The following is a 57040-nucleotide window of genomic DNA, read 5'->3' on the forward strand; positions in this document are numbered from 1 at the left end:
CGGCTTCAAGCCGTCGGAACTCAACAGCCAGGGCGCACGGGCGATCGTCGCCCATCCGTTCAACCCGGTCTATCTGCTGCCGCTGGTCGAGCTGGTCGGCGATGCGGCTGATACCGGGAAGGCCTCGCAGATCCTGCGCGACATCGGCATGTTCCCGCTGACCCTGCGCAAGGAGATCGATGCGCATATCGCCGACCGTCTGCTGGAGGCCGTCTGGCGGGAGAGCCTGTGGCTGGTCAAGGACGGTGTTGCCACGACGGAAGAGATCGACGAGGCGATCCGCATGGCCTTCGGCATCCGGTGGGCGCAGATGGGCCTGTTCGAGACCTACCGGATCGCGGGCGGTGAAGCGGGCATGAAGCACTTCATGGCCCAGTTCGGCCCGGCCCTGGAATGGCCCTGGACCAAGTTGATGGATGTGCCGGAGTTCACCGGGGAGCTGGTGGACCTGATTGCCGGGCAGTCGGATGCCCAGTCCGGTCACCTGTCGATCCGGGAGCTGGAGCGGCTGCGCGACGACAATCTGGTCGGGATGATGCGGGCGCTGAAGAAGAGCGGCAGTGGAGCCGGCGGGGTGATCAACCGGCATGAGGCCGGTCTGAGCGTTGAAGCCGACCCGGAGCTTCCGGTGACGGGGGACCGGCAGGTTCCGCAAAGCTGGACGGACTACAATGGCCACATGAACGAGGCCCACTATCTGGAGGCGGCGGCGGCGGCGACGGACCGGTTCATGGAGCTGATCGGCGCGGATGGCGACTATGTTGCCTCCGGCAGGAGCTACTTCACGGTCGAGAACCACATCCGGTATCTGGACGAGCTGCATGCGGGCGAGCGGTTGACGATCACGACGCAGGTGCTGAAGGGGGAAGGCAAGAAGATGCAGCTCTTCCACTTCCTGAAAGGTGCCGGGGGGCAGGTGGCGGCCACGGTCGAGACGCTGCTGCTGCATGTGGACCTGACGACCCGCTCCAGCTCGCTGCCGGGCCAGGAGGTTGCCGACAGACTTGCCGCCTTCGCAAACGACCACGCGCGCCTCGCCATGCCCGACGGCGCCGGACGATATGTCGGGCAAAGGGCTTAGGCCAGTCAGTCGGTGTGCAACACCTCATTGTGAAAGTTTCGGAATAGTCTCTTGTGAGGTGTTCCAACCTGCATGGAACCTTAAGCTTGTTGTCCCATTTCGCTCGCGAGAAAATCGATGAGCGCGCGAACGCGGCGCGTTAAATGTCTGTTTGGTGGATACAGCGCGTAAAGACCAAAAACGTCGGTCTTGCAGTCGGGAAGCACATGCTCCAGCAGACCGGATTTCAACGCCTCTTCCACCGCGTAGAGGGGGGAACGTGTGATTCCCAAACCTCCGATTGCCATTTGAGCAAGTGCTCCCGGCGAGTTGGTTTGAATGGCACCGTTAAGTCTGACAACGTGTTCCTGGTTCCCTGACTTGAAGCGCCAGACGTTGATTTCCCGCTGGTTGTTGTCAACAAGACAGATGTGTGTAGTAAGCGCCCTTGGATTCTGTGGACGGCCATGACGATCCAGGTAATCCGGCGAAGCGCAAAGAATCAGAGGCATGTCGGAGAGCTTCCGGGCGATCAACGTTGAATCCCGAAGAGCTCCAATTCGTATTGCCAGGTCGAAGCCTTCTTCAACGATGGCAACCCTGTTGTCTGTTAGTTTCATGTCGATCTCAACTTCGCGGTTCTGGCGCAAAAAAGGGATCAGAGCCTGTGTCAGACGCGTGCTTCCGAAACCGGTGGGAGCGGTGATCTTGATCGGTCCTGCCAAGGCACCCTGACGCTCGCGAACGAGTGCCTCCAGCTCATCGACTTGCTCTACAATAGGCCGACACCGTTCGAGATAGGCAGCTCCGACATCAGTCAGGGAAACACTGCGTGTGGTGCGGTTGAAGAGTTGCGTCTGCAATTGGTTTTCAAGTTGCTGCACATATTTGCTGACGAGCTTCGTTGAAATCCCGAGTCTGCGGCCAGCACCCGTGAACGAGCTTTCCCGTGCAACAGCAATGAATGCTCGCATCGTTTCGAACTTGTCCAAGTGCTTCCTTTCAATTGCAGATCAAATTAACTATCCATGTATTGTACATAATAATTGAATGGATTGGGTTATTATAACCAAATTAGGAGTGTGCATATTGCAGTGAGTGAGCCGGAGACATCGCGTCCGGATTTCGCAAGCGCTTCAGATTAAAGGAAACTGCAATGTCCAATGCCATTCTTATTCACCGTCATCCCTTGTCCGGTCACTGCCATCGTGTTGAGTTGTTTGCGAGCCTGGCCGGTGTAAATTATGAACTTGTTGATGTGGATCTCCTGGCAGGCGAACACAAGCAATCTCCTTTCCTGACGCTCAATCCGGCCGGAAAAGTTCCTGTTGTTCAGGACGGTGAAGCCACTATCGCAGACTCGAATGCCATCCTCGTCTATCTGGCACGCAAATATGCGCCCGATTGGCTGCCGGCGGATCCGGTAGCAGAGGCCGAAGTCCAGAAGTTTCTTTCCCTTGCCGCGGGCGAAATCGCAAACGGACCAGCTGCTGCGCGTCTCATTACCGTCTTTGGCGCTCAGCTTGACGCAGATCGGGCCAAGGCAGTTGCAGAGCAGGCCTTTGAACGGCTTGAAGCACATTTGAAGGGACGAGCGTGGCTGGTTGGAAACCGACCGTCTGTCGCTGACGTCGCAATTTACAGTTACACCGCGCATGCCCCGGAAGGAAATGTGTCGCTTGAAGCGTATCCCAATATCCGTGGATTGCTTGAGCGCATCGAGGCCCTGCAGGGATTCGTGCCCATGCAGGCGACGGCGGTCGGACTCGCTGCCTGATTGCTTCTTCGAAGCATATGTTTCTGAAACTCGAACGATTGCTGCTTCGATCGTCGCCGAAAGAGGTGCCGAGGCACCTCTACGGCTGTCCAGGAACCGGGTCTTCAAACACACTTGGAGAGCGAGATGACTGTTACTGTGGCAGCAAACCTGCGACGAGTGAACGTCAAGATCGTCAATTGTGCGCGATGGTACTGGCGGCAATTCGGCGGGTGTCGTTCTGGACGACGAGGGTTTTCTGATGCTTGAGACTGTTTTCCGTACTGCAGACGACGAACTGTCGCCATTTCATGAAGGCGAGCGCCAGGTCCAAGAAAGAATGGGCGCCGAGGAAATCGAGACATGGGCTCGCAAGGTCATCCGCAGTTACATGCCGGTTCAGCACCGTGAGTTCTATGAAACGCAACCTTTCCTGATCGTGTCCGCTCGAGACGAGAAAGGTCGACCCTGGGCAACGGTGCTCGAGGGCAATGATGGTTTCGTTACATCGCCAGAACCCGACAGGCTGACAATTGGAAGCGTGCCCGTGAAGGGAGATGCGCTCGAAACTGCGTTTGTCGAACAGGCTGACGTCGGCATTCTGGGAATAGAGTTGGCAACACGCCGGCGGAACCGCGTAAACGGGCGGGTTGAGAACATGTCCGAAAACTCAATCTCTTTCTCCGTTGATCAGTCCTTCGGCAACTGTCCGCAGTACATTCGTGAACGAAAGTATTGGAGGAATGCAACAAAACCGGCCATCAGGGTGTTTAGGGGACATGCTTTAACGACTTTCCAGAAAGACTGGATTGAGTTGGCAGATACATTCTTTATTGCCAGCGGATATCGTGGAGAAGGGGACGCCCCTGCCTATGGCATGGATGTTTCTCATCGCGGCGGAGAGCGTGGATTTGTCGAAGTTCTTGACGATCGCCGGATCAGGTTTCCGGATTACGCTGGAAATAATCACTACAACACGCTGGGGAATTTGTCGCTTGATCCAAGGGCTGGTTTTCTGTTTCTGGACTTCTCAACCGGCAGCATGTTGCAACTCACCGGCAAGGCGACGATTGACTGGAACTCTGCTGCCGTCAGTCAGGTCCCCGGTGCCCGACAACTCGTTACGCTCGAAATTGAAGAAACTGTCGAGCTTGCATCCGCGTTGGAGCTTCGTTGGCAAGAAGATGCCGCCTCTGCGCGTTCTCTTCGCTTGATCGAGAAAAGGCAGGAAAGCGCCGATGTCATGTCGCTACTCTTTGAAGCAAGAGATGGTGGTGACTTACCAGTCTTCGAAGCAGGTCAGCATCTGCCGATTGAACTGAGCATTCCGGGGCAAATCGGCAAGGTTGATCGAACTTACTCCTTGTCCGGTTCTCCTTTAGATAAGCGGTACAGAATTTCTGTAAAACGCGAAAGGGGCGGTCTTGCTTCCAATTTCCTGCACGACGGACTGCAGGTCGGTTCAATTGTCGAAAGTCGAAAGCCTTCAGGCGATTTCATAATGACATGTGCCAAATGCCCTCTTGTGCTTGTTAGTGCTGGTATCGGAGTAACTCCAATGTTGAGCATTTTGCACAAAGTGTCTCGCGAGCAAGGGGACCGAGCGGTCTGGTATGTTCACGGAGCTCGGGATGGAGATCATCATCCCTTTCGTGAAGAGATTAGAAAACTCGCGGAAATGAAACCGAACATTGATTTAAGAACGATGTATAGCCGACCGCTTGCGTCGGATATTCAAGGGCAGGATTTTGATGAGGAAGGTCGAGTTTCAGCCAAACTTGTTTCGCAACTCGTGGATCGCCCCGACGCTCATTATTTCGTTTGTGGTCCCGCAGCGTTCATGGCAGAGCTGAAAGCAGATCTTGAGGACCTTGGAGTGCCTGAGACGCAAATCCATTATGAGACGTTTTGAGTGGTTAGTATTTTGGATTGAGAGCGCACCAAACGGAAGTTCTCCTCAACACACTGTTCACTAAATAAGATCTAGTTAGTGCGAAAGCTCCATATTATCTGAAATTTCATGAACATTGATGGCCAAAAAAGGTCGGCAGATAGATGGAGCACCCCATGAGCAACCTTGCAAAGACGATCTTGCATATTGATGCCTCGGCACGAAAGTCCGGTTCGGTAACACGAGAGTTGACTGATGCCCTTGTTTCCAAACTGGCAGATAAGGTTGCCGGTTCAAAGGTCTTGAAGCGGGACGTTTCCCAGGGGCTTCCGTTTTTGGATGAAGAGTGGGTTGGTGCGAACTTTACGGATCCCGAAGAGCGTAGTGAACCGCAGAAAGAAAAGCTCGCTCTTTCAGATATGCTCGTCAGGGAACTCAAGGCTGCGGATGCGATCGTGATCGGAACTCCGATCTACAATTTCTCGGTACCAGCAACCCTGAAAGCCTGGATTGACCTGGTTGCCCGCACGCGCGAAACCTTCCGTTACACCGAGGCAGGCCCTGTAGGTCTGCTAGAGGGAAAGAAGGCTTATGTTATTGTCGCCTCCGGTGGGACCAAGGTTGGTTCGGAAATCGACTATGCCGCGAACTATCTCAAACATGTACTTGGATTTATCGGGATCAAAGATGTCTCGATCGTTGCAGCAGATCAGTTGATGATGGACCCGTCGAACCGCGAAGCTGCCCTGGCCCAGACATTGGAGCTTGCTGCCTGAGCAATGAAACCGAGCGGTGCCGGATTGAGGTCCGGCACCGATGCTGGCTATTTTCGGATCAGCCACTCAAAAACGGGGCTTCGTCGATTGGATAGCAGTCTCGACATGGTGTAATGATTGAGTCCTTGCAGTATCCACAAGTCATTGTGAATTCCGGCGTTTTCGAGATCCTGGCTGAACTTCCGCGATTGCGAGACAAATTGCTCGGTTTCGTTACCGCCTACCGCAACAAGGAGGTTGACCTGCGTCTTCAAGGCTTCCGTTCGTGCGTTCAACATGGACACGTCAGCATCTCGCAGATGGAGGTCTTGATTGAGGAAGGATCGCTTCATCGGACCCAGATCGTATAGGCCGCTCAGCAATATGGCATTTTCCACGCCGCTTTCTTTTGGACAGGCGGTCTCCAAAATTTTTGTGACGAGAAACGCACCTACCGAGTGACCGCAGAGTGTAAGTCTGTCGGTATCGCCGTTCCACCGGTGAATGTTGGCTTCGACCCATTCGAATGATTTTACTACCTGCTGGACAATTTCAGAGACTGTCACTTGTGGAGCAAGATCGTAATTGACAAGAACCACGGTGTATCCAAGCTTTGCCAACGGCTGTGCGATGTAGCGGTACTGGCGCTTGTCGAGTGCGCGAAAGTAACCTCCATGAACAAAGACAAACACGGGCGAGCCGGCTTTCTTTGCGGGAAAAATATCTAACTTCTGCCCTGAACTGTCACCGTAACTAACGTCGAGAAGGCACTTTTGGACATGCTGGACGAGGTGACTTTGAATCACGTTCTTGAGCAGGTGAAGTCGAGCAATGGGGTGTCTTTTCCGGAGATTGAATTGTTCGTCAAATTCAGCGGTTTCGTCCAAGCTTGCACTCCACTTGTTAGCGATCCCGACTTTCGGTAATAGCGGACAGCTTCCACCTTCCTGGTGTTGGCGGGAAATTCCAGCTGTAAATCAGAATTCGATCAGCAAGATCCTAAGGTAATTGTGATGGTGACGACTGTTCAACCAGATTGACGGCTTCCATTGCGAATTGCGAATGCCTCCGCCGAGACCTGTCTGGTCATCTGCCATGTGCAATCGTGAATTGCTTTGCAAATTTCGCTGTTGATCAGACCGGAAAATCAATTCCTGTACGTTTGAGCCTTCCGACAGACGGCTTGTGATGACACGCAATACAGACCACCGCCGGCCGACACCTTCTGGTGCGGCGGGCTTTCAAAGTGGTCATTTCTAAAAGCAAATATCCGTTCAGAAATCCGCTTTCCTACCAGCGGTCTCCAAACATTCACAAATTTGAGGTTGGTCAGATAACGCCAACCACAATTGCAGCCAAAAATGCAAAGGCTGCGAGGAAGGCAATCACATTCAGGTTCCGTACAATAGTCATCTGTCCGCTCCCGATTACCTCTGTTTGACCGCTGGATACTAAGACACGGATTCCAGGAAGCGAAGCAAAAAATGTGCTGCAATGCAATGTGGCATTACGTCCAGTGGTTGAGAGCGTTGGCGAAAAATTAAGTAAGGTATTGATAGAGAAAGAAGCTCGTTCTTATTCTTCTGGGGGTGTGAAAATCGCCAATGAGGGCATAAAAAAAATCGATACCCTCATTTGCTGACCTAATCGGGGTTTCCTTGCCGAATTTGACGGAAATTGCCTGAAATTTGAGCGATCTCTCAATTGCATCAGTAGCGTAATGTTAAGAGACGTTTGGTACCCTACACACAAACGCGATCTGCGCGTCGGAGAGTGAATGTTTAATCTTGCAAAGCTAGCTGACCTGGCAAGGGATTCCAGTCCATCGGGCCGGAAGGGCCTGATCAAGACGCTTACGGATCTATTCGTCGGCGCTGGTGATGATCGGGATGAACAGATCAGTTTGCTTTTCGGCGATATCGTTCTGAAGGTTCTTGGGCAGCTTGAAGAAGAAACCCGGATGGTTCTGGCCAAGCGGGTTTGCCACGAAGATGATGCTCCGCGAGAGCTGATGGTCAAGCTGGCCAAAGACAAGATATCCGTGGCCGGACCGGTTCTGGAACATTCACAGGCACTGACTTCACAGGACCTTGTTGAAATTGCTTCGACTGCCTCCATGGCACATCTTGGTGCGATTGCAGGCAGAAAGACCGTCGACAAAGCCGTTACGACTGTCCTTGTCGATCGTGGTGACTCGATGGTTCTGACCAAGGTCGCCGGCAATAAGGGAGCGGAGTTTGAAGAGGCATCGTTTCTGAAGCTCGTTGAAAAGGCGCGCTCTGATGAAGCTATTCAGGCCGCATTGATCAAAAGATCCGACCTTCCGGAAAAGGCTGCCAGCAATCTTGTCCCGTTTTTGACAGAAGAGTTGAAGGCCAGGGTTGGCGCGCTGGGCGCGGACAATACGCTTGTTCAACTGTTGGCCGAACGCGCGGCGACCGAAGTCACCGCAAGAGCTCAGAAGTTGGAAGAGGCGCGCGAGGAAACCAACGCGCTTATCAAGGATGTCATCAACAAGAAGGCCAAGATAGACGGTGCAGTCACCATGTTTGCGCGTGCCGATCGAACCGCTGAACTCGGGATGTTGCTTGCAAAACTGAGCGGTCTGCCTTCCGCTGCTGTTTCACAGCTTCTGTTCAGCACGGGTGACAAGCCATTGATCATTCTTTGCAAGGCAAACGGAGTGACAGCCGATGCCTATAAGGACATTCTTACGATGCGTGCGCGACGTCTTCGTCTGGGAGGTCTGGAACTCAACGCCGCCATCCAACGGTATTCAGCGCTGAGTGAAGAGGGCGCGCGAAGGTCACTTGAAACATTGAAAAAGTCTGGCGCGACTTTCGGGTTGAAAACTGCCGAAGACGAGGCCGCGCAGGACGAAGCGCCGCCCAAGAAGAACATTCCGTTTGCCGCGAGCCGGTAGTGCCTTCAATCGCGGCTTAAGCGGTCGATCGCTGCAATGTAGCTGTCATGGTTGCGGCGGAGATGAGAAAACCGCCTCCAACTTTGTTCACCAGTCTTAGCAGTGACGGACTTCTCAGCTTTTGCCCGATCGCCGCGGCAGCAAGTGCATAGAAGGCTGCATTCATTATGCCGAGTACCACGAAGGTCGACCCAAGGAGGACGAGCTGAGGTGCGACGGCGGATTGCGGTGCGATGAAATGAGGCAAAAAGGCCATGAAGAATACGATACCTTTTGGATTGAGAGATGTGACGACGTAGGCATGCCAAAAAATCTTATGCGCAGGCACCGCCGCGACCTGATGCATGCCAAGAGCCGTTGGTCGGCTGCGCCACATCTTGATTCCCAACCAGACAAGGTAAGCAGCGCCCACCCATTTGAGGACCGCAAAGGCTGTAGCGGACGCACCGAGAATTGCCCCAAGTCCCAAAAGAGAAACGGTGGCTGCCGTTGCGTCTCCCAATCCCACACCCATGACACTTGCAACGGCGGACTTTCGTCCCTGAGTCAATGCATAGCTCACAACGAGCATTATCGTTGGCCCGGGAATAGCCAGCACAATCAATGTGGCCACCACATATGCGGAATAAAGTTCAAGTGTCATTGGACTGTCCGAAATGAGAATGCGAAACCATAGACGTGGAGCGGCGAATATTCAATTATCCGCAGACTTGAAAGTGTGATCGAGTCTGGGGAAGCGGATGCTAAAAGCTGCCTTTTTGTTGTGTGTGCTATCGGGCAGCTTATTACTAACGCCATCTTCTGTTTCTTCAGAGCCGGTCCCATCTGCGAAGCCGCTGCAATCGACCGACGGACCGGTGTTTCTCGAAGGGATCGATGTACCACCTGTAAAGCCAGCAACTGCCGTTTCCCCGGCATTCGATGAGATAGCCGACAATGTCGGCCGAACCAATTGCGAAATTGCGGGTTTGATTTTCCAACAAATGCCATCAGTAGATGGAACTGCAGATGGCGACGCCGCATGTGGCATAGGTGATCCGATTGTTGTTTCCGGGGTGAACCACAGAAAAAGCAAAGCAACTTTTCGAGTTCCGGTGACAGTGAGCTGCGAATTCGCTGAGATTCTGACGGGCTGGCTTGTCAAAGATGTTCTGCCAGAAGCAAAGAAACGCCTGGGTGTGGACGTAAGACGCCTGGGAAGTGGCCCTGGTTATCAATGCCGCAGGCGAAACAACAAGCCTGATGGCAAGCTGTCCGAGCATGCGCTGGGCAAGGCCATAGACTTCTCGGAATTTCAGATGACTGATGGAACCGTAGTTTCGATCGAAAAGGACTGGGGAACCGATACTCCCAAGGGAAAATTTCTGAAGGCCATTCACAAATCCGCTTGCAAACGTTTCACGACTGTTCTGGGGCCAGACGCGGATCCGAACCACAAGTCCCATATTCATCTAGATGTCGGGTGCCATGGAAAGAAGTGCACATATCTGATCTGTCAGTGAACTGTTGGGAAGCGACACTTGATCGTGCGGTTTGCCAGACACGTCGCGGAGTATGTTGCAAATGAAATCGGCAGCGGGCAGGTGACCAGTTCGGCTGGCCTGTTGCCCGTTGCCGCAAGTGTGTGGGGTTTGTCGCGGTCTTCTGGTGCTGGGTCGCAGCTACTGGCAGAACCGCTGCACGCCGCTATAGGTGGTGTAAGTGCCGGTGGAGGGATTGAAGGACCGGTACTTGGAGGAACAGTACTGGTACCAGGCGGGGCTCCAAGGCTGATAGCCCACGGCTCCATGAACCTGGCCGGGATAGGGGGCAGGCGGATAGGCTGGTGCTGGCGGATAGTAGGTCGCGGGTGGTCCGGCATAGCTTGGCTGACTTGTCGCGCCGAGCAAGATGGCTCCGGCAGCAAGTCCGATGATTCCCGCAGCTACTGCAGCACCGGCATTGTTGTTGTTTTTGTGTCGCTTGTGCTTGTAATGCTTGCCGTGATGATAGTGGTGACCGCCGCGGTGGTCCTTCCAACCGTGCCTGGAACCCGCTTCTGCGGTTGCGATTGTCGGCAGGATAAGGACCCCTGAAAGGGCGGCAGCGAGGAGGCGTTTGCTCAAGGTGTTCATTGTTGTCTCTCCATTGGCCCGCGCCGAGTTTCCGTGGCGGCGTAGCTGATGGAGAGACAATGGCACAGGAGGGCTGAACCGGTTCTGAGATGTCCGTTCATCTTAGGTTCAGAATTCTGTTGTGGGGTTGACCCCGGTCAAGGCGGCAGTTCGCACCAGCCGATAGCAAAATGTTCAGGAGGTCGTCATGAAAACCAAAGGTGAAGGCACAAACCAACCCAATTCCTTGATCCGCCCAACCGATGATCAGGCTCGGCGGATGGCGAAAAACCTGATGCGATGCGCGAGATTCGGTGCTTTGGCTGCGATCGAAGCTGGCACCGGGCACCCATTGGCGAGCAGGGTGGCCGTCGCAACCGATCTCGACGGAACACCGGTCATCTTGACCAGTTTGCTGTCTGGTCACACTTCCGCAATTCTCAGCAATCCGTCCTGCTCTTTGCTGGTTGGAGAGCCAGGAAAAGGTGATCCGCTCGCTCATCCCAGAGTATCGTTGTTCTGTAACGCGGTTCCGATAGAGCGAAGGAGTAGTACTCATGAGAGCATAAGGCGCCGGTACCTGGCTCGCCATCCCAAGGCGGAGCTTTATGTCGATTTTGGCGACTTTGCTTTTTTCCGATTGGAACCGAGCCGGGCCAGCCTCAACGGAGGCTTTGGAAAGGCTTTTGAACTACAGCAAGAAGATCTTCTTGCACATGTCGATGATCCGGAGCGTTGGTCGGAGATGGAAGCTGGTGCTGTGTCGCACATGAATGAAGATCACCGGGATGCAGTTAAGCTTTATGCGGAAGTCCTGTGTGGCGGTGAAAGTGCCAATTGGAAGCTTGCCTGCCTTGATCCTGAAGGGATTGATCTTGTGTCCGGCGACAGAACTGAACGGCTTTGGTTAGCGGAGCCGTTGAGCAGACCTGACGACGTCCGCTCTACATTGGTCGCCCTGGCTCTCCAGGCGCGAAACGCATGAGCATGCCGGTCGCAGCACCTGGTTAAGCGTTGGCGACCGTTGCAAATCTGCACTTGTCCTGACTTTCGTGTTTCGTTACACGATGAGATCCTTTTCAATCAGGACGATTGTTTTGCCTACGCTCTGACCGGTCTTCGATTCCGCTTTGCTTTTAAAAGAGCAGTTTTGACTTGTTCGTCATGTGGCGGATCGGGACCGGTGTGGCTTGGCCAGACCGTATCTGACACTTCCGATACGCTGCACTAATTCCAGATTTATTAGCCTCATCGAAGGCCCGTGGCTTCAACCACGGGACTGTCCCGACCGTCTGTTGGCGAGCTTCCCCGACAAGGAAGACCAGCAGAATGTCGTCTTATTTCAACGTCGTATGGACCATCAGAAGTACACAAACCCCTGTTACAAATCGCCCGTGCGGGCGGTGTGGTGTCGTCAGGCCATTTACCTCAACAGGCAAGTTCAGACTGAACGCAAATGGCAATCGGCTTGATGCTTGGCTGATTTACAAGTGCATGCAATGCGAGAAGCGCTGGAACCGTACAGTGTTCGAGCGAAGACCGGTGAGCTCAATAACGAAGGAGCAACTTGTTGCTCTTCAGGAAAATGATGCTGGGATTGCAGAAGAGGTGGTGCGGCAGAGCAGCCATTCAGCACTGCCAACGGGTTCTGACGGTGGGCCGCAGTTATTGATCGAAACCACTCTGCCGTCCCGACAACCGGTCGACGGCGAGGAAATCAAGTTGACGGTCCAAAATCCTTCGGGCTGTCGTGCAAGATTGGATCAGGTCCTTGCGAAGGGGTTGGGATTGTCGAGAAAAGACATCCTCGATCTGTTCAAGTCGGGTGTAATCAGCGTCGTTGGCGGTGGTCACAAGGCTCTCAAGCGACCCGTTCCTGAAATCATTGAGCTACGTGTGCAAGGAACGAGTTTGTTGTTCCACGTTGATATTCGAACGAGGCTGTTGGGTGCCGCCATGCCGACTGGTTAGGATATCTCAACCGGCCGCGACTTGCGGGTCAAAGCAGACCTTGTTGCGGCCGGCATGTTTGGCATCATACATGGCGGCATCTGCGGCGTTGACCGATTTGCTGACCTGTTCTTCCGGGTTGAGCGGTGCGACGCCGAAGGATGCAGTTATCGAAAATCTCGTGCCGTTGGGTGCATCAAATCTTATCCGTTCCACGGCGCTCCGCAGACGTTCTGCTACCCTTGAGACAGTCGTGTAGTCGGCGTTGCTAATGCACAAAAGAAACTCTTCCCCCCCGTACCTGAAGAACAGATCATCTGTGCGGATGTTGTCTCTCACGGCTGCCGCAAACTCCTTCAGGACCGTGTCACCAAGTTCATGACCGTGCATATCATTGACAGACTTGAAGTGATCGAGGTCGACCATGATAACCCAGGCAGGATGATTGCGTTCCCTGGCCAGAGAAAGCCGCTCTTCCAGGCGAGCGAACATCAAGGTCCGATTTTCGGCTCCGGTCAATGGATCCAGTGCGGTAATGGATGCGACGAGGTCGTCGTAGGTTGCCTCAATTAATCCGATAAATTCCTCAGAAGCCTCAAGAAAGCTGTCGTAGACCGCTTCATCGATTTTTTGACCCAGCTGGTCCATCTTTACGATCGCGCGCGCCAGATCATGGACATTCTTATGACGCATGACCAGATCTACGTAGGTTTCGTCCTCAAGGTCGAGTTCCCTGGCGCGCGTTTCCAGCCAGTTTCCAAGGGTGCAATGCAGATGAGCGTCTTGCGCCACCATTTCCTCAGACGGCTGAAGGCCACAAATCAAGACCTTGTTCAAGCGATAGGCCCAAGCGCGATGACTGTTGAGCATCGCGTCCAGTTCCTGGGCCGTTTCAGCCTGTTTCTTTGCTTGTGTAGGTATCATCAATCGCCAACCCGTCAGTTCAAGCAAAGTTATTGACAAATTTTGATATTGGCTAGGGTCGCTGGTCGTAATTACACGTTCCAGAACACAAAGTAATCTGCGATTTTATCTTTCTGGTTGTGTCTGTATCAATGCGAAACGCAGAATGGAAGAAAGCTGAATACTCCCTGACACAGAGGCTGGGATGTATTTTCCTGTTAAGAGTCCGTTCCAGATCGCTTGTTTAAAGCTTTAAGTGTCGAGCTGAACGATGTGTTGTCGTGCAGTTCAACCTCTTCGTGTGGAAATTATCAATAGTTTTGTCGAAAGAAACGGAAAAGAATTTGTGTCACAGCGGGGCCAATGACAAAAAAGCCGCACCAATGGTGCGGCCTTTCAATTTGCATTAACGGCGGCATTTATCGGACGAGACCTACGCTTGCCCCCATCCGCCGGCCGTCGGTGTTATGACAGTGACTGCTTCGCCGGCCTCCAGGATTGTCTGATCGCAACCTTCGAGTTTCTGAATGCTGCCATCCAGGCGACGAACTTCCGTGCGGCCAAGCTCGCCGTCACGGCCACCTTCCATGCCTTTGGGCGTAATGGTGCGATGGGAGGCCAGAATTGCGCAATCCATTTTCTCCAGGAATCGCAGCGTGCGTCTGGTGCCGTCGCCGGCTGACCATTTGCCCTTGCCGCCGGAGCCCTTGCGGATATGGAAGTCCTCCAGGAGCACCGGGAACCGGAATTCGAGCACTTCGGGATCGGTCAGGCGTGAGTTTGTCATGTGCGTATGAACACCGTCGGTACCGTTGAAGCCCGGTCCGGCCGGAGATCCTGAGCAGATCGTTTCATAATACTGGTAGGTATCGTTACCGAATGTGAGGTTGTTCATTGTGCCCTGCGCATTGGCCATTGCACCGAGCGCTGCAAATACAGCATTGGTGACGTGCTGCGAGGTTTCGACGTTGCCTGCCACAACAGCCGCCGGATAGGACGGGCGCAGCATGCAGTCGTCCGGAATGACGATGTTGATCGGCTTGAGGCATCCGGCATTCATCGGAATGTCACCCTCCACCATCACGCGGAAGCAATAGAGGATTGCCGCCCGGGTCACCGGTTCGGGCGCGTTGAAATTGTTTGGTTTCACACCGGACGTGCCGGTGAAATCGACCGTTGCTTCCCGTTTTTCCTTGTCGACCGAAATTTTGACCTTGATCACCGATCCCTGATCCGTCGGATATTCGTACTCGGAGTCCTTAAGTGCTTCGATCACGCGGCGGACGCTTTCCTCCGCATTGTCCTGCACGTGCCCCATATAAGCCTGAACGACATCCAGACCGAAATGAGCGACCATCTTGCGAAGTTCCTGAATACCCTTTTCGTTCGCTGCGATCTGTGCCGAGAGATCCGCAACATTCTGATGAGGGTTGCGGGCAGGATAGCGGTGCTTGGTCAGCAATTCGACCAATTCCGCCTCGCAGAAACGACCCTGGTCAACGATCTTGAAGTTGTCGAAAAGAACTCCTTCTTCATCGACATTCGTTGCACGGGGTGTCATGGAACCCGGAGCCGAGCCTCCAACGTCAGCGTGGTGACCGCGAGACGCAGACCAGAACAGGATGTCTTTGCCTTCGTCATCAAAGACCGGGGAAACCACTGTAATGTCCGGCAGGTGCGTGCCTCCATTGTAAGGTGCGTTCAACGCAAACACGTCGCCCGGTTTGATCTTGCCTTCGTTGAGCTTGATGATGGTCTCCACAGAGCGGTCCATCGAACCAAGGTGGACAGGCATGTGTGGTGCGTTGGCGACCAGTGCACCATTTGCGTCGAATACGGCGCAGGAAAAGTCGAGCCTTTCCTTGATGTTGACCGAATAGGCTGTGTTCTGCAGTGTCACGCCCATTTGCTCTGCAATGGACATGAACAGGTTGTTGAACACTTCCAGCATGACCGGGTCAGCATGTGTGCCGATGGCATCGGCCCGCCTCAGCGGCACAACGCGTTTCAGGATCACGTGATCCTTTGCGTTGATCTCCGCCTGCCATCCGTCTTCGACTGCGATCGTGGCATGGGGCTCGATGATGACCGCAGGGCCCGTCACTTTCATTCCCGGTTTCAGTGTCTCTCTTTTGTAGATCCCGGCCTCGTGCCAGACACCCTCGGAGTAGAGGCGTGTTGACTTTGCAGGAGGAGGCGTTTGCGAGAGCAGGCTGAGATCGGGCTCGGTCAGACCGGCGCCGCCACCTGCTGTTTCAACTTCAAGGGCTTCGACAACAACGGGCTTGTTGTCATAGGCAAAGCCGAATTGCTTCTTGTGTGCTTCCTCGAACGCCATGCGCATTTCCGTGACGCTGCCAAGCGGCACTGGAAGGGGGGTGTCCGTACCATCGTATCTCAGATGAGCGGTCGCGGTGGTCCGGCGGGCGTCTGCCGGAATGGCCTGCCTGTCGAGTTCTGCTTCCGTCAAATCCGCCAGCTGATCCCGCAAAGATGCGAGTTCCGGCAGCAGCTCATCGGTCAGTGTTTTAACCACAGCCTGCTGACGGTCGGCACGGATATCCGCAAGACCCATACCATAGGCGGACAGAATTCCGGAGAACGGATGAAGAATGACGGTCTTCATACCCAGGCTATCGGCAACGCGGCAGCCTGTCTGACCGCCTGCACCACCGAAGCAGGTGAGGGCATATTCGGTGACGTCGTATCCCCGCTGAACGGAGATCTTCTTGATGGCGTTTGCCATGTTCTCGACGGCAATTTTCAGGAAACCGTCAGCGACTTCTTCCGGAGATCGGCCGTCTCCGATTTCGGCTGCGAGGTCTGAGAACTTCTTGCGCACCACTTCGCCATCGAGCGGCTGGTCCTGATTGGGGCCAAAAATTTTCGGGAAAAACTCAGGCGCGAGTTTGCCGGTCATCAGGTTGGCGTCCGTCACGGTCAGGGGGCCGCCGCGCCGATAGCAGGCCGGGCCTGGATTTGCACCCGCGGAATCGGGGCCGACCTGAAAACGGCCGTCGGCATAGTGCAGTATGGAGCCACCACCAGCCGCAACCGTATGGATCATCATCATCGGTGCACGCATGCGCACACCCGCGACTTCCGTTTCGAACGCGCGCTCATAATCACCATCGAAATGGCACACATCTGTCGATGTCCCGCCCATATCGAAACCGATAATCTTGTCGTATCCTGCCATGCGCGAAGTTTCGACAGCGCCGACCACGCCGCCGGCCGGCCCGGACAGGATCGCGTCCTTGCCCTGAAACAGATCGGCAGCCGTCAATCCACCTGACGACTGCATGAACATCAGGCGTGGGCCTTCTCCAAGCTCTTCCTGAACCTGATCCACATACCGCCGCAGGATCGGAGAGAGATACGCATCGACGATTGTCGTGTCGCCTCGCCCAACCAACTTCATCAGTGGCGAGACTTCGTGAGAAACGGAGATTTGCGGGAAGCCGACGTCTTCGGCGATTTTCTTCAGTGTCTTTTCATGTGCCGGAAAGGCATACGCATGCATCAGTACAATTGCGATTGATCGGATCCCTGCATCCCAGGCTTCCTGCATGTTCTTACGGGCCTGGCTCTCATCCAGCGCAATTTCGACGGTGCCATCGGCTTGTACGCGTTCGGAAATTTCGTGAACACTCTCATAGAGCAATTCAGGCTTGATGATTTCCTTGGCAAAAATCTTCGGGCGCGCCTGATATCCGATTTCAAGGGCGTCGCGGAAACCCTTTGTTATGAAGAGGGCCGTGCGTTCGCCTTTTCGTTCCAGCAACGCGTTGGTGGCGACCGTCGTGCCCATCTTGACCGTTGCGACCTTGTCAGAAGGAATTGGAGCGCTTTTTTCGACACCCAGCAATTCGCGAATGCCCTGGATGGCAGCATCGCGATAGGCTTCCGGGTTCTCCGACAAAACCTTGTGGGGGTGGAGCGTTCCGTCGGGTGAACGCCCTACGATGTCGGTGAATGTGCCGCCCCGGTCGATCCAAAAGTCCCACTTCTCCGTCATGGCTGTCCCCTTCGGTTCTTACCGCGTTGAATTCTTCAATATCAGATGTGCGAAATCGGGTGATTTCAGGTGTGATTGAATTATGTTGACATTTTATCGATAAATTGTCGATGAAAAATTTAACGAATGCAAAGCGAGCCCTTTTTGACCTTTCAATTCAGGACCATATGAGATGATGGGATCAGGTGAGGCGGGGTCGGTACGATTTCAGGAAATTCAAACGGGAAGAATCGTGGGAGATTGGAAAAGGTAGCGTCTTTCGTGTCTGACGCGTTCGGCTTTGTGTTCGATCTGTTTTTCTCAGACTTTTGGATTGTGATTGCCGTTCTCTTTGTGGCTTTGGTTGCCGTCGCGTTGCTCGCCGGCGTCTTGCTGGAGCTGCTGATCGGTCTGAGCGTGATTGCTGTAGGGGCAGTAATGTTTTTGCTGGTTTCCGCGATGGCGTGACCAGTGGAGCTTACTTTGTGTCACTTCTACTCAGGAGTTTGAGGCCGCTTGGGCCCCAGCCAAAGTGCTGGGCTACAAGGCTGGTCTCATCAACACCGAAAGAGTTTTGCGCTTGTCCTGTTTCGTGCATGTTGCTGTGAACGATCAGGAGCCATTGAGTGGCTGAGGGAAGAGTGCTGCTCAGGTTTTCGAGATCTTCAAGCTTGTTCGCGGCCGAAAAATTCCCGGATCCGCGCAGGTAATACGCAAGTGCCGGCGCGGCAAATCCTTTGTAAAGGATAAGGTGGTCATCGGACGTGCGTCTGCTTTCATACTCAGCAACAATGTCACGCCATTCGGGCCGAACCTTATTGAACAGCGTGAACTTCAGTTCCGGATATGTGAAAACCAGCGCTGCTGCCAACAGGGCGAGTGGGGCCAATCTCGAGGGAAGCCGGTTGGTGCCTTCAGCGGCAAGCAATAGCAAGCCTGGCCATGCGGCGATCAGATATCGGTCAAAAAGGATTGGCTGAACCAAAACCGAGTAGAGATAAGCGAGTATCAGAGGGCCGATGGTAAAGGCGAGGATGATCAGTAGGGTGCGCCGGTATCGGCTATTTTCCATTTCTCCATCGTCTTTTCGCAACATTGCTCGTGATAGCGAAAAGGCTGCCAGGCCAGCAAGAACTAGGATGAGAGCAAGCGAACCGGAAATACTGAAGGCCATGCTTTTCAGAAAAGCTGCGTCCGGATAGGCGATCCAGAAGCCGGTTTCAGCAACCGACCTTGCCCGGTTTGTCAGAATGACGAGCCAAGGAAAAAAGGAGATCGCGCTCACTGCCATGGCAATGCAGGCGCGAAAGGCGTTCAATTGACTGAGACTGCGCGTTCGAACCGTGTCGATCAACACGAAGAGTGCACAAGTGAGACCCACAGCAAGAAACGCTAGAACGGCGTAGATGTGGCTGTAGAGAAACAGCGCTCCGCTCAGGGCGAGGGTGACAAGCCAACTTGCCGAAGGTCTTTCCAGTACTTTTAGCAGAGAGAGTAGGAAAGCAAGCCCGGTTGCAGCCAATAACGAATACATGCGGGCTTCAGTGGAATACCAAATGTGAAAGGGCGAAACCGCCAGCAGGGCTGCAGCCAGCAGCCCGACAGATTTTCCTCCGACCATCCTGCCGATGAGATAGGTGAGCCAAACTGCAAGGACTCCCAACGCCGCCGAGGGAATGCGCAGTGCAGTTTCACTGTCTCCGAGCACAGGCATTGTCACCCAAAGGACAAGGTTGTGAAGCGGAGGGTAATTGTCCTTGGCAACTGCGGATAATAGGTCGCCCAACGAACCTCTTGATTGGCTCCAGCTGACGGCTTCGTCGTACCATAGGCTCGTCCTGTCCAGATCATGGAACCGGAGCAAAGCGGCTGCCAGCAATATGGCGATCAAGAGGATCGGTACCGTGCTCTTCGGGTTCCCTTTGCCGATCTGCTGCAAAGACTGCAATCCTTTCCAAAACTGGTAGGGCGAACGCTAGCCAATCCTTCTGTCAGTGTGAAGATTGAATCAAACAGTGATTTCAAATTGTCATTTTATCGATAAATTGTTGAGGCTTTTTTGGTGATCAAATTCGCGAGGCCCAACAATGTCGGATAATTCCAGCTCGAAAAGTGAGGCGTCCATCGGCCCGGTCGTATCGGCGGCTCATCTTGCTTCCGGGGCGATGCCGGCGCTTTCGGAGATTGAGTTTGCGGTCACGATGATGGTCAACGCCTACCATCGCTGGATGGTGCGGTGCATGGCTGCCAGTGGGTCGGAGGGACTTGGCTCGCTGGACGTTTTGGTGCTGCATTCCGTCAATCATCGCGGGAGAGCAAAAACACTTTCCGATATCTGTCTGGTGTTGAATATCGAAGATACTCACACTGTTACTTATGCATTGAAAAAACTTGAAAAAGCAGGGCTGATTGCCTCTGGTCGCAGAGGCAAGGAAAAAACAGCTGAGATAACGGAAGCTGGTGAAAAGGCCTGCATGGAATACAGGCGGCTACGAGAAGCTCTGCTGATCGAGCCCATGAAAGCGCTCGGTCTTGACGAGAGCGAGCTCTCCAGACTTGCGGCAACACTCAGGCTCGTATCAGGAAATTACGACCAGGCCGCGAGGGCCGCTGCTGCGATGTAAACATTGGTCTGGCGTCGCTTTGAAACGTGTGCATCTTTGTTTGCTGTCCGACAATCAACCGGCAGCAACTCAAAATCTCATTATGTCCAACCTTCCATAAAGCGCCTGTGCAGGTGAGGGCACTCGCGATCCTGTTGGAACGGTAATTTGGACCTCGAGCTGTATTGAATGATCCAAAATTTCTTGTATTATCGAAATATGAAAGATCAGGATGCCGTAGCCGCGCTTGGAGCGCTTGCACAGGAAGATCGACTGGCAGCTTTTCGTCTCTTGATGACGAAAGGTCCGGACGGACTTCCTTCCGGTGCTGTTGCCGAAAAACTCGATATACAGCCGACACGGATGTCGTTTCATCTGACGACCCTGGAGCGGGCAGGGTTGCTACAAACGCGACGGGAAGGGCGGCACATTCATTACGCCGTCGCCTATGACAGAATGCGGAACCTTCTGACTTTTCTGATGGAAGACTGCTGTGGAAACAATCCGGATATCTGCTGTTTTCCTGAACAACAAAATCCCAAAGTCTCAGATAACTGACAGGACAGGGCCTCGAATGCCAATTACGATCTACCACAATCCGAAGTGTGGCACTTCCCGGAACACGTTAGAAATGATCCGCAAATCCGGCGAAGAACCGACGGTCATCGAATACCTCAAGAAACCTCCCAGCAGGGATGAGCTTGTCGATCTGATCAAACGAATGGACGTTTCCGTTCGCGATTTGCTCCGCCAAAAGGGGACACCTTATGATGAACTCGGACTTGGCGAGGACAAATGGTCTGACGATCAGCTTATCGATTTCATGATGGAACATCCGATACTCATCAACCGGCCCATTGTCGCGTCGGAAAAAGGTGTCCGGCTGTGCCGTCCGTCTGAAAAGGTCATGGAACTGCTTTCGTCCGATATTGGCTCCTTCACAAAGGAAGACGGAGAAGTGGTGAAGTCCGGGGCATCGGATGTCTGATCTGGATTGTGCGGGAAATGATCTGCGTAACGTCTTCCCAACTGATTTGACGGCAATATCCCGTTCGAGATTGTTCGAACCGGACGAGTTGTCTCATCCACCTCGGATACTCCTTCTCTACGGATCTTTGCGCGAGCGCTCATACAGCCGTTTTCTGGTGCTTGAGGCCGAGCGATTGCTTAAAACCTTCGGGGCTGAAACCAGAGTTTTCAATCCATCAGGCCTGCCGTTGCCGGATGACGCTGACACGGATCATCCAAAGGTAGCGGAACTTCGCGACCTGTGTGCCTGGTCTGAAGCTCAGGTCTGGTGCTCGCCGGAACGCCATGGTGCCATGACGGGGGTGATGAAGTCGCAGATCGACTGGATTCCACTGAGCACCGGAGCCATTCGCCCGACACAGGGGAAGACCCTGGCCCTGTTGCAGGTGTCCGGCGGGTCGCAGTCGTTCAACGCGGTCAATCAGATGCGAGTTCTCGGTCGATGGATGCGGATGGTGACGATCCCCAATCAATCCTCGGTGCCCAAGGCGTATCAGGAGTTTGACGACAATGGCCGCATGCTCCCGTCGCCGCTTTATGATCGCGTCGTTGATGTCATGGAGGAACTGATGAAGTTCACTTTGCTGATGCGTGGCCGATCGGACTATCTGGTGGACCGGTATTCAGAACGAAAGGCCGAACGGGGGCAGCAGTCGGCAGCCGAAACAGCAGCGCTTGGCATTGCTCGTTAAAGACCCTTCGGTCTTGCTCAGTGCCGTTTACAAAAGAGGCCAGCTAGTCTGAGGATGCCTTTTTGGCCGCTGCTGCCGATGGTGCGGCGACCAGGGTCGCGTATTGTGCAAGTTTCGGAGCGAGCGTGATTTTGGGAGAACTTCTGCCGTTGTTGCGTTTTTGTGGAAACCAGTAGCCGCCTGAAGTGTTGTGTGGAAAGACCGGATAGTTTGCTTCGTGACGGGCGACGCTATCCGGTTTTCCGAACATGTAGCCCTGCACAAGATCGCACCCGGCAGCACTCAGGAGAATAGCCTGCTCCTCAGTCTCGACTCCCTCCGCCGTAATCTGGACGTCGAGCGAGCGCCCCAGTCCGACAATTGAAGTTACAATCGCGTCGGTGCTGGCATCCTTGCCCAGGTTCTGAATGAACGCCTTGTCGATCTTGATCTTGTCAAATGGAAACAGGCTGAGGTAGCTCAGCGAGGAATATCCGGTGCCGAAATCGTCCATGGCAATGGAAACACCCATGTCGTGAATCTGCCGCAGGGTTTCGATGACTGCATCGGTATTGGAAATCAGCAGGCTTTCCGTAATTTCGATTTCCAGACGCTTCGGGTCGAGGTGAGAATTCTGAAGGGCCTGCGCGACCCTTTTTTGTGTTTCGCCAGCCACAAATTGTGCAGGTGACACGTTCACCGCAATCCTGCGGCTCTTGTCTTCCCACAACGCAGCCTCAAGGCAGGCATGGTTCAACACCCAGGTTCCGATCTCCTCGATCAATCCGGTATCTTCGGCCACGGGAATGAAGATATCCGGCCTGATGGTCCCTTTGCTCGGATGATCCCAGCGGATCAGAGCTTCGTAGCCGCGCATGGTGCCGTCACGGAGCGCATATTGTGGCTGATAGACAAGATTGAACTGATCGAACTTGAGCGCCTTGATAAGTCCGTTCTCCACTTCCTTCCGCTTCTGCGCGTCCGCATCCAGGTTGGGTGTGTACCAGGCAAATGTGGATCGTCCGCTGTGTTTGGCCCGGTAAAGAGCCAGGTCGGCGCAGTGGAGGAGGCGCGAAGCACGCCAGGAGCCGTCAGTTGCTCTTGCAAGCCCGATAGAAAGCGAGATCTTGATGTCCTTGCCTTCAATGAGGCAGGTCGCCTCCGTTGCCGCTATCATGTCTGCGGCAAGACGGGTCATTCGAGCTGGATCGGAGACCGTTGTCAGCAAAACGGCAAACTCGTCACCTGATAGACGTGCAACCAGGTGGTTGCCGAAAACAGCCTTCAGTCGTTCGCCAACGATCTGTAGAAACACGTCCCCAGTACCGTGCCCGTGCGTATCGTTGATTTCCTTGAATTTGTCGACGTCGATCAACATCACGCCGATGTTCGATGCTTTCGCCTGGGCCAGCCGGAGCGCTTCGGTGAGGCGGGCATTGAAGACTGCCCGATTTGGCAGCCCGGTCAACGTATCATGATGGGCAAGAAACTGAATGTTCTGATTTGTTTTGACCTGATCATGAAATCGCATCCACAAAAGTACAGCTGCGAAGAAAATGGAGATCAGGCAGAGGCCTCCAATTGCGGCGCTGATCGACCAGATCAAGGGGGTCAGGTCTGCCAGAAGCTGAGATTGACTTGAAAGCACCAGAAGCCCTGGAAGCTTTGAACCTTCACCATCTGGTCGGTAGGCGACAATGGCGTTGTTGCCGAAACGGCCCTGCCAGGTCATGTCTGGTATGGCAACGAAGGTTTCGTTGTGTTCCAGCGACTTTATCGCGTTCGCCAGTGTGTTTCGCGACTGAAGAAGCCCCTCCTGGTACCAGCTGGTTGCCGTCGCCTCGGGCAAAACGAAGCGATATGTTCCATCGGATGTGGCGAAAACCACAGTTGCATCTCGTATGGGTGAAGAAACGATTCCGTCGCGAAGCTTTTTCGTGAATTGCTCCAGCTTCTCAGGCGCGACGTCCGCTCGGGCCGCTGGAGGGTTTGACAACCGCAATCCGGAGAGTTCCGGTGGCGGCGGCGAGTTTTGCTCTTGCACAAGTGCCTGCAGCAATTCCTGCGCACTTTGCTCATAGGGCTGAAAGGCATTCTCCAGTCCCCGCACGAGAAGCCAGTGTGTAAGCAGTCGATTGCTTGCATAGACCCCGAGCGCCAGCGTCAGAACCAGCGACATGGAGATGAAAAAAATTACAACGTTGCTTTTTGCAAGCGGAGCTGCCATCCGGCGAAACACCAATAAGAGATACGTGTTTTTACAAATTAAGAGCAAATCCTTTCGCCATCATGAATCATGGCGTACATGTGGCAGGGAAAAACTCTTTGTTTACGTGTATTTAGCTTGAATATCAGCTAAGGGTATATAGACGCTGCGTAAAGCGGCGACGTCTGGCCAAAACCTCCGTCTGTCGATAAGAGTGAGACATGCAATTGATTCATCTGGCACTTGTGGAGCTGGGTGACTCAAGTACCCGGTCCCATGGGAGTTGATTGGTGAACGTCTGGAGCAGCATCGGCAGCATTGTGAGTGCGATTGGATCGGGCGGTGCGCAAGTCGTTGACCGTCTTGTCCAGCTAGTTCTGGCGCGCCCGGAAGGGACAAGCACCGTCGGCTTCACTGTCGCAATGATTGCCCTATCGGCAAAAATGGCTAAAGCGGATGGTGTTGTCACCACGGACGAAGTTCTGGCCTTCCGAGAGCTTTTCGATGTGCCGCCGCGAGAAGAGCGCAACGTTGCGCGTCTGTTTAACCTGGCACAAGAGGACGTTGCCGGTTTTGAAGTGTATGCCAAGAAGCTGGCCGATCTCTTTCCATACGATCACAAGACTTTACTGGATATTCTCGATGGTCTGTTTCACATCGCGAAGGCGGATGGAGTCGTTCACGAGAGCGAAATTACCTATCTTGCGCGCGTTGCCGAGCTTTTCGGGTTGACGGAGCGTGAGTTTTCGAAGGTCCTGGCCCGGCATGTCCGTGATAACGGCAATCCCTATGAGGTGCTCGGTCTGGGCCCGGAGGCCAGTGACCAGGAGCTCAAGGCCCACTATCGACGCGAAGTACAGGAAACCCATCCGGACCGTTTGATTGCCAGAGGTGTTCCTGAGGAATTTGTCCGCATTGCAAATGACCGGCTGGCTGCCCTCAACGACGCCTGGGCAAAAATTTGCGTGGAAAGAGGCATATGAGCGTCACGACCGATACAGGGGTTAAGGCGAGGGTCCATCCTTCCCCCAATCATGGTGAACGGGCAGGTAAGGCCGGTATTGACACGGTTGTTCTTCACTATACCGGTATGCAGACTGCGGAAGCCGCGTTGCAGCGATTGTGCGATCCGCGTGCGGAGGTTTCCGCGCATTACCTCGTTCATGAGGATGGGACGATCTTGCAGTGCGTTCCCGAGGCAAGGCGTGCTTGGCATGCGGGACGCAGCTTTTGGAAGGGCGAGGCAGACATCAACTCCCGTTCCATAGGAGTTGAAATTGTCAACCCGGGGCACGAATTCGGTTACCGGCCCTTTCCGGAAGTCCAGATTGAAGCGGTCATCGCTCTAGTCAGCGACATTTGTAATCGCCACGGCATTGCTCCCTGGAGGATTCTCGGTCACTCGGACATTGCTCCGGACCGAAAGGAAGATCCGGGCGAGTTGTTTCCCTGGGACAAGTTGTCGGAAGCCGGGATCGGTCTTTATGTGGAACCATTTCCGATCGGTACCGGTCTCTTCATGCAGGAAGGGGATCGCGGCCAACCTGTGGAGGCGGTTCAGTCCATGCTCGGTCTTTACGGATACGAGGTGGAAATAACGGGCTCGTTTGATCAGCAGACACGCAATGCCGTAACGGCCTTTCAACGTCACTTCCGGCCGGAGAAAGTGGACGGTGTCGTCGATCAGTCGACAATCGAGACGCTGAATGCACTCCTTCGAAAACTTCCCTCGTTGTCGGACTGAATTTTCCTGACGGCTTTTTCCAGATTGCATTTTTTCAAAGAGCGCTCGCGAGGGTAAGCGAGAGCTGTTCCAAAGTGCCTTCCCACGCATTACCAAAAATTCAGGTCGGTCACAGACTTTCCCTGGAAAGCCGGAAATATGCCTGATTGGGGGCAACTTTCAGTCACAAACTACAGGAACTGCCGAATTCTGATACCGATTCACGGTAAAATACTGAAATAAATTGAAATAATTCGTGATTAGTTGGCGCCAAATTTTGTCCCATAGCTCCGGCATTTCTCCGCCCCAGATTTCAACTGCAACGAAACAATAAAGGGCTGGACTGAATGTTACGGTCATCCGTGAAACTTACTGGAGCGCTGTGCCTTTTCGCTTATGCAACAACCGTCATGACACCTGCCGCGATGGCAGTGGGTTCAGGATCTGATCCGATCCTGCACGTCATCGAAACGGACAAGAAGAAGGAAAAGGGCACCGAGGCTGCCGCCGCCAAAGAAACAGTGGGATCCGGATCCGCTCCCGTCCTGCACATTCTGGACACCGACAAAAAAGACACGAAAAAAGAAGCGAAGTCGTCCAGCACCAAAAAGAAGACAGCGGCAAAGTCAAAATCAAAGTCGAAATCGACTGCAAAGGCGAAGTCGACCGCCAAGCCCAAGCCCAAGTCAAAGTCTGTTGCTAAAGCCAAGCCAAAGGCGACGAAGCAGACAGCAAAGGCAAAGAGCACTCCTTCGAGCAAGCAAGATTATGCCAAGCTGATCCGAAAGGCTGCAGCGAAACACGGTGTTCCGGTCAAGATTGCCAAGGCAGTTGTTGAAGTTGAGAGCAACTTCAATCCGAGTGCTCGTGGTCGCGCCGGTGAAGTCGGTCTCATGCAGATCAAGCCGGCAACGGCTCGTGGCATCGGCTACCGCGGTTCTACAAAAGGTCTGTATGACCCGGAGACCAACCTGGAATGGGGCATGAAGTATCTCGCCGGTGCTCACAAGCGCGCTGGTGGCGATCTGTGCGGAACAATCCTGCGCTACAATGCTGGCCACTATGCCAAGCGCATGAACCCAATCAGCCGTCGCTACTGCACCAAGGTAAAACGAATTCTCGCTTCGAGCTAAGGCTCGATTCAGGGCGGTCAGGTCGTGGCCAGAAAAACCCCGTTGAAGTTTCAGCGGGGTTTTTTGTTTCTGAATGACGCCGATCCTTCAGGCAAACTTCTTGCTTGCAGCAGGTACGGATGCCGGCACAGGGGTGTTTTCGGGAACATCGGCTGCCGTAAAAGGTTGCCCCAGTGCGGTGACGACCGGCACCACTCCGGCCCATATCTCTGATCCGAGATCTTCCTCGTCATCCACCGGACCACCTGTTCGCACCTTGGTGCTGGCATGTTCGATCTCAAGCACAAGGACACCGGTTGCCTTGTGTTCTTTCGGCAGCATTTCTCTGCATTCTTCCCACCTTCCTGGCAAAAGGTGATCCGTGATGGCGGCGAGGGCGACAACTTCTTCCTCCGGGTTGGTTACCAATCGCGCCGTACCGTGAACGATCACGCAACGATAGTTCATCGAATGATGAAAAGCCGAACGCGCGACAACTATGCCGTCAACCAGCGTCACGGTCAGGCTGGCGGGGACACCGTCCTTGTTGTTCTTGATGATCCGCGTAGTGCTGGCTCCGTGAATGTAGAGCTTGTTGCCGATACGGGCATAGGCCATCGGGATCACCATGGGGCGGCCTTCATGCACAAAGCCGCAGTGAGCGACCAATCCGGCGTCCAGAATCTCATGAACGAGTGACTGGTCGTAGCTACCGCGGTTCATCTGCCTGATTTTCGCATATTTCGGCAAATCGGCGGCCTGCCGCTTCTCTAGAGAGGACATTTCTGTCTCCTTATTGTTTTGATCTTGTTTCGGGAATATTTGCGCGATAAATTGGATCTGTAAAAGATCCGGTTTTCATAAAATGAAAGAACCAGTTTTTCCTGAGGGCATTCTTTCCCTGAACAGAAGCAGCGGTGTTTCGCTTGCTGAACAGATTTATCGCGGCTTTCGAGAAGCCGTCCGCAAGGGGCTGCTTTCTTCCGGCACCCGCCTGCCCTCAACGCGTCGGTTGGCGGCTATGCTCGGCGTTGGCAGGAACACGGTGAACGCTGCCTATGACCTGCTGCAGGCCGAGGGAATTGTCTCGTTGCGGACCGGTGCGGCGCCCAGGATTACCGAAGGGCTGCCACCCGAGGGAACAATCTCCGAGCGGTTTCAACTACCAGAAGGGCCCAGTCTCTCGTCTCGGGGCATGGCTATGTCCTTCAATCTGCGCGGCGATGGGTGGGCATTTCGTCATGGAGCATTGCAACCAGGTGCACCTGCGCTGGATTGTTTCCCATACGAGAACTGGGCACGTTGCCTGCGCCGGGCAGCACGGTTGGAGAGAAGCCCGGACCTTCAGTACCAGAACTACACCGGTATGCCTTCGTTGAAACGGCAACTGTCACTTCATCTTGCAGCCGAACGGGGTGTTCGGGCAGAACCTGATCAGATCCTTATAACCAGTTCCATGCAGGCCAGCTTGTCTCTTTTGTCACTGGTACTTGCGGACCAGGGTGACGTGGCCTGGCTGGAAGACCCCGGTTACCTCGGGGCAAAGACTGCATTCCACGCGGCAGGTCTGGCGATCCGTCCACTTGTCGTTGACGAACAAGGAGCTAACGCTGCGGCCATGGACCTGTCGGACCATTCGCCCAAGCTGATATATGTGACGCCTTCCCATCAATATCCGCTTGGGGTGCGCATGCCGCTGACGCGGCGACTGGCGCTTCTGGAAACTGCCGGCACCAGCGGGGCAACCATCCTGGAAGATGACTACGACAGTGAGTTTCTCTTTTCCGGGCGTCCGGTAGCCGCCTTGTACGGTCTGGCGGAAGAGGGGAGGGTGATTTACCTCGGAACCTTCTCAAAAAGCCTCATGCCGGGCCTGCGCATCGCTTACTGCGTCGTGCCTTCGAAACTGGTCGACCCGCTGACCCAGTTCATGCGCAATATGGGCTGTGCGGCAAATGTCCAGGCCCAAGCGGCGCTTGCCCAGTTCATGGACAGCGGCAGCTATCAGAAACATCTGAAGCAAATCCGCCAGATCTATGAAGAGCGAGGCACATTGCTTGTCGATACGATGCAGCAGCGGTTGGGGAACCGGGTACAGGTCGACATTCCGACCGGCAACGTGCAAGTGACAACGATATTCAGAGAGGCGGTTGATGATGTTGCTTTGGCAAAACGGATGCAGTTGCACGGGTTTGCCGTGTCTCCACTCAGTAACTGCTATCTTGGAGAAGGTCGCAAATCAGGACTGATCGTGGGATTTGCCGATGCCTCACCGGAGCAGATCGCCCAGGGTGTCGATACTCTGAGCAACCTTTTGAAGGAAACCGGGGGCGTCGCTGCCGGTCCCGCAATACAACCTGTTTCGCGGTCTTGTTAGAGACGCATTCTGGGAACTTCTCCCCGGATGATCAGATTGGCTTCGGTGGCTGAAATGACATCGTCAATCGTGATGTCGGGCCCGATCTCGCGCAACAGCAACCCGTCGTCGACAGGTTCAATTACCGCCATTTCCGTCACGATCAGACTGACCCTGCGCCGTGCTGTAAGTGGCAACTCGCATTCGCGCAGGATTTTTGGTTTGCCTTTGGCAGTATGAACCATTGCCACGACGACGTGCTTGGCGCCCGCAACAAGGTCCATGGCGCCTCCCATTCCGGGAACCATCTTGCCGGGGATCATCCAGTTGGCGAGATAACCGCGTTCATCGACCTGAAGGCCGCCGAGGACGGTCATGTCCAGATGTCCACCCCGGATCAGACCGAAACTCATGGCGCTGTCGATGGAAGCGGCGCCAGGAACAGCCGTAATGAACCCACCGCCTGCATCGGTCAGGTCCGGGTCTTCCATGCCTTCTGGAGGGCGGGCACCCAGGCCAATGACGCCGTTTTCGGCCTGGAAGAAGACATGAACTTCCCTGGGCAGATAATTGGCAACCATGGAGGGCAAGCCGATGCCGAGATTGACCAGGGTATTCGGTTCGATTTCCTGGGCTACACGGCGAGCGATGATTTCCTTAGCTTCCATCGGGCTGTCTCTCCAAAAGATGATCCACCAGGATTCCGGGGGTCTTCACGCTGTCGGGTGAAATGACGCCGATGGGCACGATTGAGTGCGGTTCGGCAATAACGGTCTTTCCGGCAAGTGCCATGACCGGATTGAAATTGTGCGCCGTCAGGGAGTACTCCAGATTGCCGACATAGTCGGCGCGATAGGATGCGATCAGCGCAAAGTCACCGTGAATGGGCGTTTCCAGTAGAAAGTCCCGTCCGTCAACAGTGATCCGCTCCTTACCGTCTTCAATCAGGGTGCCGATACCGGTTGGTGTCAGGATGCCGCCCAAACCGACGCCGGCAGCCCTGATCCGTTCCACCAGCGTTCCCTGAGGCACGAGATCGACTTCGATCTCACCGGAGATCATCTTCTGCTGTGTTTCAGGATTGAGACCGATGTGAGAGGCAACGACTTTCGAGATACAGTCCGCGGAAATCAGTTTGCCGATGCCGCGGCCCGGCATGGCGGTGTCGTTGGCAACGATGGTCAGGTTTCTGGTTCCCTTGGCGACAATGGCATCAATGATGCGTTGCGGTGTTCCCACCCCCATGAAACCGCCAATGAGAAGTGTTGCACCGTCGGGAATAAGCTCCGCAGCTTCTTCCGCCTTGATCGCCTGTTTCATGAGCGCCTCCCCCGAATCTCATGCTTAGAGGTTGACGATAATGCGTTATCGGCTTCAAGGAAAATGAAGTTCGTGCGATGCGGTGGTTGCCAGCAAAGGTGGAACGCCATCGGGGACCACGGATGGGGGACACCTGTCACGAATGTGGGTGATTGTCGGCGGAGTGTTGCTCCGACATGAGCCGCACTTGGCTTGTGAACCCGAACCAGGACTGTGATCGATCAATCCCTTGTCGGTATCCCCTTGGGCCGGATAGGTTCGCAAAGGTCGACAGAGAATTTTGTCCGGCAGAGGAACCTTCAACTATGCTGCGAGGCAGATGTGATCGACTGTGACCTTGAGGAAAAAAGCCAGATTGTACGGGCGTTCTGCGATCGTCTTCAGCTGCTGAGTGGCAGCCAGGAGCTGGATATGCAGCCTATTTTCGGCCAGGCTCGGGTGAAGCGGGTTGAACCGGGAGAAATCCTGTTTGCGGCAGGAGACCGGCTGGAGGATCTTTACTTCATCATTTCCGGTTTGGTGCGCTATTTCTACGTGACCCCGGATGGTCGGGAGTTCAACAAGAACTTCGTCACGAAAGGTAGCGTCGTGACCTGTCTCTCCTCCTTTCTCCAATCCGAACCATCGCCCTTCTTTACCGAAAGCCTGGAAGAAACGTTGCTTGTCTGTCTGCCGATGGACCTGGTTCGAAGTTTGAGGGCAGACGATTTCCGATGGGAGCGGATCATCAACGGCTTCATCGTCAGACTGGCACTGCAGAAGGAACAGCGGGAAGCGTCTTTCTTGCTGGACGACGCGACCAAACGCTACGAAGCGTTTCTGAAGGACTTTGCCAGCGTATCTCCGCGACTGCCACAGTACCACATCGCCTCCTATCTCGGCATCACGCCGGTGGCGCTTTCCAGAATTCGTGGCAGACGCGCCGCGCGGAACACTTCTTAACCCGGGTTAATGCGATCCTCCGCTCCAGTCCTGATGATGACACCAAATTCAGTTTTGGAGACACTTGGGATGCCGGAAAAGAAGACAGTTGTTCTGACAGGCGGTGCGATCGGTCTTGGACGGGAGCTCACCCGGCTGTTCAGCGAGCAGGGGTATCGACTCATTATCTGCGGGCGAACACAAAGCGCACTGGATGAAGTTCAGGAATGTCATCGGGATGTAATCACGGTCTGTGCCGATCTTGCATCACCGGAGGGACGGCGGTGCTTTCTGGCTGCTGTTCACGAACTTGAGCAACCGGTGGATCTACTTGTTCACAACGCAGCTCTTCAGTTCGCTTACGATTTTGCCAATAACTGCACGCCGATTGAGCGTATTGAGACGGAGCTGCTGGTCAACCTGCTGGCGCCGATCGAACTGACCATTGAGCTCTTGCCATTGCTCAAGCAGGCCGCCGAGGCCCGTGTAGTTGTGATCTCATCAGCGCTTGCACGGGTCCCGAAGAAATCGGCTCCGGTCTATTGTGCTTCCAAGGCAGGTCTTTCAAATTTTGCCAGAGCACTTCGATATCAGCTGGAAGGCACGGCAGTCGGGGTGACGGAAGTTGTTCCCGATCTGATCGTGACGCGCATGGCCGCGGGCAAAGGAGACAAGGCGTTGTCGGCTTTCGAGGCAGCTCAGAAAATCATTACCGGTCTCGCAAGGCGTCAGGATGAGATCCGGTTGGGGCGAGTTCCTTTTCTTTTTGCTTTGCACCGGGTTGTGCCTGATCTGGCCTACCGAATTCTGAAAGCGGCATAAGATCCCATGGAAACAGGAGCTTGAAGGCTGCAGTTGCTTGACCTAAAGAGCAAAGCCTCTTAAGTCCGCTAGCGCCAGTCGGCCGGACAGCCGCTGCCGCAAGTGCCGAAAGGCCGCGGGGGAGGAAAGTCCGGGCTCCTTGGAAACACGGTGCCGGGTAACACCCGGCGAGGGCGACCTTAGGGAAAGTGCCACAGAAAGCAAACCGCCCCAGCTTGCTGGGGTAAGGGTGAAAGGGTGGGGTAAAAGCCCACCGCGCTACTGGTAACAGCAGCGGCACGGTAAACCCCACCGGGAGCAAGACCGAATAGGGACAGCGCGGGCAAGGAGCAATCCTGGCCCAGGCCGGTTTCCGGGCCAGCTGTCCGGGTTGGTTGCGAGAGGCGTCTGGCAACAGACGCCCCAGATGAATGGCTGTCACGTCCGCGCGAGCGGGCCATACAGAACCCGGCTTACAGGCCGACTGGCTTTTTCTTTCCCTTATCCCGCCGCGTATTGGGGAGTGCTCGCGAGGAATTCTCCAAATGCATCTGCGTTGGGATAGGAGAACTGTTCAGCCAGTGGGTTCGACCGCTTGTTTCTGGTCGCCCCCATATCGGTGAGCAGTTCGTCGAAGTGCCGGAAATGGAACGGGGCTGAACACAGTCCACCATAGACCTTGGCCGCCGGACGTTCCTTTCTGCGCCATTCCAGCATCGTGTCGATGTTCTCGCGCATCTCTTTGACGCTCGGTTGATTGGCCAATTGTCCGTCTGCGTAGCGAACCAGCCAGTTGGCGATCATTTCGGCCGACAAGATCGTGCAGAAGCTGGAGTTGAAGCCGACAAATCCCATATCCGGGAGATCCGGGTTCACTGCCAGGCGATAGACACGATATTGGCCATCGGATTCGATCAACTTTTCCAGGTACTCTTTCGCCAGATAAGGCACGCCGAGTTTCCAGCCGACCGCCAGAATGGAAAGATCACACGGGATGCGATCTCCCGTCGTCAGCACTGCGTGGCCGTCTTCATAATGATCGATCGTTCCTCTGATCGGTTTGATAGAGCCGCCTTCAAACCCTTCGAAAAGCCCGGGCGTCACGATCGGTAACGAACAGGAAGCATCCTTTTCGATTGGAACATCAGGCACCATGTCCCACTTTTTCAACTTGAGCTGAAACTTGAGCAACGCCTCAAGACCGCGAAAATTGGCCCAGATCAATGGCTTGAAGACAGTTTGTGCAATTTTCGCCAGAGGCGATGGATTCCAGCCGTTGAACTGCTGCTCCTGCGCGCGCATGTAGAGTAGACGTTTGAAGTTGATGCCACCGACAAAGTAAGGCACGCGCCAGACCGGCTCCCGGTAGACAAGCGTTACGGATCTGGCGCCGTTCTTCGCCGCATTGACGACGATATCCGTTGCCGATTTTGAACCACCCAGGACAACGATATTCTTGCCCTTCGCAGTCGCACTGTCGGTGTATTCGGAACTGTGCATGACCGCACCGCCGGCGGCTTCAAACTCATCCTGGCCGGGATGAGAGATGATGTTCTTGTCCGAAAACTGACCCGTACAGATCGCGACAAAGTCAAAATCCTGGGTCCAGCTTTTCCCGGCTGCTTCGAGTGTCAGCGTCCAGCCTGGATTACCATCCTGCCTGCGGTCCATCGAGACCACATTTGTGTTCAACTGAAACAGCCGCGCCAGTTTGTGTTTGGCGGCATAAGAATGAAGGTAGGCATGAACCTGAGGCCCCTTCGGCCATTCCGGATAGTCGTCCGGCATGGGCAAGTCCGTGTATCTGTAAAGATCCTTTGGCGATTGGGTCTGCACATCCGGATAGGATCGGGAAAGCTCCCAGACGCCGCCGAAATCGTGGCTTCTTTCAAAGCCGAAGACACGATGGCCACGTTCGTCAAAAGCTTTCGCCGCCGCAAGACCGCTCACGCCGCCGCCGATTACGGCGACAGTCTTCCGTTTCGTCATAGTCTTGTTTCCTCGTTGATGAACCGCTCGATCAGGCCTGATCGGGAGGAGGGAGGAAATCGACTTCATGGAGTGCGGACAGTCTGACCAGTTCTTCTGGATCGGTCACGCCGTCAAGCGCGCCGAAGAGGTCGAACAGCTTGCGCGCGGGAGCAACTCCGAAGACACAGGTCGCAGTCTTTCCGGAACGATTGAAAATGCCGTGTGCTTCGCCCATCGGCATACGGACTGTGTCGCCCGCCTTTGCTTTGTGGACCTGACCTCCCATTTCCACTTCGAGTTCTCCTTCCAGCATGACGATCCACTCGTCCTGTGTCGGGTGAATGTGTGGCGGCACAAACGTTTCAGCCGGGACGACTGCATGCCAGATGAAGGCGTTGGTGCTATGGACCTTGGGTGTGTAGGTATGACCGACAACATTCCAGCTGACGTTGTCGAGACCTGCCTGTGCCGTGGTTATGCCGGCTCCGTTTTGCATTGGTTTCCCCTCCTCATGGATCGCGTTGACTGCGTTTATGAGAAAAAAGGCTAAGCCGGTCAGGACGAATTGTTTTATCCAGAAAGCGAAATTTATTGGCCGGGTGCAGTAAAATGACGCAATCCGGGGCCACTGCGGCTTGATTGCGTTTTAATTGGACGGCATCCTTCCAGAATGGTGGTTCAGGCAGCAAGCAGATCTCCGCTCAATCAGTTCAGTCGCTTCGAAACGGCCGATGTTGACGAAGCGAGGGAGATCGTTGCGCGGCATTTCTGTAGCCACCGACTGGAGCGCATGTCCTCAAGTGACCGGTTTGATGCGCGCCAGAACAGGGTCGATGGTTGCCGTGTTTCGCTCAACTACATCCGATACGGTGCCGATGTAACGATTGAACCGGGAGAACTTTCCGAATTTTTCCTGATCCAGATTCCGATTGCCGGCTCCGCTCGGATCGAGAACGGCTGTCAGTCGGTTTTCTCGACGCCGAAGATGGGCGCGATCCTTAATCCGGACCGTCACACCTCCATGCGCTGGCATGCGGGCTGTGAACAAATGCTGTTGCAGATCGAACAGTCCTACATGCAGGAGATTGCCACCAGAATGGCTGGTCGGTCGGTTGGAAAGGTTCGGTTCAGACCGGATTTCAATCTGGAAAAGTCCGAGGGTGAAGGCTGGACTCAGGCGCTGAGAGGCGTCTTCCGTGCGGCTGAAGAGGGCAACTCATTCAGGACCTTGGATCAGCGACAGCAGTATCTTGAAGAAGGGCTGGTCATGTCGCTGCTCAACAGTCAGCCGAACACGATCTCGCCCCTTCTTGAGCGCGGTGACAGCGGAGCTGCTCCGGCGATACTGAAGCGCGCCTTGTCGCTCATGCATGAGCGGCTTGATGAGGACATCAGCCTCCTGGAGATTTGCGGGCATGCGGGTACAACACCCCGCAATCTTCAGATAATCTTCAAAAAGGAACTCGGTTGCAGTCCAATCCAGTATCTTCAAAGAGCCAGAATGAAGTTTGCCAGGCACCTGCTGCTCTCTGACAACGGCAATCATTCAATTGCGGAAATAGCAGACAGATCCGGGCACCGCCACTTCGGCAGGTTCTCTGTTGCCTACAAAAAGCAGTTTGGCGAAACGCCGAGGGAGACGAAGCAAGGCCGCACTTTCGGTTGAAGTTCGAGTGACACCTTGTCATTTTTAACAAATATTTTCACTCGATACGGGAATAAATCTATATTTCGTGTGTTTTGTAAGAGTACTTTGCATTCCAAGTATAAATTTGGTCAAATTGTGTTTCTTGCCACAATATGGTCTCTAATATTTAATTTTACGTCCAATTTTCAGTCGCTGTTCCTTTCTAATCTTGAGTGATTCTGTTCAAGATAGGTGGGATAACCATGACGGGAACGTTTGAAGACTTTTTAGGGGCACTTCTGGCTTTCGAATCGGGTTGGGACCGGGAGCGTTATGATGCGGGTATTATTCAGGACTGGCAGCTGGACCAATGGGCAGGTGGTCCGGTCGAAGACCATTTTCCGAGTTACGCCAGCTGGTCGGAGTTGAGCGACTCCGAATGGGAAGCCATGGCCTATCGGTCAATGAATTCTCTTGGCTTCGTCGGGTATCAGTTCGGTGAAGCTCTCCTCATTGACCTGGGTTACTACGACGATGATGTCTTTTACGGAAATGGGGCATCTACAAATACCTGGGACGGAACGTGGACCGGCAAAAACGGCGTGAATTCACTGGAAGAGTTCATGACCAAGGAAGCCCAGACCGTCGCGATCCAGGAGGCGTTCGGATACAATCTTCAGGTGCTGGAAACCCAGCTTGCCGGCAGCGGGAAGTCGCTCAGCGACTTTATTGGCCAGGAAGCAAGTTATGTTCAAAACGGCCAGACGGTCACGGTTGAGCTGACGCTGACCGGAATCCTTGCAGCAGCCCATTTGCGCGGTGCATGGGGCACGGCTTCTCTGCTTCAGAGCGGAGCTGTCAGCACGGACGAATACGGTACATCGATTCTTCAGTATATCGATCAGTTTGGAGGTTATGAGTCTCCATCGAGCGCGGACATGATCAGCTATTTCGAGGATCGACTGACAGGGGATGAGGGACTGGGGACGCCCGGTGGAGATACTCCTGATCCGGGTGGCTCGCCTGGAGGCGATGACGGCAACGGCACTGCAGATGTCGATGAAACAACCGCGGATGTTGTGATCACCTGGGCCTGGGGCGAAGATGATGTCGTCGACGGTTTTGATCCGGAAGCGGACACGATATTCATTGATTGGATTGGAGCAGCCGATCTTGACGTAACCCAAACAGCGGCGGGTGTGGTGTTCGCGGTTCCCTCCAACAGTCAGACAACGACGTTGGCCGGCGTTCAGCTCGCTGATCTCGGCAAAGCGAATTTCACCATCCTGGATGCGGGGGCAGCTGAAGAGATTTTTGCGCTGATCGGTGACGGTTCGACAGTGCCCGACGAGCCCGGCACTCCGGATGAACCCGATACTCCAGATGAGCCTGACACGCCAGGCGACCCCGATACTCCGGACGAACCGGATACGCCCGATGAGCCGGATACACCCGACGTTCCGGACACTCCGGTGCCGCAGCCCAGTCCTGACAGTTGGAACGGGACTGCGGGGGTTACGGCTGCAACGGCAACAGTCGTGATCACCTGGGCCTGGGGCACAAACCGTACCTTCGCCGACTTCGACCCGCAAAACGACACGATCTTCGTCGACTGGTTCGGGCCGGAAGCGATCGATGTTTCCGAAGTGGACGGATCTGTCGTCTTTTCCATGGCATCGAACAACCAGACCGTCACTTTGCAAGGTGTTTCCCTGGACGATCTCTCACCTGCCAACTTCACGATCATGAATGCCGACACCGGTCAGGAAATTCTGTCTCAGGTCGGTTCTGCCGATGAGGGTGGAACCGACCCGGTTGAGCCGGAGGATCCGGGAACACCGGTCGGGTCGCAAATGATCATGATCTCTCCGGACAGTCCGTCCCGTGTGGTCGACAATTTCAACCCGGCAACGGATATGGTGCATTTGGAAAGCGGCGTGACCGCAGACAGTCTGGATGTTGTCGACACATCAGCGGGATTGACCATCTCCGTGACGACGCCTTCCGGGGAACTGGTCAGCGAGACTGTGTTGACCGGAGTTTCCCTAAGCGATCTCACGATGAACAATTTCATGGTCGCCGAAGACAGCGCCTTGAACGAGGTTGCCGGTCTTCTCGGGCAAACCGTCGTGACACCGGGGACGGGCGGTTTTGATATCGTCTACGACACGGACGGGTCCAACCCGCCTGTGCCTGCAGGTGCAAGTGACCGGGGCGGGGTGGTCTGGTCAGCAGATTACGGCACCGATGACATTGTCGGTTTCAATCCCGCAACTGATGAAATCGACTTCGGCAATGCATCCGTTCATGGCCTCATTCTGACGATGACACCTGATGGAGAACCAGTCATCGACAATCCCTGGGGTCCCGACATGCTGATCCTGCAAGGCGTGGAAGTGTCGGAACTGTCGATCGAGAATTTCGGCGTCGTCGGCAATGAGCATCTGCGGCAGGATCTCGGCGGTATTCTCTCGTGGGAGACCGGGATCGGACCGCGGGATGCCGATACTGTCTACATTCGTTCGCATGAATACGGCCAAAGCCAGGTCATCGACGATTTTGATCCGGCAACGCAAAAGATCAGTTTCCTCTATTTCGGTACTCGAGAGCGACTGAATGTCGAGGATACTTCGGAAGGGTTGGTGATCAGCTCCCTGCCAAGCGGACAGAGTTTCACGTTCACCGGCATCAGCAAGTCGGATCTTGTGCCAGGCAACCTGGAATTCCACCACGACCAGGTCATGGAGGACAATCTGGAAGTCCCCTTTGGTGTCGATCAGGAAGACGTATCGCTTGTATCAAGGGCGGGGCTTCTGACGCCTGAGGCGCCAGCAGGTGAAACGACCGACGGATATCAGGTTCGCGACGGCATCGGCGTGCTTCCGGATACCGATCCGGATGAGCCGGTCACTCCTGAAGATCCGGGCACGCCGGATAAACCCGGGATACCGTTGGATGGTTCCGAGGACATCATTTTGCAATCCGGGCCGGACACAGTGGAGGTCAAATGGGACTGGGGCCGAATGTTCGCCATTCAGAACTTCGACCCGTCGGAAGATATTCTGGATTTCGGCAGTCTTTCCGTCTCCGACGTTCTCATCGAGGAGGTCGGTGCCGATCTTCTGATTACCGTGCAGAACAATGGCGGACATGGCTATCTTTTTGAAAATCTGCAGGCGGAAGATCTGTCGATTTCCAATCTGATGGCCGCTGACTGGAACACCGTTATCATGGATAACGGGGGCATTGCCGAGCAGTTGCAGGCTCTGGGGAATGCCGATCTGCTCCTTTAATCTCGGCTTTAGGTGCATCTTAAATGACAAGGCGTCGCGTAACTGCGCGGCGCCTTGGTGCGTGTGGCGTCCTTTTCGATCCAGGTCCTAACAATTAAAGCTCAAGAAGGTCATGTCGTGGCCCTGGTAGTCCGCCGTCCGGCTACTGAACTCGTTTCCGGTCAGCTTCGATACGGTTTTTTTCCAGAAAGATTGGGCTGGTAGATTTCGCGGAAGTACGCGAACCTGCCACTGTCCGGGATGTTTTTGCAGGCACAACTCGAAAGCTCTTTGCCCGACGCCCTTGCGGGTGTGCTTCCTGAGAACAAAGAACTGACCCATGTCCAGCACGGTCTTGTCGTACGGGTGCTGCCTGACGAGAGCAAAGCCCGCCAGGTCATTTTCATGGACGATGAAATAGGGGAAGTGCTGAGCTTCGTGGAAATACGCGTCTATGATCTTCTGATCAAACTCGTATTTGCCTTCGCCCGAAACTCCCAATTGCGTAAACTCGGACATGTCATGCATGTAGAGCTGAAACATGTTTGTCACGCAGGATCTGTCAACTGAACTTATTGGTTTCAAGGCTACGGACATCGCTGATTATTCCTTCGGTCATCACCCGGATGGTATGGGTGAATAACGGGGTTTTTGCATCTTCTAGTGCACGTGCATTTGCACGTGACAGGTTCTTCCGCTTCGACGCAGCGCAAATCGTTTCAACATCATTCGTTCTCCACAAGTCTTTCAAACTAGGCAATTTTTGCCGGTTTAGGTGCTGCGGAAATCCAAAACCTCGGTAATCCTGCGAATCCGATTCTCCTTTTCTGTCAAGGCTTCATTAAGCATGATTCAAATAAGGTGGTTCGACGGGGTCGTGTGCGATCAAATCGAGCCGGAATCCATGTGGTTCCATTGACCGCCCATGATTTCCCATGGTATCCCATATGAACCCAGGAAGGGGAGTGCGGGCCCATTTTCAGTAGGGCTTAGGACATCGCTTTAACGGCTCGGAAAGAGTCAATTTCGCATTTTGCATGTCCTTGGCAGGTAGCTGGCCGTTTCTTCTCAAGGGTGATTTAGGGGATTTCAGCGGGGTAGGACCCGCTTCGAGGGGATTTATGTCCGGCTTTGTTTCTCACTTTACCAACCGGCTGGACGCCAAGGGTCGCGTGTCGATCCCGGCGCCTTTCCGAGCGGTATTGGCGAGAGACGGATTTGAAGGCCTCTATTGCATCACCTCATCCCACTGCGAAGCGGTCGATGCTGGCGGCAACGAGTTGCTTGCTGAAATCAACAAGCGCTCCGAGGCCTTTTCCAAACTGTCGCCGGATCACGATGCCCTGGCGATCGCCTTGTTCGGCGCAAGTGAGAACCCGAAAATCGACGGCGATGGCCGGATGGTCATTTCCGATATGATCCGTGACCACACCGGTATCACCGACCAGGTCACCTTCGTCGGCATGAACTACAAGTTCCAGATCTGGGAGCCGGAAAAGTTCCGCGAGTACCGCGCAGAGGCCCAAAGGCGCGCGCTCGCGATGCTGTCGGGGCAAGTCCCCGTACCTTCACAAGGAGAGCTGGCATGATGGCGCATAGCGACAGAGATGCTGCTTCTGACGCTGGCGGACCTGAGCGTCATGTGCCGGTTCTCCTTAATGAGGTCCTGGAATGGCTCGATCCGCAGAAGGGGGAGGTGATCATTGACGGTACCTTCGGTGCCGGTGGTTACTCCCGCGCGATCCTGGAACGCGGTGCGAAGGTTGTCGGCATAGACCGGGATCCCGATGCGATTGCAGGTGGTCAGGAACTGGTGAAGCAGGCGGCAGGGCAGTTGATACTGGTGCCGGGCCAGTTTGCCGGATTGGAAACCCATGCAAGGGAGCAAGGCTTCGAGGGTGTCGATGGTGTCGTGCTCGATCTCGGCGTTTCCTCAATGCAGCTCGATGAGGCTGATCGCGGGTTCTCGTTCCTGCGCGATGGCCCGCTGGACATGCGCATGGAACAGGCGGGGCCTTCTGCTGCCGATGTCGTAAACGAGCTGCCCGTCAAAGATCTGATCCGCATCATCGGTCTGCTCGGCGAAGAGAAGCGAGCGACAACGGTTGCGCACGCAATCGACAAGGCGCGGAAGGAAAAGCCCTTCAGTCGTACACTGGAACTGGCAAATCTGATCGAGAAGGTGCTTGGCCGTTCGCCCAAGAAAGCGCAGATCCATCCGGCAACGCGAACATTCCAGGCTCTCAGGATCTACGTAAACGGTGAACTTCACCAGGCGGCCGAAGCGCTGGGCGCGGCGGAGCGGATTTTGAGGCCGGGCGGCCGGCTTGTGCTGGTGAGTTTTCATTCCCTGGAAGACCGGATCGTGAAGCGGTTCTTTCAGGACCGGACGCGGACCCGGGGCGGCGGGTCCAGGCACATGCCGGAGGAGGAAGTGCCGCCTGCGACATTTGAATTGCTGACGCGCAAGGCAGTTGAGGCGGCTGCCGAAGAGACGGATCAAAATCCGCGTGCCCGTTCGGCAAAGCTCAGGGCGGGGCGGCGCACTGAGGCACCGTCGCGAGAACTGGACGTTCATGCCGCAGGTGTACCGCGCCTGGCGGAATTTCATGGGTTAGGGGGCTGACGATGGTTCGAACGCTGAACATCCTGTTCATACTGGCGGTCGTGATCGGTGCAGCGACCGTCTACGACATGAAGCTGGCGGCAACGAAGTCGGCTGAAAAGGTAGCCGAACTCAAACGTCAGATCGACGAAGAGCGGAACACGATCCGGCATTTGAAGGCTGAATGGAGTCTTCTGAACAAGCCTGACCGGCTGCAGGCTCTGGTCGAACGCTACAATGAATATCTTCAACTGGACTCGCTGGATGTGAAGCAGATCGTGACCCCGGAAGACCTTCCGGCTCGTCCGGTCATGCTGGAACCTATTGGCGGCTCCAACCAGATGGGCGGTTATGCCGGCTCATCGGCAGTGATCCGGTGAGGGGCTGAACGATGACGATGGTAAGCGAACCGGCAAGCTTTCTTCAGGTGAGACGTGCGCACCCAAGGGCAGCGCGAGGATCCGTTTCATCGAGTGCGGTCAAGTCCCGTGTTTATGTGGCGATGCTTGCGTTCGCATGTGTCTATGTTGCGATCGCCGGTCGTCTCGTGCTGCTGGCTCAGATGGAAGAGGCGCCATCCCGTGCCTGGATCTCTGCTCAGGATTCCATTTCAGCTTCCCGGCCGGACCTGATAGACCGCAACGGCGAGATCCTGGCGACGGATATCAAGACCGCATCCCTTTATGCCGAACCGCGTCGCATTATCGACGTGGATGAAGCAGTCGAAGGGTTGACCCGGGTTCTGCCGGAGCTGGACGAGAAACTGGTACGCCGCCGACTTGAGAGCGGGACCGGGTTCGTTTGGCTGAAACGGGAAATGACACCTCAAAAGGCTGCTGAGGTCCATAATCTCGGCCTTCCGGGCGTCGGGTTTCTGTCCGAAAATCAGCGTTTCTACCCTGGTGGTCCGACGGCAGGGCACATTGTCGGCTCAGTGAATGTCGACAATCAGGGCCTCGCCGGGATCGAAAAATACATCGACAACGAATGGCTTGCTGATCTTCAGTCGCTTGGCTTCGCGTCTGACCGCACAATGGAGCCTGTCAGGCTCTCGGTTGATTTGCGCGTTCAGCATGTCGTGCGCGATGAACTGGTCAAGGCAATGGAACGCTACCGTGCAATTGCTGCGGCCGGCATCGTGCTCGATGCCAAGACTGGTGAAGTGGTCGCCATGTCTTCCTTGCCTGACTATGACCCCAACGACCGTTCGCAGGCCCTTCAGAAAGATCGCCTGAACCGTGCCACTGGCGGGGTCTTTGAAATGGGTTCGGTCTTCAAGGCATTCACGACAGCCATGGCGCTTGATTCCGGAACGGTTTCGATCAACGACAGTTTCGACGCAACACGACCGATCCGTGCCGCCGGCCGTACAATTTCGGATTTCCACGGGAAAAACCGCATCCTGTCCGTGCCGGAAATCTTCATCTATTCGTCCAATATCGGCACCGCTAAGATGATGCTGGCAACGGGTGTCGCCCGCCAGAAAGAATTCCTGGAAAGGTTGCACCTGACCAAGAGGTTGAAGACCGAGCTGCCTGAAAACGCAGCGCCGCTTCTGCCGAGGAAGTGGAGTGATCTTGCGGCTATGACGATTTCCTTCGGCCACGGCCTTTCCGTCACGCCAATGCAAACAGCCGTTGCGGCGGCCGCAGTCGTCAATGGCGGTACCCTGCTTCCGCCCACCTTCCTGCCGCGTAGTCCGGAAGATGTCCAAGCCCTTGGCAAACAGGTTATTTCTCCTGAAGTCAGTCGGATGATGCGCTACCTGTTCCGCCTCAATGTGCTTTCCGGTTCCGGACGCCGGTCTGATGTTCCAGGTTATACGGTTGGCGGAAAAACCGGGACAGCGGAAAAGATCGAGAACGGGCGTTACGTCAACAACAAACGCCGGAATTCGTTCCTGTCGGCCTTCCCGATGGACGATCCGCGTTACGTGGTTCTGGTTGTCATCGATGAGCCGAAGCCGGAGCGCGAAGGCATTGGCGCGACCGCCGGTCTCAACGCAGCGCCGACCGCCGGTGCGATCATCCGCCGCTCCGCTCCCATGCTCGGTGTGATGCCACGCTTCGGCAAAGGGGATGAACCGATCGAGATTTCCTATTAAGGAGACAAACAGGAAGCTTTGAAGATCGGCGGGGTCGCAGCCGAAATCCGATTTTCAACCACAGCTTCAAGAAGACGACGCACAAACCGAAAGATCAGGTGAGATGGATCTTGAATACTTGGCCGCCGGCTTGAACCTGCCGGAAACGGCAAAGGGGCTGACGATAACCGGGTTGACGGCGGATAGCCGGAACGCACAGCCCGGCTCTCTGTTTGCAGCCTTCAAAGGTTCCACGGTAGATGGAACACAGTTTGCCCCGAACGCAGTTGCGGCCGGGGCTGTTGCTATTGTGTGCGCAAGCGATGCCGCTGATGCCATTCGGTCGAATGTTGGCAAGGATGTAGCGGTTATCGGTGTTGCCGAGCCTCGTCAGATCTTTGCCCGGATGGCAGCGCGCTTCTGCGGTGCCCAGCCAGACACGATTGTCGCCGTGACGGGCACGGCCGGGAAGACCTCTGTTGCCCATTTTGTTCGTCAGATCTTTCAAGCTGCAGGCCACCCGGCTGCAAGCCTGGGAACGCTCGGGACGATCAAGCCCGGCGGGGAAAGTTACGGCGGTCTTACAACGCCCGATCCGGTGGCCCTGCACAAGGAGCTTGCCGAGCTCCGGTCCGAAAACATCAATCACGCTGCCATGGAAGCCTCGTCCCACGGGTTGGACCAGCATCGCCTTGATGGTGTGCAATTGACAGCTGCGGCCTTTACCAATTTGGGCCGAGATCACATGGACTATCATCCGACAATCGAGGACTACCTGAAAGCGAAGCTTCGTCTCTTCGACGAGTTGCTGCCGGAGGGCGGTACGGTTGTTGTCGATCCGGACGAGAAATATGCGGACCGGGTGATCGAAGTTGCCGAAAGGCGCGGCCAACGGATCTTCACTGTCGGCGTGTCGGGAAAAGACCTCAGGCTGACTGGTCTGAAGCCGTCCGGTGCCGGACAGGACCTGACGCTTGAAACGGAACGCGGACAATACAAGGTGACACTGCCGCTTATCGGTCGCTTTCAGGTTTCCAATGCTCTGATAGCAGCCGGCCTTGCCATCGCGGCCGGCATTGATACCGGCGCGGTCTTGCGGTCACTGGAAAATCTCAAAGGAGCCCCCGGACGTTTGGAGCTCGCAGGCAGGACCAGTGATGGCGGTCTTGTCTTTGTCGATTATGCCCACAAACCCGATGCCCTGGACAATGCCCTGGCGGCGCTGAAGCCGTTTGCAGAAGGGAAGTTGTCCGTTGTCGTTGGTGCCGGGGGCGACAGAGACCCTGGAAAACGCGAGTTGATGGGCGAAGCTGCTGCGCGTCATGCGGACCTTGTGATCGTCACAGACGACAATCCACGCTCGGAAAACCCGGCTTCGATCCGCAAGTCAGTCTTGAAGGGAGCGCCGGGTGCATTGGAAATCGGTGACAGGTATGAAGCGATTGCGGAGGGGGTTCGCCGTCTCCAGGCGGGTGATATCCTGTGCGTTGCCGGAAAAGGCCACGAAACGGGCCAGATTGTTGGCGACACAGTGATTCCCTTTTCTGACCACGAAGCCGTCACGCGCGCCATCAGCCTCGAAGGAAACACATGAGCGAACCTCTTTGGACATTAGACGCTTTTGTTGAAGCTGCGGGCGGCAGCAAATGGGGTGATGTCAGTGAGGACATTACCGGAATTTCCATCGACAGCCGGACACTCGCGCCCGGAGATGCTTTCATTGCGATCAAGGGAGACCATCTGGATGGCCACGACTATGTGGCGGCGGCTCTGGAGGCCGGAGCCTCGGTAGCCCTTGTTGACGAAGGAAGGCTTTCCGAACTTCCCGAGGACGGCAAATACGTCCTGGTTGAGGATCCGCTGGACGCGATGCGCAAGCTTGGAATAGCAGCCCGCGCGCGAAGCAGTGCCAGGATCGTGGCAGTCACCGGTTCTGTTGGAAAGACCGGAACCAAGGAAGCTCTGAGATTGACGCTCGGCGAATCGGGCAAGGTCCACGCCTCCGTAGCCTCCTTCAACAATCATTGGGGCGTGCCCCTTACTCTCGCGCGCATGCCGTCGGACACCGATTTCGGTGTCTTCGAGATCGGCATGAACCACGCGGGCGAAATCACTCCCTTGGTCAAGATGGTTCGACCTCATGTCGCCATCATCACAACGGTGCAGCCAGTGCATCTGGAGTTCTTTGACAGTGTCGAAAAGATTGCCCAGGCCAAGGCAGAGATTTTCGACGGACTTGAGCCTGGCGGGATCGCTATCCTCAACAAGGACAATCGCCAGTTCGATCTGCTCAAGTTTCTCGCGGTTACCGCTGGTGTTCCCAGCATTCATACATTCGGCGAAGACCCAACGGCTGACAGCCATCTGGAAAAGGTGGTGAGCTTTCCGTCAGGCTCCAGTGTTGATGCGACCATCCTGGGTCAGGAAATCACCTACAAGATCGGGGCACCTGGAAAGCATCACGTGAAAAACAGCCTCGCTGTCCTGACCGCCGTTTGCGATCTTGGAGCGGATCTCGCAAAGGCAGGACTTGTTCTCGATACAATGCACGCGCCCAAGGGTCGCGGTCAGGTGACACGCCTGTCTGTGAATGAAGGCGAGTTCTACGTGATTGACGAAAGCTACAACGCCAATCCCGCATCGATGCGGGCAGCGCTTGCCGTTCTTGCCGAAGCGCCTGTTGTCCGCCCGGGGCGCCGCGTTGCGGTGATCGGCGACATGAGGGAGCTGGGATCGGAAGCAAACCGCCTTCATGCGGATCTGCTTCAGCCGATTGTTGACGCCGGTACGGACGCGGTTTATTGCGCCGGACCGCACATGCATTCGCTTTGGGAGCTGCTGCCGCACGAGCTTCGTGCCCACTACGGCGAAGAGGCGCAGGATCTGGAAGAGGCGATTCTGCGGGATGTCAGGCCGGGCGATGTCGTAATGATCAAGGGTTCGCTTGGAACCCGAATGGGGCCGCTTGTTGAAGCACTGAAGAAGGAATATCCGCCTGCGGACGATGCCGCGGTGGCATAAGGGATAACTGATGTTTTATTTTTTGGGGCAATTTGCTGATCAGGTCTCGGCGTTGAACGTGTTCCGGTACATCACGTTCAGAACCGGCGGCGCGATCATGACTGCGCTGTTTTTTGTTTTTCTGTTCGGACCGAAAATCATTGCCAGCCTGCGCATCCGGCAAGGGCACGGTCAACCGATCCGGGCCGATGGCCCGGAAAGCCATTTGCTGACCAAAAAGGGTACCCCTACGATGGGAGGGTTGATGATCCTCTCGGGCGCTCTGGTTGCCGCGCTTTTGTGGTCGGATCTTTCCAATCCATACGTATGGGTGGTGATAGGGGTAACCCTGGGCTTCGGCAGCATCGGCTTTTACGACGACTATCTGAAAGTGACGAAGTCATCGCACAAGGGTTTCGGTGGCAAGGCACGGCTCGGACTGGAATTCCTGATCGCTGCCTCGGCTGCCTTCGCTGTCACGCTTCTGGACACGTCTGAATTCTCTGAAGCTATTACGTTCCCGTTCCTGAAAGATTTCACTCTCAATCTCGGTCTTGTCTTCATTCCGTTTGCTGCCTTTGTCATGGTCGGCGCGGGCAACGCTGTGAACCTGACTGATGGTCTGGACGGGCTTGCGATCGTTCCGGTTATGATTGCCTGCGCGTCCTTCGGCCTGATCGCGTATTTGTCCGGTAATGCGGTATTCGCCAACTACCTGCAGATCCACCACGTCGCTGGCACCGGTGAACTGGCTGTCATCTGCGGTGCGGTGATCGGTGCAGGCCTCGGCTTCCTGTGGTTCAACGCTCCTCCCGCCGCGATCTTCATGGGCGATACCGGTTCGCTCGCACTTGGCGGCATGATTGGTGCTATCGCCGTTGCCACCAAACACGAAATCGTTCTGGCAATCATCGGCGGTCTGTTCGTGCTTGAGGCCGTGTCGGTTATCGTTCAGGTCATATCCTTCAAGCTGACCGGCAAGCGCGTCTTCAGGATGGCGCCGATACATCACCACTTCGAGATCATGGGATGGACCGAGAGTCAGGTCGTGATCCGCTTCTGGATCATATCGGTCGTGCTTGCCCTGATCGGTCTTGCCACGCTGAAGCTGAGGTAAGCCTAATGATCCCAGTCACCACATTCGAGAACAGAAAAGTCGCTCTTTTCGGGCTTGGCGGGTCGGGACTGGTAACTGCGCATGCCTTGAAGGAAGGCGGGGCGGATGTGGTTTGTTTCGACGACAACAAGTCGCGGGTTGAACAGGCGACATCCGAAGGACTGCAGACGCAGGACCTGCGGGAGTTGGACTGGTCCGCTGTCGCGGCACTGGTACTTGCGCCAGGCGTTCCGCTGACGCATCCGGTACCGCATTGGTCCGTGGATCTTGCCCGTGGAGCCGGTGTGGAGATTGTCGGAGACGTCGAACTGTTTTGCCGCGAACGCCGGAAGCTTTGCACGAGCGCCCCGCTGATCGCGATCACCGGAACGAATGGCAAGTCCACCACCACTGCACTCGTTGCCCATCTTCTGAAGGAGCTTGGACTGGATGTGCAGATCGGTGGCAATATCGGCACGCCGGTGCTTGAGCTGGAGCCGCCGAGGCCGGGTCGTCACTATGTCGTTGAGTGCTCTTCCTATCAGATTGATCTGGCACCGACCCTTGATCCGACCGTCGGTATTCACATGAACTTGTCGCCGGATCATCTCGACCGGCACGGCACCATGGAAAACTATGCCGCCATCAAGGAACGGCTTGTCGCCGGCGCAAAGGTGGCTGTCGTCGGTGTGGACGATCTCATGTCTTCAACGATTGCTGACCGGCTGGAACTGGCGCGCAAGCCGGTTTGCCGGATCGCCGGAGAAAAGGAACTGACCAGTGGCATCTATGCGCGCCACGGTCGATTGATCGAAGCCCATGACGGCACCCAGAACGAAGTCGCACTGCTCGGCGGGATCGACAGCTTGCGCGGCGATCACAACGGTCAAAATGCAGCTGCCGCGTTTGCTGCCCTTCGCGCCCTGGAATTGCCTGCTGACAAGATAGCCGCCGCGATGAAGTCTTTTCCTGGGCTTCACCATCGCATGGAAATCGTCACGAAGCAGGGCCGTGTCCTCTTCGTCAACGACTCCAAGGCAACCAATGCAGATGCCGCGGCGCGGGCATTGTCCAGTTTCGATAGGATCTATTGGATCGCCGGTGGCCGTGCAAAGGCCGGAGGCATTTCCTCGCTGGACGAGTACTTTCCGAAGATCGTGAAAACCTTCCTGATCGGCGAAGCTGCGGAAGATTTTGCCAAGACGCTGGATGGACGGGTTCCGTACAAGATCAGCGGAACGCTTTCACAGGCCGTTATCGACGCTGCAGAAGAAGCCGCGGAAGATGAGGCGGAAGAGATTGCCATATTGTTATCGCCCGCCTGTGCGAGCTTTGACCAGTATCCGAATTTTGAACTGCGGGGCGCTGCTTTTGTAGATGCGGTGCGTGCCTTGCCTGGTGATGGAAACACTCAGGAGGTCGCATAAATGGTTTCTCGCGCCGATCGTAGCCGATTTGCCGAATGGCTCTGGACGGTGGATCACTACCTTCTCGCAGCATTCGGTTTGCTGCTGGTGGGTGGTGTGGTTCTGTCCTTCGCTGCAAGTCCGCCGGTTGCCGAGCGGCTCGGGGTCGAGACCTTTTTCTTTGTAAAGCGGCAGGCGATGTTCCTGGTTCCCGCACTGGTGATCATGCTCGCCGGTTCGCTGATGACACCGCGCATGGTCAGGCGCGCGGCTCTCTTGGTGTTCGTGGCTTCGCTGATACTTCTCGTTGCCACGCTGTTCCTTGGTTTTGAAGCAAAAGGGGCGCGGCGCTGGATCTATATTGCAGGGTTCTCCCTGCAGCCCTCGGAATTCCTCAAACCTGCCTTTGTCATTCTGATTGCCTTCCTGTTGTCCGAAAGTGGCCGCCGCCGGGAAGTGCCGGGTGTTCTTTTCGCCTTCGTTCTCTTTGCTGTCTGCGCGGCCTTGCTGATCGCGCAACCGGACTTCGGCCAAACCATGTTGCTCGGTCTCGTCTGGGCCGGACTGTTTTTCCTGAACGGAATTTCCTGGTTGATCATCATGGCGCTTGGGGTGATCGGAATTGCCGGTCTGTTTGCTGCCTATGCCTTCCTTCCGCACGTGACCGGTCGGGTGGACCGGTTCCTGGACCCGAGTTCCGGGGATACCTTCCAGGTGGATACCGCAATGGACTCCTTCCTTGCCGGTGGCTGGTTCGGCCGGGGGCCGGGAGAGGGCACTGTCAAACGCATTCTTCCCGACAGCCATACGGACTTTATCTTTGCCGTTGTCGGAGAAGAGTTCGGCGTGGTGGTCTGCCTTCTCGTTGTTTCGGTGTTTGCGTTCATCGTTCTGCGTGGGTTGAAACATGCCAGCCGCGACCAGGACGCCTTCAGCCGTCTGGCAACCGCAGGTCTGGTCGTTCTGTTTGGTCTGCAGGCAACCATCAATCTTGCTGTCAATCTCAACCTGATGCCTTCCAAGGGCATGACCTTGCCATTCATTTCCTATGGCGGTTCGTCGCTTCTGTCGTCCGCCATGACAGCCGGTGCTCTTCTGGCGCTGACCCGCAGGCGGCCGCAACCGTCCCGCGGCGATGTCGTTACCGTGAGCCGGCTTTCGCCCTCTTCGTTGATGTAAGGCTGAACGCCAGATCTTATGAATAAAACTGTTCTACTGACGGCCGGCGGTACCGGCGGCCACCTGTTTCCCGCACAGGCACTTGCCAGCGAACTCAACCGGCGCGGTTGGACCGTGGAGCTTGCGACTGATGAGCGGGCCGACAAATACGGGACGGCCTTTCCTGCTCGTAACGTTCACATCATCGCATCGGAGACCATTCGCGGTCGAAACCCGATCACTCTCGCGAAAACGGCATTCAGTCTGCTCAAGGGAACCTGGCAGGCGCGATCCGTCATCAAGTCCCTGAAGCCGGATGTGGTTGCCGGGTTCGGCGGATATCCGACATTTCCGCCGATGTTTGCGGCCAGGATGACCGGCACGCCCTCTGTTTTGCATGAAGCCAACGGAGTTATGGGACGGGCTAACAAACTGCTTGCCAAAGGTGTGACGGCAATTGCGACAAGCGTGCCGATCGACGATCTGTCAGGCGAGCTTGCCGGCAAGCTTGTCGAGACCGGAAATCCGGTCCGCGATGCTGTTCTTGATGCGGCTGAACTTGCCTATGAACCGCCTCAAACGGGCGGCGATTTCAAGCTTCTGATCTTTGGAGGCTCTCAGGGAGCGCGGTTTTTTTCCGATCTTGTCCCGCCGGCCGTGGAGAAACTTCCTGAAGATGTTCGCTCTCGCCTGAAGATCGTGCAGCAGTGCCGGCCCGAGGACGTGGAACGGGTTCAAGAGGCTTATCAGGCCCTGGGTGTCGAGGCGGAATGTGCGCCGTTCTTTCAGGATATGCCGCAACGGATTGCGCAGGCGCATCTCGTTATTTGCCGATCAGGCGCATCTTCCGTCAGTGAACTCAGTGTTCTCGGGAGACCAGCCATTTTGGTGCCTTTGCCCGGTGCTATCGATCAGGATCAGGCGGCTAACGCGAAGGTGCTGGAAAAAGTCGGCGGCGCCTGGCCGATCCGCCAGGTGGATCTTCATCCGGAACGCCTGACAAAGGAAATCAACCGCTTCATGGCTTCACCGGAAATGCTGAAGGATGCCGCGGAAAACGCACGCAGCGTCGCCAAGCCGGATGCGGTCAAACGTCTCGCGGACCTGGTTGAGCAGGTCGCAAACAAGCAAGGAGAACGGCCATGAAAATGCCGCAGGATATCGGTCCGGTCCATTTCGTCGGGATCGGAGGCATTGGCATGAGCGGTATCGCCGAAGTGCTCAAGACGCTCGGCTATCAGGTTCATGGCTCCGACATGGCGGAGAACGCCAATGTGCAGCGGCTTCGCTCGCATGGCATCAAGGTGATGGTCGGACACGCCGCGGAAAACCTGGGCGACGCCGAAGTGCTGGTGGTTTCTTCAGCAATCAAGAAGGACAACCCGGAACTTGTTGCTGCGCGTGAAAAACTCATTCCGGTGGTCCGGCGTGCGGAGATGCTTGCGGAGCTGATGCGGTTCAAGCAGTCGATCGCTATCGGCGGCACCCACGGCAAAACCACCACGACCTCCATGGTTGCCGCCCTTTTGGATGCGGGAAACCTTGATCCGACGGTCATCAATGGCGGCATCATCAACGCCTACGGTACCAATGCCCGGATGGGCGAGGGGGACTGGATGGTTGTTGAAGCCGATGAAAGTGACGGCACATTCGTCAAGCTTCCTGCAGACGTTGCGGTGGTGACCAATATCGATCCGGAACACCTCGACCATTACGGTGACTTCGACGGCGTCAAAGACGCTTTCCGGCAGTTTGTCGAGAACGTTCCTTTCTATGGTTTCGCGGTGATGTGTCTTGATCATCCGGAAGTCCAGACGATGATCGGCACCATCGAGGATCGACGGGTCGTGACTTATGGAACCAACCCGCAAGCCGACGTGCGTTACACCGATGTGTCCATGGACGGTGGAAAGTCGATCTTTTCCGTCGCTATCCGGGACCGGCGCAACGATCAGATCATCGAATTGAAGAATCTGGAGCTGCCCATGCCCGGGCTGCACAATGTTTCCAATGCCACGGCAGCAATTGCAGTCGCATCGCAGCTTGGCGTCGGTGCTGAAGACCTTGAAAAAGGCATTTCAGCCTTTGGTGGCGTGAAGCGCCGCTTTACCCATACCGGTACCGTCAACGGCGTTCAGATTTTCGACGACTACGGTCACCATCCGGTGGAAATCAAGGCAGTGCTGCATGCGGCGCGCGAATCCACCAAGGGCAAGGTCATCGCGATCATGCAGCCTCACCGATACACGCGCCTGCACAGCCTGTTCGATGATTTCTCGAACTGTTTCAATGACGCCGACACGGTCATCATTTCTCCGGTTTACGCCGCAGGAGAGCAGCCGATCGAAGGGGCCTTGCACACGGACCTGGTTTCCGGGCTGAAAACCCGTGGTCATCGCCATGCTCAGGCAATTGAAGGGCCCGAGGAGTTGCCAGCGCTGATTAAGGATGTCGCAGAACCCGGCGACTTCGTTGTCTGCCTGGGAGCCGGCAACATCACCCAATGGGCTTATGCACTTCCCAAGCAGCTCGAAGATCTCTGAGGAGAACCTTGATGAGTTTTCCTGATCTTCTGGAACAATATCCATATCTGGCCGAGAGCATTCGCGGCAAGTTGACAGCCAACCAACCGCTCTCGGCGGTCACCTGGTTCCGGACCGGCGGTCCCGCTCAGCTGATGTTTCAGCCGGCTGACGAAGACGACCTTGCCGCGTTTCTAAGCAAGTTGCCCAAGGATGTTCCGGTCCTTCCTGTGGGGCTCGGTTCCAATCTGCTGGTCCGTGATGGCGGACTTGAAGGCGTTGTCATCCGTCTCAGCGCCAGAGGGTTCGGCTCCATTGAGGATGTCGGTGGCAATCGTGTGAAGGCCGGAGCTGCGGTGCCGGACAAGCGGCTGGCGGAAGCAGCAGCAAAGATAGGGCTCGGTGGATTTGCATTTTACACTGGCATTCCAGGGGGACTGGGTGGCGCGCTTCGAATGAATGCCGGCGCGCACGGTACCGAAACCCGTGAACGCGTGGTGGAACTGACCGCCATCGACAGAAGCGGCAATCGTCACGTTCTGACAAATGCTGAAATGGGATACGCCTACCGGCATTCCGCAGCCTCCAAGGATCTGATTTTCACATCCGCAGTGTTTGAAGGTGTGCCACAGAACGAAGAAGCAATTCGCCAGGAAATGGCGGACGTCGTCGCACACCGCGAGCGTGCGCAGCCGATCCGCGAGAAAACCGGCGGCTCGACATTCAAAAACCCGCCGGGAACATCTGCGTGGAAAGAAGTCGACGCAGCCGGATGCCGAGGGCTGATGATCGGCGGCGCCCAGATGTCCGAAATGCATTGCAATTTCATGATCAATACCGGCGAAGCCACCGGCTACGATCTTGAACTTCTGGGAGAGACCGTACGGGCACGTGTCCTGAAACACAGTGGCATCAGGCTTGAGTGGGAAATCAAGAGACTGGGCCGGTTTGGGGGCACCGGATCGATCGAACCGTTTTTGGGACAGGAAGGGGAGGCCGCGTAAATGGCCAAGAAACATGTTGCCGTTCTCATGGGCGGTTGGGTTAACGAACGTCCGGTCAGCCTGAGCAGCGGAAAAGACTGTGCGGACGCCCTGGAAGAAGCCGGATACAAGGTTACCCGCATCGATGTGGATCGAGATGTTTCGTCTGTCTTGGAGAAACTGAAGCCGGATGTGGCCTTTAACGCACTTCACGGTCCCTTCGGCGAAGATGGCTGCGTTCAGGGAATATTAGAGTTTCTTAACATTCCCTATACCCACTCCGGAGTGATGGCTTCCGGCCTTGCGATGAACAAGGTGAAGGCCAAAGCGGTGATGCAGGCGGCTGGAATTCCCGTGACGGAACACAAAGTCGTGAATCGTTATGACATCCAGCGCGAACACCCGATGAAGCCCCCCTATGTGCTCAAGCCGATCAATGAAGGCTCGAGCTTCGGAGTGCTAATTGTCAAGGAAGATCAAGAGTTTCCGCCACAAGAGCTCAGTCGAACCGACTGGCCGTATCCAGATGTTCTGATGTGCGAAAAGTTCATCAGGGGCCGGGAGCTGACCTGTGCTGTCATGCATGACAAGGCTCTGGGTGTCATCGATATCGTTCCCCAGGGGCACAGCTTCTACGATTATGATGCAAAATATGTAGAAGGCGGTTCAAAACACATTCTTCCTGCAAAAATTTCACCGATTGTTTACCAAACCATAGAGACACTAGCAGTCAAGGCGCATCAGGCTTTGGGATGCCGAGGTGTTTCCCGGGCCGATTTCCGTTTCGACGAGCGCGAAGACGGAACCGGCGAACTGATTTGCCTTGAAGTGAACACGCAACCAGGCATGACGCCGACCTCTCTTGTGCCGGAAATGGCGGCCCATAAGGGGATGAGTTTCAAGGACCTGGTCAGTTGGATGGTTGAGGACGCAAGTTGCTGTCGCTAGGGCGCAAACATAACCGGGAAACACTAACGCCGCTGGAAGCCGAGCTGGCTCCGCGCGGGCGTGGTGTTTCGCGTTTGCATCGCCAGCCGGTTTGGCGGGCCGCGGGTCGGCTGACGGATCTACCGCGCTGGACCGGTTCTGCTGCCGCACTCGGTTTCTTAACCTTAACAATTGGTTACGCAATAGTCATAGGTGGGCATGGCCGCATCGTCTCCGACGCGCTTTTGTCTGCAGCTGGCTTTGGTATTGAAGCGGTGAAGCTCTCCGGTCAGCGCGAAATCAACGAATTTCAGATCCTTGAAGCCCTGGAAATTCATGAAGGCTCTTCGCTCGCACTTTTTGACGCGGAAGGGGCCCGGGAACGACTGAACCAGATGGCCTGGGTGAAGAATGCTTCCGTCATGAAGCTTTATCCGAGCACGCTTCAGGTCAAGGTCGAGGAGAGGGTGCCTTACGCTCTCTGGCAGCGCGGCGACGTCGTCTCGATCGTAAACGAATCAGGTGATGTCATCACTGACGAAGTCGATGGTCGCTATGCGAACCTCCTGCTTGTAGTGAACCATGGTGCTCAGCGCCGGGCCGGTGAAATTAACACCGCATTGGAAAAAGTGCCGGAATTGCGCCCACGCGTTCGTGCAGCGTTCCTGATCAGCGATCGTCGCTGGGACCTCCAGCTGGAGAACGGTATCTCGATCCGGTTGCCTTCCGAAAATATCGATGATGCGCTTATGGACCTTGTGCAGATGGATGAGGAGAGCGGTCTGCTTTCCCGGGACATTGTCGCCATCGATATGCGTCTTGGCGATAGAGTGACGGTTCGTCTGTCGGACGATGCAGCTGAACAGCGCAAGATCATGACCGGCGGCCGCAACAGGTCGGCCAAGAAGGAGCGGGATACATGAGCCGTTCCGGAAACCACCTCTACTTGCCCAAGATGCGGCCCCTGCCGAGCCGCCGTTCTGTCATCATGTCGGTTCTCGATGTCGGGTCGACGAAGATTTGCTGCCTGATCGCCAAACTGATCCCGCAGGACGAGAAAACAATTCTTTCGAGCCGCTCCCACAAGGTGGAAGTGCTTGGCTACGGCTATCAGCGATCACGTGGCATCAAGTCCGGCGTCGTCGTGGACATGGATGCGGCCGAACAGGCGATCCGTCTTGCCGTCGACAGTGCCGAGCGTATGGCAGGTGTGACGGTTGAATCCCTGATTGCAAATATCAGCTGCGGCAGGCTCCAAAGCGAGATCTATAGCGCAAACGTGACGCTGGCCGGTGAGGCCGTGTCGGAAGCCGACATCCAGCGGGTTCTGTCTGCAGGATCGAGCCATTCCGTCACGGATGGTCGGGCGGTCACCCATGCATTGCCGATTTCCTATTCCCTTGACGGCAGCCGGGGCATCCGTGACCCGCGCGGCATGATGGGACACAAGCTTGGCGTCGACATGCAAGTCGTGACGGCGGAAGTGCCACCAGTACGCAATCTGGAGCTCTGCATCAACCGGGGTCACTTGCATGTGGAGACAATGGTGGCAACGCCTTTTGCCAGCGGTCTTTCCACCATCGTCGACGATGAGGCTGAGCTCGGCGTTGCCTGTATCGATATGGGCGGCGGAACCACGACGTTGTCTGTCTTTGTCGATGGACACATGGTGCACCTGGATGCGATTGCCGTGGGCGGCAATCACGTCACTACCGATATTGCCCGCGCATTTGCGACCCGTCTGCAGGACGCAGAGCGCCTGAAAACACTTTATGGCTCACCGCTGGCTTCCAGCTCGGACGACCGTGACATGCTTACGGTCCCGCCGCTGGAAAGCGACAGCGATTTGCCGAACCAGATCCCTCGCTCGGCGCTGACACGTGTCATTCGCCCGCGTGTGGAGGAAATCCTTGAACTCGTGAGAGATCGCCTGACGGCGTCCGGTTTTGCCGGTCGCGTGGGTAAACAGATCGTGTTGACGGGGGGCGCCAGTCAGCTCACGGGACTTGGAGAAGTTGCGCGTCACATTCTGGGGCGCAACGTTCGTCTTGGCCGGCCATTAGGCGTCGCCGGTCTTCCCGAGGCCGCTAAAGGTCCGGCATTCGCCGCCGCTGTTGGTCTCTTGATTTATCCGCAGGTCGCTCAGATCGAACAGTTCGAACACAAGAACCGTCGGTCGGGGTGGGGCGGGCAATCTGGTTACCTGGCCCGTGTGGGGCAGTGGATCAGGGAAAGCTTCTGACGACATGAGCCATGAAGACGAAAACCAGGAATTGGAGCTGCCAGGAGTGGCAGAGGAAATTAGGGAAGAAGAGGGTTC

The 57040-nt window shown here is 55.5% G+C and carries 51 protein-coding genes and 1 other RNA gene; 37 read left to right on the plus strand and 15 right to left on the minus strand.

The window, feature by feature from the left end; all coding sequences use genetic code 11:
- A partial coding sequence (locus tag ABLQ08_RS16995) for a thioesterase family protein (protein WP_352944445.1) occupies positions 1-1081 on the plus strand: 1081 nt, incomplete at its 5' end.
- Between the two features lie 80 nt (positions 1082-1161).
- Here the strand turns inward: ABLQ08_RS16995 and ABLQ08_RS17000 are convergent.
- On the minus strand, positions 1162-2034 hold the full coding sequence (locus tag ABLQ08_RS17000) for a LysR family transcriptional regulator (RefSeq protein WP_352944447.1): 873 nt from the start codon (positions 2032-2034) through the stop codon (positions 1162-1164).
- 182 nt (positions 2035-2216) lie between these two features.
- On the opposite strand from ABLQ08_RS17000, the gene ABLQ08_RS17005 reads away from it, so the two are divergent.
- Positions 2217-2837: a glutathione S-transferase family protein gene (locus ABLQ08_RS17005; protein ID WP_352944449.1), complete on the plus strand. Its 621-nt coding sequence runs from the start codon at positions 2217-2219 to the stop codon at positions 2835-2837.
- Positions 2838-3012: 175 nt separating this feature from the next.
- Here ABLQ08_RS17005 and ABLQ08_RS17010 read toward each other — a convergent pair whose 3' ends face one another.
- Positions 3013-3243: a hypothetical protein gene (locus ABLQ08_RS17010; RefSeq protein ID WP_352945609.1), complete on the minus strand. Its 231-nt coding sequence runs from the start codon at positions 3241-3243 to the stop codon at positions 3013-3015.
- Here ABLQ08_RS17010 and ABLQ08_RS17015 point away from each other — a divergent pair.
- Positions 3208-4728: a pyridoxamine 5'-phosphate oxidase family protein gene (locus ABLQ08_RS17015; RefSeq protein ID WP_352945574.1), complete on the plus strand. Its 1521-nt coding sequence runs from the start codon at positions 3208-3210 to the stop codon at positions 4726-4728. The two genes, ABLQ08_RS17010 and ABLQ08_RS17015, sit on opposite strands and share 36 nt — an antisense overlap.
- Before the next feature lie 155 nt (positions 4729-4883).
- The gene (locus tag ABLQ08_RS17020) at positions 4884-5483 is read left to right on the plus strand and encodes an FMN-dependent NADH-azoreductase (protein ID WP_352944451.1); all 600 of its coding nucleotides are present in this window, start codon (positions 4884-4886) and stop codon (positions 5481-5483) included.
- A gap of 47 nt (positions 5484-5530) precedes the next feature.
- Here the strand turns inward: ABLQ08_RS17020 and ABLQ08_RS17025 are convergent, their stop codons facing one another.
- The gene (locus tag ABLQ08_RS17025) at positions 5531-6349 is read right to left on the minus strand and encodes an alpha/beta hydrolase (protein ID WP_352944453.1); all 819 of its coding nucleotides are present in this window, start codon (positions 6347-6349) and stop codon (positions 5531-5533) included.
- 890 nt (positions 6350-7239) lie between these two features.
- On the opposite strand from ABLQ08_RS17025, the gene ABLQ08_RS17030 reads away from it, so the two are divergent.
- Complete coding sequence (locus ABLQ08_RS17030; protein ID WP_352944454.1) at positions 7240-8385, plus strand: DUF2336 domain-containing protein; 1146 nt, start codon at positions 7240-7242, stop codon at positions 8383-8385.
- Positions 8386-8401: 16 nt separating this feature from the next.
- On the opposite strand, the gene ABLQ08_RS17035 is transcribed toward ABLQ08_RS17030, so the two are convergent.
- On the minus strand, positions 8402-9028 hold the full coding sequence (locus ABLQ08_RS17035; RefSeq protein WP_352944455.1) for a LysE family translocator: 627 nt from the start codon (positions 9026-9028) through the stop codon (positions 8402-8404).
- Between the two features lie 97 nt (positions 9029-9125).
- Between ABLQ08_RS17035 and ABLQ08_RS17040 the strand changes: the two genes are divergently transcribed.
- Positions 9126-9887, plus strand: a complete 762-nt coding sequence (locus tag ABLQ08_RS17040) for an extensin family protein (RefSeq protein ID WP_352944457.1) — start codon at positions 9126-9128, stop codon at positions 9885-9887.
- Between the two features lie 159 nt (positions 9888-10046).
- Here ABLQ08_RS17040 and ABLQ08_RS17045 read toward each other — a convergent pair whose 3' ends face one another.
- Positions 10047-10499: a BA14K family protein gene (locus tag ABLQ08_RS17045; protein WP_352944459.1), complete on the minus strand. Its 453-nt coding sequence runs from the start codon at positions 10497-10499 to the stop codon at positions 10047-10049.
- A 187-nt stretch (positions 10500-10686) separates the two neighbouring features.
- Between ABLQ08_RS17045 and ABLQ08_RS17050 the strand changes: the two genes are divergently transcribed.
- Complete coding sequence (locus ABLQ08_RS17050) at positions 10687-11463, plus strand: HugZ family protein (protein WP_352944461.1); 777 nt, start codon at positions 10687-10689, stop codon at positions 11461-11463.
- A 344-nt stretch (positions 11464-11807) separates the two neighbouring features.
- Positions 11808-12449 (plus strand): DUF1062 domain-containing protein, encoded by a 642-nt coding sequence (locus ABLQ08_RS17055; RefSeq protein WP_352944463.1) that lies wholly within the window; start codon positions 11808-11810, stop codon positions 12447-12449.
- 6 nt (positions 12450-12455) lie between these two features.
- On the opposite strand, the gene ABLQ08_RS17060 is transcribed toward ABLQ08_RS17055, so the two are convergent.
- Positions 12456-13352: a diguanylate cyclase gene (locus ABLQ08_RS17060; protein WP_352944465.1), complete on the minus strand. Its 897-nt coding sequence runs from the start codon at positions 13350-13352 to the stop codon at positions 12456-12458.
- A 412-nt stretch (positions 13353-13764) separates the two neighbouring features.
- Positions 13765-17349: a hydantoinase B/oxoprolinase family protein gene (locus ABLQ08_RS17065; protein WP_352944467.1), complete on the minus strand. Its 3585-nt coding sequence runs from the start codon at positions 17347-17349 to the stop codon at positions 13765-13767.
- Positions 17350-17610: 261 nt separating this feature from the next.
- On the opposite strand from ABLQ08_RS17065, the gene ABLQ08_RS17070 reads away from it, so the two are divergent.
- Positions 17611-17796, plus strand: a complete 186-nt coding sequence (locus ABLQ08_RS17070; RefSeq protein ID WP_352944469.1) for a hypothetical protein — start codon at positions 17611-17613, stop codon at positions 17794-17796.
- 10 nt (positions 17797-17806) lie between these two features.
- Here the strand turns inward: ABLQ08_RS17070 and ABLQ08_RS17075 are convergent, their stop codons facing one another.
- Positions 17807-19276 carry a glycosyltransferase family 39 protein gene (locus ABLQ08_RS17075; protein WP_352944471.1) on the minus strand — a complete coding sequence of 490 codons (1470 nt, stop codon included), beginning with the start codon at positions 19274-19276 and terminating at the stop codon, positions 17807-17809.
- A gap of 139 nt (positions 19277-19415) precedes the next feature.
- On the opposite strand from ABLQ08_RS17075, the gene ABLQ08_RS17080 reads away from it, so the two are divergent.
- The 4 genes from ABLQ08_RS17080 (at position 19416) to arsH (ending at position 21652) form a co-directional block, all read left to right on the plus strand.
- Positions 19416-19952, plus strand: coding sequence for a winged helix DNA-binding protein (locus ABLQ08_RS17080; protein WP_352944473.1), 537 nt, complete (start codon positions 19416-19418; stop codon positions 19950-19952).
- Between the two features lie 198 nt (positions 19953-20150).
- Positions 20151-20489 carry an ArsR/SmtB family transcription factor gene (locus ABLQ08_RS17085; RefSeq protein WP_352944475.1) on the plus strand — a complete coding sequence of 113 codons (339 nt, stop codon included), beginning with the start codon at positions 20151-20153 and terminating at the stop codon, positions 20487-20489.
- A gap of 16 nt (positions 20490-20505) precedes the next feature.
- Entirely contained in the window at positions 20506-20919 is a 414-nt protein-coding gene (arsC, locus tag ABLQ08_RS17090) for an arsenate reductase (glutaredoxin) (protein WP_352944477.1), read from the plus strand.
- On the plus strand, positions 20912-21652 hold the full coding sequence (gene arsH / locus ABLQ08_RS17095; protein ID WP_352944479.1) for an arsenical resistance protein ArsH: 741 nt from the start codon (positions 20912-20914) through the stop codon (positions 21650-21652). The genes arsC and arsH overlap by 8 nt, the downstream gene beginning before the upstream one ends.
- 43 nt (positions 21653-21695) lie before the next feature.
- Here arsH and ABLQ08_RS17100 read toward each other — a convergent pair whose 3' ends face one another.
- On the minus strand, positions 21696-23858 hold the full coding sequence (locus tag ABLQ08_RS17100; RefSeq protein WP_352944480.1) for a putative bifunctional diguanylate cyclase/phosphodiesterase: 2163 nt from the start codon (positions 23856-23858) through the stop codon (positions 21696-21698).
- A gap of 269 nt (positions 23859-24127) precedes the next feature.
- Between ABLQ08_RS17100 and ABLQ08_RS17105 the strand changes: the two genes are divergently transcribed.
- The 3 genes from ABLQ08_RS17105 (at position 24128) to ABLQ08_RS17115 (ending at position 26693) form a co-directional block, all read left to right on the plus strand.
- Complete coding sequence (locus tag ABLQ08_RS17105; RefSeq protein ID WP_352944482.1) at positions 24128-24820, plus strand: DnaJ family molecular chaperone; 693 nt, start codon at positions 24128-24130, stop codon at positions 24818-24820.
- On the plus strand, positions 24817-25581 hold the full coding sequence (locus tag ABLQ08_RS17110) for a peptidoglycan recognition protein family protein (RefSeq protein WP_352944484.1): 765 nt from the start codon (positions 24817-24819) through the stop codon (positions 25579-25581). Before ABLQ08_RS17105 ends, ABLQ08_RS17110 begins: the two co-directional genes overlap by 4 nt.
- A 326-nt stretch (positions 25582-25907) precedes the next feature.
- The gene (locus ABLQ08_RS17115) at positions 25908-26693 is read left to right on the plus strand and encodes a lytic transglycosylase domain-containing protein (RefSeq protein WP_417714929.1); all 786 of its coding nucleotides are present in this window, start codon (positions 25908-25910) and stop codon (positions 26691-26693) included.
- Positions 26694-26780: 87 nt separating this feature from the next.
- Here ABLQ08_RS17115 and ABLQ08_RS17120 read toward each other — a convergent pair whose 3' ends face one another.
- Positions 26781-27455: a pyridoxamine 5'-phosphate oxidase family protein gene (locus ABLQ08_RS17120; RefSeq protein ID WP_352944486.1), complete on the minus strand. Its 675-nt coding sequence runs from the start codon at positions 27453-27455 to the stop codon at positions 26781-26783.
- Positions 27456-27537: 82 nt separating this feature from the next.
- Between ABLQ08_RS17120 and ABLQ08_RS17125 the strand changes: the two genes are divergently transcribed.
- Positions 27538-29049 carry a PLP-dependent aminotransferase family protein gene (locus ABLQ08_RS17125; protein WP_352944488.1) on the plus strand — a complete coding sequence of 504 codons (1512 nt, stop codon included), beginning with the start codon at positions 27538-27540 and terminating at the stop codon, positions 29047-29049.
- Here ABLQ08_RS17125 and ABLQ08_RS17130 read toward each other — a convergent pair.
- On the minus strand, positions 29046-29696 hold the full coding sequence (locus tag ABLQ08_RS17130; RefSeq protein WP_352944490.1) for a 3-oxoacid CoA-transferase subunit B: 651 nt from the start codon (positions 29694-29696) through the stop codon (positions 29046-29048). The genes ABLQ08_RS17125 and ABLQ08_RS17130 overlap by 4 nt on opposite strands.
- Positions 29686-30348, minus strand: coding sequence for a CoA transferase subunit A (locus ABLQ08_RS17135; protein ID WP_352944492.1), 663 nt, complete (start codon positions 30346-30348; stop codon positions 29686-29688). The genes ABLQ08_RS17130 and ABLQ08_RS17135 overlap by 11 nt, the downstream gene beginning before the upstream one ends.
- A 321-nt stretch (positions 30349-30669) precedes the next feature.
- Between ABLQ08_RS17135 and ABLQ08_RS17140 the strand changes: the two genes are divergently transcribed.
- The 3 genes from ABLQ08_RS17140 to rnpB all read left to right on the plus strand — a co-directional run bounded on the left by ABLQ08_RS17140 (position 30670) and on the right by rnpB (position 32562).
- Complete coding sequence (locus tag ABLQ08_RS17140; protein ID WP_352944494.1) at positions 30670-31290, plus strand: Crp/Fnr family transcriptional regulator; 621 nt, start codon at positions 30670-30672, stop codon at positions 31288-31290.
- A 69-nt stretch (positions 31291-31359) separates the two neighbouring features.
- Positions 31360-32091, plus strand: a complete 732-nt coding sequence (locus ABLQ08_RS17145) for an SDR family NAD(P)-dependent oxidoreductase (RefSeq protein ID WP_352944495.1) — start codon at positions 31360-31362, stop codon at positions 32089-32091.
- Between the two features lie 74 nt (positions 32092-32165).
- Positions 32166-32562: RNase P RNA component class A (gene rnpB, locus ABLQ08_RS17150), an RNA gene on the plus strand.
- A gap of 9 nt (positions 32563-32571) precedes the next feature.
- On the opposite strand, the gene ABLQ08_RS17155 is transcribed toward rnpB, so the two are convergent.
- Both ABLQ08_RS17155 and ABLQ08_RS17160 read right to left on the minus strand, forming a co-directional pair.
- A complete protein-coding gene (locus tag ABLQ08_RS17155; protein ID WP_352944497.1) occupies positions 32572-34059 on the minus strand; it encodes a flavin-containing monooxygenase in 1488 nt (495 codons plus the stop codon).
- Between the two features lie 31 nt (positions 34060-34090).
- Positions 34091-34537: a cupin domain-containing protein gene (locus ABLQ08_RS17160; RefSeq protein WP_352944499.1), complete on the minus strand. Its 447-nt coding sequence runs from the start codon at positions 34535-34537 to the stop codon at positions 34091-34093.
- 174 nt (positions 34538-34711) lie between these two features.
- On the opposite strand from ABLQ08_RS17160, the gene ABLQ08_RS17165 reads away from it, so the two are divergent.
- Together ABLQ08_RS17165 and ABLQ08_RS17170 are read left to right on the plus strand one after the other, a co-directional pair.
- Positions 34712-35707: an AraC family transcriptional regulator gene (locus ABLQ08_RS17165; protein ID WP_352944501.1), complete on the plus strand. Its 996-nt coding sequence runs from the start codon at positions 34712-34714 to the stop codon at positions 35705-35707.
- Between the two features lie 224 nt (positions 35708-35931).
- Entirely contained in the window at positions 35932-38961 is a 3030-nt protein-coding gene (locus ABLQ08_RS17170) for a hypothetical protein (RefSeq protein ID WP_352944503.1), read from the plus strand.
- Between the two features lie 87 nt (positions 38962-39048).
- On the opposite strand, the gene ABLQ08_RS17175 is transcribed toward ABLQ08_RS17170, so the two are convergent.
- The gene (locus ABLQ08_RS17175; protein ID WP_352945578.1) at positions 39049-39483 is read right to left on the minus strand and encodes a GNAT family N-acetyltransferase; all 435 of its coding nucleotides are present in this window, start codon (positions 39481-39483) and stop codon (positions 39049-39051) included.
- A 578-nt stretch (positions 39484-40061) separates the two neighbouring features.
- Here ABLQ08_RS17175 and ABLQ08_RS17180 point away from each other — a divergent pair.
- From ABLQ08_RS17180 to ftsA, 15 genes are all read left to right on the plus strand, one after another.
- Positions 40062-40529, plus strand: coding sequence for a division/cell wall cluster transcriptional repressor MraZ (locus ABLQ08_RS17180; protein WP_352944505.1), 468 nt, complete (start codon positions 40062-40064; stop codon positions 40527-40529).
- Positions 40529-41566, plus strand: a complete 1038-nt coding sequence (gene rsmH, locus ABLQ08_RS17185) for a 16S rRNA (cytosine(1402)-N(4))-methyltransferase RsmH (RefSeq protein WP_417714932.1) — start codon at positions 40529-40531, stop codon at positions 41564-41566. Before ABLQ08_RS17180 ends, rsmH begins: the two co-directional genes overlap by 1 nt.
- A 2-nt stretch (positions 41567-41568) precedes the next feature.
- Positions 41569-41925: a cell division protein FtsL gene (ftsL, locus tag ABLQ08_RS17190; RefSeq protein ID WP_352944509.1), complete on the plus strand. Its 357-nt coding sequence runs from the start codon at positions 41569-41571 to the stop codon at positions 41923-41925.
- Positions 41926-41936: 11 nt separating this feature from the next.
- Positions 41937-43649 (plus strand): peptidoglycan D,D-transpeptidase FtsI family protein, encoded by a 1713-nt coding sequence (locus ABLQ08_RS17195; RefSeq protein WP_352944511.1) that lies wholly within the window; start codon positions 41937-41939, stop codon positions 43647-43649.
- A 103-nt stretch (positions 43650-43752) separates the two neighbouring features.
- Positions 43753-45222 (plus strand): UDP-N-acetylmuramoyl-L-alanyl-D-glutamate--2,6-diaminopimelate ligase, encoded by a 1470-nt coding sequence (locus ABLQ08_RS17200; RefSeq protein WP_352944513.1) that lies wholly within the window; start codon positions 43753-43755, stop codon positions 45220-45222.
- The gene (locus ABLQ08_RS17205) at positions 45219-46649 is read left to right on the plus strand and encodes a UDP-N-acetylmuramoylalanyl-D-glutamyl-2,6-diaminopimelate--D-alanyl-D-alanine ligase (protein ID WP_352944515.1); all 1431 of its coding nucleotides are present in this window, start codon (positions 45219-45221) and stop codon (positions 46647-46649) included. Before ABLQ08_RS17200 ends, ABLQ08_RS17205 begins: the two co-directional genes overlap by 4 nt.
- Before the next feature lie 10 nt (positions 46650-46659).
- A complete protein-coding gene (gene mraY, locus ABLQ08_RS17210) occupies positions 46660-47745 on the plus strand; it encodes a phospho-N-acetylmuramoyl-pentapeptide-transferase (RefSeq protein WP_352944517.1) in 1086 nt (361 codons plus the stop codon).
- A 5-nt stretch (positions 47746-47750) separates the two neighbouring features.
- Entirely contained in the window at positions 47751-49151 is a 1401-nt protein-coding gene (murD, locus tag ABLQ08_RS17215) for a UDP-N-acetylmuramoyl-L-alanine--D-glutamate ligase (RefSeq protein ID WP_352944519.1), read from the plus strand.
- Entirely contained in the window at positions 49152-50309 is a 1158-nt protein-coding gene (locus ABLQ08_RS17220; protein ID WP_352944521.1) for an FtsW/RodA/SpoVE family cell cycle protein, read from the plus strand. It begins immediately after the preceding gene.
- A gap of 18 nt (positions 50310-50327) precedes the next feature.
- Positions 50328-51434 (plus strand): undecaprenyldiphospho-muramoylpentapeptide beta-N-acetylglucosaminyltransferase, encoded by a 1107-nt coding sequence (gene murG / locus ABLQ08_RS17225; protein WP_352944522.1) that lies wholly within the window; start codon positions 50328-50330, stop codon positions 51432-51434.
- Entirely contained in the window at positions 51431-52831 is a 1401-nt protein-coding gene (murC, locus tag ABLQ08_RS17230; RefSeq protein WP_352944524.1) for a UDP-N-acetylmuramate--L-alanine ligase, read from the plus strand. Before murG ends, murC begins: the two co-directional genes overlap by 4 nt.
- An 11-nt stretch (positions 52832-52842) precedes the next feature.
- The gene (gene murB, locus ABLQ08_RS17235) at positions 52843-53814 is read left to right on the plus strand and encodes a UDP-N-acetylmuramate dehydrogenase (RefSeq protein WP_352944526.1); all 972 of its coding nucleotides are present in this window, start codon (positions 52843-52845) and stop codon (positions 53812-53814) included.
- Positions 53815-54741, plus strand: a complete 927-nt coding sequence (locus ABLQ08_RS17240; RefSeq protein WP_352944528.1) for a D-alanine--D-alanine ligase — start codon at positions 53815-53817, stop codon at positions 54739-54741.
- Positions 54729-55643, plus strand: coding sequence for a cell division protein FtsQ/DivIB (locus tag ABLQ08_RS17245; protein WP_352944530.1), 915 nt, complete (start codon positions 54729-54731; stop codon positions 55641-55643). The genes ABLQ08_RS17240 and ABLQ08_RS17245 overlap by 13 nt, the downstream gene beginning before the upstream one ends.
- Complete coding sequence (gene ftsA / locus ABLQ08_RS17250) at positions 55640-56962, plus strand: cell division protein FtsA (protein WP_352944532.1); 1323 nt, start codon at positions 55640-55642, stop codon at positions 56960-56962. The genes ABLQ08_RS17245 and ftsA overlap by 4 nt, the downstream gene beginning before the upstream one ends.
- Positions 56963-57040: the final 78 nt, after the last annotated feature.

This window comes from Roseibium sp. SCP14 (genome assembly GCF_040329475.1).
In the GTDB taxonomy this organism is placed as follows: domain Bacteria; phylum Pseudomonadota; class Alphaproteobacteria; order Rhizobiales; family Stappiaceae; genus Roseibium.

Excerpts from the sequence above, each read along its gene's own strand:
- ABLQ08_RS17000 (WP_352944447.1), bottom strand. The coding sequence starts at position 2,034 with ATGCGAGCATTCATTGCTGTTGCACGGGAAAGCTCGTTCACGGGTGCT.
- ABLQ08_RS17005 (WP_352944449.1), top strand. The coding sequence starts at position 2,217 with ATGTCCAATGCCATTCTTATTCACCGTCATCCCTTGTCCGGTCACTGC.
- ABLQ08_RS17015 (WP_352945574.1), top strand. The coding sequence starts at position 3,208 with ATGCCGGTTCAGCACCGTGAGTTCTATGAAACGCAACCTTTCCTGATC.
- ABLQ08_RS17020 (WP_352944451.1), top strand. The coding sequence starts at position 4,884 with ATGAGCAACCTTGCAAAGACGATCTTGCATATTGATGCCTCGGCACGA.
- ABLQ08_RS17030 (WP_352944454.1), top strand. The coding sequence starts at position 7,240 with ATGTTTAATCTTGCAAAGCTAGCTGACCTGGCAAGGGATTCCAGTCCA.
- ABLQ08_RS17035 (WP_352944455.1), bottom strand. The coding sequence starts at position 9,028 with ATGACACTTGAACTTTATTCCGCATATGTGGTGGCCACATTGATTGTG.
- ABLQ08_RS17040 (WP_352944457.1), top strand. The coding sequence starts at position 9,126 with ATGCTAAAAGCTGCCTTTTTGTTGTGTGTGCTATCGGGCAGCTTATTA.
- ABLQ08_RS17045 (WP_352944459.1), bottom strand. The coding sequence starts at position 10,499 with ATGAACACCTTGAGCAAACGCCTCCTCGCTGCCGCCCTTTCAGGGGTC.
- ABLQ08_RS17050 (WP_352944461.1), top strand. The coding sequence starts at position 10,687 with ATGAAAACCAAAGGTGAAGGCACAAACCAACCCAATTCCTTGATCCGC.
- ABLQ08_RS17055 (WP_352944463.1), top strand. The coding sequence starts at position 11,808 with ATGTCGTCTTATTTCAACGTCGTATGGACCATCAGAAGTACACAAACC.
- ABLQ08_RS17060 (WP_352944465.1), bottom strand. The coding sequence starts at position 13,352 with ATGATACCTACACAAGCAAAGAAACAGGCTGAAACGGCCCAGGAACTG.
- ABLQ08_RS17065 (WP_352944467.1), bottom strand. The coding sequence starts at position 17,349 with ATGACGGAGAAGTGGGACTTTTGGATCGACCGGGGCGGCACATTCACC.
- ABLQ08_RS17080 (WP_352944473.1), top strand. The coding sequence starts at position 19,416 with ATGTCGGATAATTCCAGCTCGAAAAGTGAGGCGTCCATCGGCCCGGTC.
- ABLQ08_RS17085 (WP_352944475.1), top strand. The coding sequence starts at position 20,151 with ATGAAAGATCAGGATGCCGTAGCCGCGCTTGGAGCGCTTGCACAGGAA.
- arsC (WP_352944477.1), top strand. The coding sequence starts at position 20,506 with ATGCCAATTACGATCTACCACAATCCGAAGTGTGGCACTTCCCGGAAC.
- arsH (WP_352944479.1), top strand. The coding sequence starts at position 20,912 with ATGTCTGATCTGGATTGTGCGGGAAATGATCTGCGTAACGTCTTCCCA.
- ABLQ08_RS17100 (WP_352944480.1), bottom strand. The coding sequence starts at position 23,858 with ATGGCAGCTCCGCTTGCAAAAAGCAACGTTGTAATTTTTTTCATCTCC.
- ABLQ08_RS17110 (WP_352944484.1), top strand. The coding sequence starts at position 24,817 with ATGAGCGTCACGACCGATACAGGGGTTAAGGCGAGGGTCCATCCTTCC.
- ABLQ08_RS17115 (WP_417714929.1), top strand. The coding sequence starts at position 25,908 with ATGTTACGGTCATCCGTGAAACTTACTGGAGCGCTGTGCCTTTTCGCT.
- ABLQ08_RS17120 (WP_352944486.1), bottom strand. The coding sequence starts at position 27,455 with ATGTCCTCTCTAGAGAAGCGGCAGGCCGCCGATTTGCCGAAATATGCG.
- ABLQ08_RS17125 (WP_352944488.1), top strand. The coding sequence starts at position 27,538 with ATGAAAGAACCAGTTTTTCCTGAGGGCATTCTTTCCCTGAACAGAAGC.
- ABLQ08_RS17130 (WP_352944490.1), bottom strand. The coding sequence starts at position 29,696 with ATGGAAGCTAAGGAAATCATCGCTCGCCGTGTAGCCCAGGAAATCGAA.
- ABLQ08_RS17135 (WP_352944492.1), bottom strand. The coding sequence starts at position 30,348 with ATGAAACAGGCGATCAAGGCGGAAGAAGCTGCGGAGCTTATTCCCGAC.
- ABLQ08_RS17145 (WP_352944495.1), top strand. The coding sequence starts at position 31,360 with ATGCCGGAAAAGAAGACAGTTGTTCTGACAGGCGGTGCGATCGGTCTT.
- ABLQ08_RS17155 (WP_352944497.1), bottom strand. The coding sequence starts at position 34,059 with ATGACGAAACGGAAGACTGTCGCCGTAATCGGCGGCGGCGTGAGCGGT.
- ABLQ08_RS17160 (WP_352944499.1), bottom strand. The coding sequence starts at position 34,537 with ATGCAAAACGGAGCCGGCATAACCACGGCACAGGCAGGTCTCGACAAC.
- ABLQ08_RS17165 (WP_352944501.1), top strand. The coding sequence starts at position 34,712 with ATGGTGGTTCAGGCAGCAAGCAGATCTCCGCTCAATCAGTTCAGTCGC.
- ABLQ08_RS17170 (WP_352944503.1), top strand. The coding sequence starts at position 35,932 with ATGACGGGAACGTTTGAAGACTTTTTAGGGGCACTTCTGGCTTTCGAA.
- ABLQ08_RS17175 (WP_352945578.1), bottom strand. The coding sequence starts at position 39,483 with ATGTTTCAGCTCTACATGCATGACATGTCCGAGTTTACGCAATTGGGA.
- ABLQ08_RS17180 (WP_352944505.1), top strand. The coding sequence starts at position 40,062 with ATGTCCGGCTTTGTTTCTCACTTTACCAACCGGCTGGACGCCAAGGGT.
- rsmH (WP_417714932.1), top strand. The coding sequence starts at position 40,529 with ATGGCGCATAGCGACAGAGATGCTGCTTCTGACGCTGGCGGACCTGAG.
- ftsL (WP_352944509.1), top strand. The coding sequence starts at position 41,569 with ATGGTTCGAACGCTGAACATCCTGTTCATACTGGCGGTCGTGATCGGT.
- ABLQ08_RS17195 (WP_352944511.1), top strand. The coding sequence starts at position 41,937 with ATGACGATGGTAAGCGAACCGGCAAGCTTTCTTCAGGTGAGACGTGCG.
- ABLQ08_RS17200 (WP_352944513.1), top strand. The coding sequence starts at position 43,753 with ATGGATCTTGAATACTTGGCCGCCGGCTTGAACCTGCCGGAAACGGCA.
- ABLQ08_RS17205 (WP_352944515.1), top strand. The coding sequence starts at position 45,219 with ATGAGCGAACCTCTTTGGACATTAGACGCTTTTGTTGAAGCTGCGGGC.
- mraY (WP_352944517.1), top strand. The coding sequence starts at position 46,660 with ATGTTTTATTTTTTGGGGCAATTTGCTGATCAGGTCTCGGCGTTGAAC.
- murD (WP_352944519.1), top strand. The coding sequence starts at position 47,751 with ATGATCCCAGTCACCACATTCGAGAACAGAAAAGTCGCTCTTTTCGGG.
- ABLQ08_RS17220 (WP_352944521.1), top strand. The coding sequence starts at position 49,152 with ATGGTTTCTCGCGCCGATCGTAGCCGATTTGCCGAATGGCTCTGGACG.
- murG (WP_352944522.1), top strand. The coding sequence starts at position 50,328 with ATGAATAAAACTGTTCTACTGACGGCCGGCGGTACCGGCGGCCACCTG.
- murC (WP_352944524.1), top strand. The coding sequence starts at position 51,431 with ATGAAAATGCCGCAGGATATCGGTCCGGTCCATTTCGTCGGGATCGGA.
- murB (WP_352944526.1), top strand. The coding sequence starts at position 52,843 with ATGAGTTTTCCTGATCTTCTGGAACAATATCCATATCTGGCCGAGAGC.
- ABLQ08_RS17240 (WP_352944528.1), top strand. The coding sequence starts at position 53,815 with ATGGCCAAGAAACATGTTGCCGTTCTCATGGGCGGTTGGGTTAACGAA.
- ftsA (WP_352944532.1), top strand. The coding sequence starts at position 55,640 with ATGAGCCGTTCCGGAAACCACCTCTACTTGCCCAAGATGCGGCCCCTG.